The following is a 55,316-nucleotide window of genomic DNA, read 5'->3' as shown; positions in this document are numbered from 1 at the left end:
GGAAGTGTTACGTATCAATGGCCAGGTGCAATGCGCCAGCGGTGCGTTGGCCGATCAATTGATCGACAGCCAGCTATGGCCGGCTCGTGCATTGAATGCCGAGCAATTGAGCGAGTGGTATGAGCTTCGAGTGCTGGGCAAGTCCCGCGTGGCGGGGCGGGCTACCCGTGTACTGGCATTGGTGCCGCGCGATCAGCACCGTTATGGCATTGAGCTGCACCTTGATAAGCAAACTGGCTTGCCGCTCAAATCTTTGCTAGTCAACGATAAGGGGCAGTTGCTAGAGCGCTTTCAGTTTACTCAACTAGAGACTGATCCCCCCGCGGCCTCCGACCTAGAAGCTGGTGCAAGGTGTCGCCCCGTGCGTTTGCCTGTCGCTCAGTCTGAGGCAATCGAGGCTTGGCATTCGGAATGGCTGCCCCCCGGCTTTCGCCTCAGTTCAGTTACCCAGCGCCGTAGTCCTGCGTCGGATGAGTCGGTCGCCTGCCAAGTCTATGACGATGGTCTGGCGCGATTTTCTGTCTACATGGAGCCGCTGCGCGGCGCGGTTGTTGAGGATGTTCGTACTCAGTTAGGGCCTACCGTGGCAGTTTCGCGTCGATTGAAAACTGATGACGGCGACGTCATGGTCACCGTAGTCGGTGAAATTCCCTTGGGTACGGCTGAGCGAGTGGCCTTGTCGATGCGTTCGGCTGTTGGGGTGGCGCAGTGATTGAAGAGCAGGGGCGAGTCGTGGCTATTGAGCCCGGTGCTGTCTGGGTCGAAACTCTGCGCCAAAGCACCTGCTCCAGCTGCTCGGTCAAGGCCGGTTGTGGTCAGGGTCTGCTTGATCAGCTGGGGGCTAGCGGTCGTCGTGGATATATCCGTGCACTGTCAAGTTTGCAGTTGAGTGTTGGTGATTCGGTCGTTATCGGTGTGCGCGAGGATCTGCTGGTGCGCGGCTCGCTGTTGGTTTATCTGCTGCCATTGCTTGGGTTGTTTGCTGCGGCGGTATTGGCTGAGCAAATGGGTTTGGGCGAGCCCTTGGTGATACTCAGTGCGCTGTTCGGTTTTTTGTTTGCCTGCTGCGCTGTGCGCTGGCGTAGTCGTCTTAAGGCCGGTGATCCGGCTTTGCAGCCTGTGGTGTTGCGTGCATTGCTTGGCGGTGCCGCAGCGGCGTTTTAAGACTTTTGCTGGCCTAATGGGGAGTTGTATGTCGAAGCCTGGTCTGAAATCTTCACTATCTGCGTTGTTTGCCGTGCTGCTGATGGGGCAGGCGCTGGTCGCGCAAGCAAGCCTGCCGGATTTCACCGAGTTGGTGGAGCAGGCGTCACCAGCGGTCGTTAACATTAGTACGCGGCAGAAGATGCCAGATCGTGCGGTGGCGGGCAGTGGCTCGCTTAATGTGCCTGATTTGGAAGGCTTGCCGCCGATGTTTCGCGAGTTCTTTGAGCGCAATATCCCGCAGGTGCCACGTGCGCCTGGCGGCGGTCGTCAGCGTGAAGCCCAATCGCTAGGTTCGGGCTTTATCATTTCCGCTGATGGCTACGTACTGACCAATAATCATGTGATTGCCGATGCCGATGAAATCATCGTGCGCTTACCGGATCGCAGTGAACTGGAAGCCAAGCTGATCGGTACTGACCCACGCAGCGATGTTGCCTTGCTCAAGATTGAGGGCGATGATTTGCCCACCGTCAAATTGGGCAAGTCGGAAGATCTAAAGGTCGGTGAATGGGTATTGGCGATTGGTTCGCCATTCGGCTTCGATCACTCGGTGACCGCTGGGATTGTGAGCGCCAAGGGCCGCAGCCTGCCGAACGAGAGCTATGTGCCGTTTATCCAGACTGACGTAGCGATCAATCCGGGCAATTCCGGTGGTCCGCTGTTCAATCTGGCGGGTGAGGTGGTTGGTATCAATTCGCAGATTTTCACTCGCTCCGGCGGCTTTATGGGTTTGTCGTTTGCCATTCCGATGCGTGTAGCCATGGATGTGGCCGATCAGCTCAAGGCACAAGGCAAGGTCAGTCGCGGCTGGTTGGGCGTGGTAATTCAGGAAGTGAATAAGGACCTGGCCGAGTCGTTCGGTCTGGATAAGCCGGCCGGTGCGCTGGTAGCCCAAGTGCTGGAGGACGGGCCGGCTGCCAAAGGTGGTTTGCAGGTGGGCGATGTGATTCTCAGTTTGGATGGCAAGCCAATCATCATGTCTGCCGATCTGCCGCACCTGGTCGGTGCGCTCAAGCCGGGCGCTAGCGCTGAACTGGATGTGGTACGTGACGGTGCGCGCAAGAAGCTGCAGTTAACCATTGGTGCGTTGCCTGAGGACGGCGAGACCCTGGCCGGTACGGCTGTGCCTGGTGTTGAGCGCAGTAGCAACCGTCTCGGCGTCAAAGTGGTCGAGCTGACCGCTGAGCAGAAGAAGAGCCTTGATCTGAACGGCGGCGTGGTGATTTCCGAGGTGCAGGACGGTCCGGCGGCGCTGATTGGCCTACGATCTGGCGATGTAATCACTCACTTGAACAATCAGGCGATCAATTCGGCCAAGACCTTTACTGAAGTGGCGCAGGCACTGCCGAAGAATCGTTCGGTATCGATGCGTGTGCTGCGTCAGGGGCGCGCCAGCTTTATCACCTTCAAGCTGGCCGACTAACGGCGTTGGCAGGGTAAAAGGGCGACTTCGGTCGCCCTTTTACATGGTGCTGCCATGTGGCCTTGATGACGTGCAAGGTGGCTTTCGGGTACACTTCGCGGCTATTTTCGGCGGGCAGTCGCCTGCGACCTTTTCGAGTGTTGATCCGTGAGTGATTTGAGTCATATCCGCAATTTCTCCATCATCGCCCACATTGACCACGGCAAGTCGACCCTGGCCGATCGGTTTATCCAGATGTGTGGCGGCCTGGCTGCTCGTGAAATGGAGGCCCAGGTACTGGACTCCATGGATCTGGAGCGCGAACGTGGTATCACCATCAAGGCGCACAGCGTCACGCTGTATTACAAGGCCCAAGACGGCATCACCTATCAGCTGAATTTTATTGATACCCCTGGGCATGTTGACTTCACGTATGAAGTCAGCCGTTCCCTGGCGGCCTGCGAAGGTGCTTTGCTGGTGGTCGATGCCGGTCAGGGCGTGGAAGCTCAGTCGGTCGCCAACTGCTATACCGCCATTGAGCAGGGCCTTGAGGTCATGCCGGTACTGAACAAAATTGACTTGCCCCAGGCCGATCCGGATCGGGTCAAGGAAGAGATCGAAAAGATCATCGGCATTGATGCCACCGACGCCGTGACCTGCAGTGCCAAGACCGGCCTGGGCGTCGACGAAGTGCTCGAGCGTCTCGTGCACACTATCCCGGCGCCGACCGGTGATATCGACGCGCCGCTGCAGGCGCTGATCATCGATTCCTGGTTTGACAACTACCTGGGCGTGGTTTCCCTGGTGCGTGTGCGTCACGGCCGCGTGAAGAAGGGCGACAAGATTCTGGTCAAGTCGACCGGCAAGGTTCACCTGGTCGACAGCGTGGGCGTGTTCAATCCTAAGCACACCGCCACCGTCGATCTCAAAGCTGGTGAAGTCGGCTTTATCATCGGCAGCATCAAGGACATTCATGGAGCCCCGGTGGGCGATACGCTGACCCTGGCTGCTACGCCGAACGTCGAAGTGTTGCCCGGTTTCAAGCGTATTCAGCCGCAGGTTTATGCTGGCCTGTTCCCCGTCAGCTCCGACGATTTCGAAGATTTCCGCGATGCGTTGCAGAAGCTGACCCTGAACGATTCGTCGCTGCAGTATTCCCCCGAAAGCTCCGATGCACTTGGCTTCGGTTTCCGTTGTGGTTTTCTCGGCATGCTGCACATGGAAATCATCCAGGAGCGCCTGGAGCGCGAATACGACCTGGATCTGATCACCACGGCGCCGAGCGTAATCTTCGAAGTCGTGCTCAAGACCGGTGAGACGATCTACGTCGATAACCCATCTAAGCTGCCGGATATCTCCTCGGTCGAGGATTTCCGCGAGCCGATCGTGCAGGCCACCATCCTGGTGCCTCAGGAACACCTGGGTAACGTGATTACCCTGTGCATCGAGAAACGTGGCGTGCAGCGCGATATGCAGTTTCTCGGCTCCCAGGTTCAGGTTCGCTACGACCTGCCGATGAACGAAGTGGTACTCGACTTCTTTGATCGCCTGAAATCCACCAGCCGCGGTTATGCCTCGCTGGACTATCATTTCGATCGCTATCAGTCGGCCAATTTGGTCAAGCTGGATGTGCTTATCAATGGCGACAAAGTTGATGCGCTGGCCCTTATCGTGCACAAGGACAACGCCCACTATAAAGGTCGTCAGTTGACCGAGAAAATGAAAGAGCTGATTCCACGGCAGATGTTCGACGTGGCGATCCAGGCGGCTATTGGTGGGCAGATCGTTGCGCGGACCACAGTCAAGGCGCTACGCAAGAACGTATTGGCCAAATGCTACGGCGGTGACGTCAGCCGTAAACGCAAGTTGCTGGAAAAGCAGAAGGCCGGTAAAAAACGCATGAAGCAGGTCGGTAATGTGGAAATTCCACAGGAAGCCTTCCTCGCAGTGCTCAGGTTGGATAGTTAAGGTCCTATGTCGATCAATTTCCCGCTGTTACTGGTTATCGCGGTCGCCGTCTGCGGCGCCTTGGCGTTGTTCGATCTGATCTTTCTGGCCCCGCGTCGGCGAGCGGCTATCAGCACCTACCACGGCCAGGTCAGTGAGCCTGATGAGGCGGTGGTGGAACGCTTGAACAAAGAGCCTTTACTGGTGGAGTACGGCAAGTCGTTCTTCCCGGTACTGGCGATTGTGCTGGTGCTGCGCTCGTTTCTGGTCGAGCCTTTTCAGATTCCATCAGGCTCGATGAAGCCGACCCTGGAAGTGGGGGATTTTATTCTGGTCAATAAGTTCGCCTATGGCATCCGCTTGCCGGTGCTGGACACCAAGGTAATCGAAGTGGGCGATCCACAACGTGGCGATGTCATGGTGTTTCGTTATCCCAGTGATCCGAATATCAACTACATCAAACGTGTGGTCGGCTTGGCCGGCGACCGTATTGCCTACAGCAGTGACAAACGCCTGACCATCAATGGCGAGTCTGTGGCTCAGCAGTTGATTGGCGACGAGCCCGGTAGCTTGGGCAGTGCGACGCTTTATAGCGAGAAACTCGGTGAGGCCGAGCACCTGATCCGAAAGGAAATGCAGCGTTATCGGCTGGAGCCCGGCCGCGAGTGGGTAGTGCCTCAAGGGCATTACTTTATGATGGGCGACAACCGTGACAACTCCAATGACAGTCGCTACTGGAATGATCCCGCCATCCCTAAACCGCTGTGGGGCATGGTTCCGGACCAAAATATTGTCGGCAAAGCTTTTGCCATCTGGATGAGCTGGCCGGATCCGAAGTCCAGCAACCTACCCAATTTCTCTCGCGTGGGTTTGATTCACTAAATCTGCTGACGAATTTGCGACGCTGTTAAATACAGCGTCGCAGGCTATATATAGTCTTGCCTCCAGCCGCAACGGCTTTCACATAACTCGAATTTGGGGACAAATATGAAATCTGCGCATTCGCAAAAGGGAATGTCGATTCTTAGTTGGTTGATGGTGCTAGCTGTGGTCGCCTTTTTGGCCAGCGCGGCGTTCAAGGTATTGCCGCACTACTTCGACTATATGTCGTTGGAGAAAATGATTACTTCGGTGGAAACCGATAAAGCGGCTGATGTTCGTAGCGTTAACGACTTCTATGGCCATATCAGCAAGGGCATGCAGGTCAACAGCATCCGTGATCTGAATATGCAGGAAGCGATAAAAATTAAAGTCGAAAACAACGAATTTCGTGTGCACCTGAAGTACGAAAAACGTGAGCCACTGATCGAGAACATCGATCTGGTAGTGCGCTTCGATAAAGAATTCCGCGTGCGTATGCCGTGAGTGCATCGTTAGCCCGTCTCGAGCGGCAGCTCGGTTATACCTTCAAGGACCAGGAACTGATGATCCTGGCCCTTACCCATCGCAGCTTCGCCGGGCGCAATAATGAGCGTCTGGAGTTTCTTGGTGATGCCATCCTTAACTTTGTAGCTGGTGAAGCGCTGTTTCAGCGCTTTCCGCTGGCCCGGGAAGGGCAGCTGTCACGTCTGCGTGCGCGCCTGGTCAAGGGTGAGACCCTGGCCATTCTGGCCCGTGGTTTCGATCTGGGTGAGTATCTGCGCCTGGGCTCGGGCGAGCTGAAAAGCGGTGGCTTTCGTCGCGAATCGATTCTGGCCGATGCCCTGGAAGCGCTGATCGGTGCCATCTACTTGGACACCGGGATGGATGCGGCTCGCGAGCGGGTGTTGGCCTGGCTGACTACCGAGCTGGACAGCCTGACCCTGGTCGACACCAACAAGGACCCGAAAACCCGCCTGCAGGAGTTTTTGCAGTCGCGCGGTTGTGAGCTGCCTCGCTACGAAGTAGTGGATATTCAGGGTGAGCCGCATTGCCGGACCTTCGTGGTCGAATGCCAGATCACCTTACTCAATGACAAAACCCTGGGGCAGGGTGCCAGTCGGCGTATCGCCGAGCAGGTTGCGGCCGCGGCCGCGCTGATCGCCCTCGGTGTGGAGAATGGCAATGACTGATACACCTGTTACACGCTGTGGCTATGTCGCCATCGTCGGCCGGCCCAACGTGGGCAAGTCGACGTTGCTCAACCACATCCTCGGCCAGAAGTTGGCGATTACTTCGCGTAAGCCGCAGACCACACGGCACAACATGCTCGGCATCAAAACCGAGGGCGAGGTGCAGGCGATCTATGTCGACACTCCCGGCCTGCACAAGAACAACGAGAAAGCCCTCAACCGCTATATGAACAAGAACGCCTCGTCGGCGCTGAAGGATGTCGACGTGGTGATCTTCGTGGTCGATCGCACTCGCTGGACCGATGAAGATCAGATGGTGCTTGAGCGTATTCAGTACGTTGAAGGTCCGGTGATCTTGGCGATCAACAAGACCGATCGCATCGAAGACAAAGCCGAATTGATGCCGCATCTGGAGTGGTTGGCGACCCAGTTGCCGAAGGCCGAGATCGTGCCGGTCTCTGCGCAGCATGGGCATAACCTCGACACCCTGGAAAAACTGGTGGGTGAGCACTTGCCGGAAGGCGTGCACTTCTTTCCTGAAGATCAGGTTACTGATCGCTCCAGCCGCTTCTTCGCTGCCGAGCTGGTGCGCGAGAAGATCATGCGTCAGTTGGGTGCCGAACTGCCGTATCAGATCACTGTGGAGATCGAGGAATTCAAGCGCGATGGGCGCATCCTGCATATCCACGCGCTGATTCTGGTGGAGCGTGATGGGCAGAAGAAGATCATCATTGGCGACAAGGGCGAGCGGATCAAACGCATCGGCCAGGAAGCGCGCAAGGATATGGAAGTGATGTTCGACTCCAAAATCATGCTCAACCTCTGGGTCAAGGTTAAAAGTGGTTGGTCCGACGATGAGCGCGCCTTGCGCTCCCTGGGTTACGACAACATCTAGCCCTGCACGGGCGCGCCTTTGTGCCCGTTCCTGCGTCCCGTCACATTGAGTCGCCACCGGCCATGCTTGCAGACAGTCAACCTGCCTATGTACTGCACAGCCGCGCTTACCGTGAAAGCAGCGCGCTGGTGGATTTTCTCACCCCAAAGGGTCGTTTGCGCGCGGTACTGCGCGGCGCACGGGGCAAGGCCGGCAGTCTGGCGCGGCCATTTATTCCACTGGAAGCCGAGTTTCGCGGGCGTGGCGAGCTGAAGAATGTCGGCCGCCTCGATCCTGCCGGTATCCCCAATCTGTTGGTGGGGGAGGCGCTGTTTTCCGGTCTGTATCTAAACGAACTGCTGATTCGCCTGCTGCCCGCCGAAGATCCTCATCCCGCGGTGTTCGAGCACTACGCCATGACTGTGCTGGCCCTTGCCGAGGGCCGTGCGCTGGAGCCTTTGTTGCGTTCTTTTGAATGGCGTCTTCTCGATGAGCTGGGCTATGGTTTCGCCCTGGATCTGGACAGTGAGGGGCAGCCCATAGCCGCCACTGGCCTGTATCGTCTGCATACGGAAACCGGGCTGGTGCCGATTGGCCAGATGCAGCCCGGTGCTTTTCAAGGGGCTGAGTTGCTGGCCATGGCGGAGGCCGATTGGGCTGCGCCTTGCGCGCTCGCCGCGGCCAAACGGCTGATGCGCCAGGCCCTTGCCCCTCATTTAGGTGGCCGACCGCTGGTCAGCCGCGAATTGTTTATGACGCTCAAGGAGCCAAGCCGTGACTGATGCCAATCGTATTCTGCTGGGTGTGAACATCGACCATGTGGCCACCCTGCGCCAGGCCCGTGGCACCCGCTACCCCGACCCAGTAAAGGCCGCGTTGGACGCTGAAGAGGCCGGTGCTGACGGTATTACCGTGCACCTACGTGAAGACCGTCGGCATATCCAGGAGCGCGATGTGCGCCTGCTCAAGGAGGTTATGCAAACGCGGATGAACTTCGAGATGGGCGTTACCGAGGAAATGCTCGTCTTCGCCGAAAGTATTCGCCCGGAGCATGTGTGTCTGGTGCCGGAAACCCGCCAAGAGCTGACCACCGAAGGCGGCCTGGATGTAGCCGGGCAGGAAGAGCGGATTCGCGCAGCGGTCGAGCGCCTGAGCAAGATTGGCTGCGAAGTATCGCTGTTTATCGACCCGGATCCGCAGCAGATCGAGGCGTCCAAGCGTGTCGGCGCACCGGCCATCGAGTTACACACCGGCCGTTATGCCGATGCACATACACCAGAAGAAGTAGCGCGCGAGCTGGCGCGGATTCGCGATGGGGTAGCCTGTGGCCTGCAGCACGGTCTGATCGTCAACGCCGGCCACGGCCTGCATTACCATAACGTCGAACCGGTGGCGGCGATTGCCGGAATCAACGAGCTGAACATTGGTCACGCCTTGGTGGCTCACGCGCTGTTCGTCGGCTTCAAGCAGGCGGTGGCGGAGATGAAAGGGCTTATCGTGGCAGCGGCCAATCGCTGCTGAATCCGTCCCGCACTATTGCTGACAGTGTTGAGTATTGTCTCTAGCGCTACCTATTGAATGCCAGTATCAGTTGCGCGGCCAGTGCTTCGATTACGTTGCCGCTGTTGCCACCGCGAAGCAGTTTGATGTGGTACTTGCCCAAGGGTAACAAGCCTTGTTCCTCGCCTAGGCATTTCAGTGGCGGCTTGATCAGGCTGCGAGGGAAGGGCGCCACGGCCAGGTCGGCAATCATTGCTGCTTCCTGCCCGGCATACTGCTCGCAGGAGTATGCGATGCGGTATTTCCGCCCACTGCGGTCGAGGGCATCGAGCGCGGCTCTGCGCCAGGCGCATCCGTGATTGGATAGCGCCAATGGCAGGGGCGAGCGCAGTACGGCCAGGCCGCCATCACGACCTGCCCAGACCAAGTCCTCGGAATGGATGACCTCGCCGAGTGAATCGTCCAGGCCTTCGTTACCTGTTTCGATTAGGGTCAGGTCTAGCTCTCCTGCATCCAGTTTCGTCACCAGATCCACGCTACGACCCACGCATACCTCAACCATTACCGCGGGATGACTGCGGGCGAACATGCTCAAGACGCTTGGCAGTACACGAGTGGCAAGATCATTCGGGGTGCCAAAACGCACCTTGCCAGCCAGTGCGGGTGTCAGGAAATGTGAGACGGCCTCTTCGTTAAGTTTGAGCAGACGTCTGGCGTAACCCAGGAGGGTTTCGCCGTCTGGCGTCAGCGTGACCCGCTTGGCTTCGCGGCTGAACAGGCTGCGTCCAAGGGTCTCTTCGAGGCGCTTGATCTGCATGCTGACCGCTCCCGTGCTGCGATATATCTGGGCGGCCGTGCGGGTAAAACTGCCACTTTCGGCGATACCGACAAAGGTCTTGAGTACGTCGCTTTCCAGCAATGGCAAGGCCTGAGGTAACAGCCGAGGCGTCAGTTCACTTAATCCGTTCATTCAGTTTTACTAAACAGTTGATTTCGTATTAGTCGTTTGATTGAACGTTAGGGGCAATACATCCTCTTTGCAAGCCAATGCCGAGCATTGCAAACGAGGAGTACCCACATGAATAAGCCGAAAATCCAGTGCTACCAGCGTAAGCAAAAAATCAAGGCATCCGATATGCCGGAATTTTATATGCCGGCAATGTGGCCAGTCGATTTACAGAATGCCATTGTCGATTGGCTATCCGCATGGCGTTGGCGTCGTCAGATGCGCAAGTTGTTGCGGCAGGACGCACAGGGGCTGGTTCGCTTGGGCAGCACCCGGGCTACGGTCGCGCAGGGCGCTGGCGAGTCGCTTAAAGTGATCGCCGCGCGTAAAAGCAGACTGCGCCGCGAGCGTGCCAAACCCTAGGGTTTGCGCGCGATCACTACCGCGCGGCTCGGTGCCGGAAGACCTTCAAGGGTGCGGCTGTGGTCGGCAGGGTCGAGGAACTCTGGCAGCGACTGAAAACGCATCCATTCAGTCGAGCGCTGTTCGTCGACGCTGGTGGTGCTGACATCGACGCAGCGCACATCGACGAAGCCGGCGCGGCGCAACCACAGCTCCAATGCTGGCACTGAAGGCAGGAACCAGACGTTGCGCATCTGTGCGTAGCGATCCTCAGGGACCAGTACCTGCTGGGCATCGCCCTCGACAACTAGGGTTTCCAGCACCAGTTCGCCGTCCTTGACCAGGCAATCCTTGAGATCGATCAAGTGATCGATAGGTGAGCGGCGGTGATACAGCACGCCCATGGAGAACACCGTGTCGAAGCCTTGCAGCTTGCCGGGTAATTCTTCGAACGCCAGCGGCAGGTGCCAGGCGGGCAGTTCGGGCAGGTAGTTTTTCATCGCCAGAAATTGGCAGAGAAACAGCCAATTTGGGTCGATGCCGACCACGCTGTCGGCGCCAGCTCCAAGCATGCGCCACATGTAGTAGCCGTTGCCGCAGCCGACATCCAACACGCGCTTGCCCTTGAGATCAAGGTAGGGCGCGACCCGCTGCCATTTCCAGTCTGAGCGCCACTCGGTGTCGACATGCACATCGAATAGATGAAACGGACCCTTACGCCAGGGAATCAAGCCCTGCAAGGCCGTTTTCAGTGCGGCGCGAGTGGGTTCGTCGCAATGACCGTTGAAGTTGAAGCTGTGCAGCAACTCCAGTTGCTCAACCTTAAGCTCTGGCAATGCCTGCACTGCGCCGTACCAGCGTGGCAGATCGCCATGGCCGATGGCCAGTTTGGCGTCGATCTGCCCAGGCAAATCAGCGGACCAGTCTTGCAGTGGAGTGCCGGCAAGGCTGGCTTGCAGGGCGTCGAGGTCGAGGCGGCTGATCATGGCAGGGCAATCATTGAGGCGAAATTAAGGCACTGGAACCACGGCACCACTTGGCTGAATCCGGCGGCTAGCAGGCGTTCGCGGTGCTGTTCCAGGCTGTCGGGGAGCATGACTTTCTCGATGGCACTGCGCTTCTGCGCTATTTCCAGCTCGCTGTAGCCGTTGGCGCGTTTGAAGGCGATATGCAGGTCGCCCAGCAGGGTGTGCTGCTTGACGTCCTCGAACTGCAGTTTTTCCGAGAGAATCAGCGTGCCACCGGGCAGCAGGGCCTGGCGAATCCGCGTCAGTAATTCGAGGCGTTGTTCGGGTTGGATAAATTGCAGGGTGAAGTTCAGTGCCACCAGCGATGTTGGCTGGAAGTCGAGGCTGAGAATGTCGGCCTCAATCACTTCGACTGGTAGCAGCTCCTGAAACATCGAATCCTGGGCGTGCAGGTATTCGCGGCAGCGCTCGACCATGGCACTGGAGTTGTCCACGGCGATCACTCGGCAATCTTCGATCTGCACATGCCGGCGCAGCGCCTGGGTGACTGCACCGAGGGAGCTGCCGAGGTCATAGAGCACGCTGTGCGGCTGGGCGAATTGGCCGGCGAGTACGCCGATGTTCTCGACAATGGTCGGGTAACCCGGCACCGAGCGTTTAATCATGTCGGGGAAGACCCGCACCACATCTTCGTTGAACACGAAGTCCGGCACCTGGGCCAGGGGTTGGGCGAAAAGACGGTCGGGCTGTTTGCTCACGATGGCTGCGCACTGGTCGATAAAGCCGGGCATTTTAGCCAAGTGCGCGGTATAGCCAAACCTTGATTGCCGTTATTGGTCGCAAATCTGTGCGGCGATGGCTTAGTGGGCCTGTTTGACGGCCGAAGCAGCGATGGCCCATTGTCCCAACCAGTAGCTGAGCATGATCGTCAATGGCGCAGCCTCGAAGGACGCAACAAAGCGGTTGATGCCGATCAGGCTGTCGGACAGCACAAACAGGGCGGCACCTGCGGCGGCCAGGCGTGTGGAGCAGGTGTTCAGGCCTGGCTGATCAAGGCGGGCGAGGGCGCGCCAGAGCATGGCGCTGATCGCCAGGGCATAACAGGCGACGGGGATCAGCAACGGGCCCAGATTAGCGCTGGCGAGGATGGCGAACATCGTCCCGCCGCTGGCCAGGGCGAGCAGCAAGGCAAGCCATGCCGGTTGCTTGCAGTCGCTCAGATAAGCGCGCAGATAGGCCAGGTGGGCGAGGAGGAAGGCACCTAGGCCGAAAATAAACAAATCACCGGGCCAGTCGAGCAGGATATCGCCCGCCAGTGAGGCGAGCAGACCAAGGCTGATCCAGCGTCGATACAGGCCGCTGGGTACAGTTCTCAACCACAGCAACAGGGCAATCACCGGGATGCCCTTGCTGAGCAGGCCCAGCTCGCTCATGCCACTGAGCCGTGCATAGAGAAACACTGCAGCGCCCAGCAAACCCAGCAGCAGATAACGCATGGCTCTAGTCCTGACGCCTGAAAAGGCCAGCACTATGGCGTGTCGCTGATTGACTGGCCATGCCGTGGGTGCCAGTCCGAGCAGCATTTCGCGCCAGCTAGCGCGCTTTGATCGTGCAGTTGAAGCGCTGTGCCGGTACTACCCCGACTTCCCAAGGGCGTTCATAGGTCAGGGCCAATTGGCCTTCGCCAACCTGGGCGACCTCGAAGCGCCAGGTGGAAACCCCGGCGCTGCCGACCAAGCCGGCATCTTCTGGGTTGCTGTAAACCTCGGGGCCGAGGCTTTTCAGCACCTGTGATGCTGAGTCGCGCAGCAGCCAGCGGAAACCGGTGGTGGGGTTGCTCGGCAAGCGCAGGTTGAATTGTTGGCCGACGTGCAGCGACAGCGGGCATTTGCTCTGCTGGCTCTGTTCCAGGGTAACGCTGTTGGGTTTCTGTGCGCAGGCGGTGAGCAATATGAGGCTAAAGGCCAATGTCAGGCGGGGGACCATGGTGAGCTCCTGGCAAAAGTCGAGGCTGCCAGCATAGCCGCTAGGGGTGTTCTGCGGGAGCCTGTGCTGCGAACGCCGCCTGTAGTGGCGCGCGCACATGTTGGGTGTACTCATCGATCAGCGGTGTGAGCAGGGCAAAGCATTCGTAAGGGGCTAGGCGTACTTCACGGCTGTCGACCAGCTCATGCTCCAGACGCTGCAGCACCTGTTGCAACGATGCCCCGGCGGGCGATTGCTCCAGCTTCTGGCAGAGTTGCTGAATTTGCTGTTTCAAGCTTGGCGGGCAATGGCTGTAATTGGCTGCGCGCACACTCAAGCCGCGCAGACGGGCAAGGTTTTCCAGGCCACGGCAGGCCTGGGCGATGCCTTGTACGTGTGACTTGCCAGCCTGGTGCAGGCGGGTTTCGAGTGTTGCAATAACCTCCAGCAAACCGTCGATAACCTGGCAATGCGCGGCAAAGTCCGCCGGGTTGCGCCGCAGCCGTGGCCAGTCCTGCTGCAGCGGTGCAAGTGCAAGGCTTGCACCGGGCCAGTTCAGCCAGAGCTGATCGAGCTGGCGGGCCAGGGCGTTGCGTTGGCTGGTGCTGAGCAAATCTTGCTGGGCGCCCAGGCCGCGGTGTTTCTGCAGGTTCTGCAGCAGGTCGATGGCGCGTTGCAGCAGTGCAGCTTGCAGCTCGTTGAGATGCTGCTGGTGGCGTTTGCCGGCGAGCTGGCTGAGGAAGTGGCCGGCGACTAACAGCGCCGATGCCAGGGCGAGAGCAATGCTAATGGCCATAAGCTGGTTTCCTGAACCCGAACGGTGCGCAAGGGGGCAGGCAAACTCAGCAAATCCCTTGCCAGACCGCACAAAGTCCCTATTTCAGGCGTTTTCAGTTTCTGGGGGGAAGACTGCTTGCCCTGTATTTGGGCGCTTATAACGATGTCGGCAGTTTTTGGTGCGATTGCTGCCCATTTGTCGTGCGGGCTGCAGTTTTACCGGGCGAAAGGTTAAAGTTGCACCTCTGTTTTCCAGGGTTGCACTTTTCATGTTCAACGCGCGGTTGATGCGTCTTGATGACCAGGCCCATGAGCACACCCACGACCACCATCAGTTGGTGTTGTCGCTGGCCGGACGTGCCGAATTTGAGGTCAATGGCCGCGGTGGCGAAGTGTGCCGCATGCGTGCATGCCTGGTGCCGGGGGATGCCGATCACCAGTTCGCCGGCATGGGCGATAACCGCATGCTGATCATCGATCTGGACGAGCAGGGCACCTCCAGCGAAGACCTGCAACTGCTGACCCGCCTGTTCGAGACCCCGCGTTACCCGCAACTGGATGCCGACTTCCAGAACCTGCTGAGCTATGCCGGCGCCGAGCTGGAGCGTTACGGTACCGATCCGCTGCTGCCGCGCGCGCTGGGCGGCGTGCTGTTGCGTGCCTTGCACCTGCGCCTGTTCGGTGAGCCCCATGTGCGGGCCGTGGGGGCGCTGAATCTGGAGCGGCTCGACAGTTACATCGGTAAGCACCTGGCACGGCGCATCAGTGTGGCCGAGCTGGCGCAGGTGGCTTGTCTGAGCCCCAGCCATTTCCATGCACAGTTCAAGGACAGCGTCGGCCTGACGCCGCATCAATACCTGCTGAAAACCCGCCTGGACCGCGCCGTGCGGCTGTTGCGCGAGAGCGGCCTGCCGCTGATCCGCATCGCAGAGGAGTGTGGCTTCTCCAGTCAGAGCGCGCTGACCACCGCCATGCGCCGCTACCTGGGCCTGACGCCGAAACGCCTGCGCAGCGCCGAATAAGCGCCCGCTTACCGCCTTGTGTGGCGGCGCTTATCTGGCAGCGCCCGCCGATGAAACGTGAACTTCTTCACGCTGCCGACTAAGCTGTGGCGCACAGAGACATTTACTGTGCCCGGGCAAGGATGCTGTTCATAGTCAAGTGTGCCCCTAAAGTACGAGTAGTCTTGATGAGCAAGCACCTGCATCAATTGTTCGCGTTTTCACTGCTCGGCATGTTGCTGCTTGGTACGCCTCTGCACGCCGCCAGCCTGCAAGCCGAGCTGGTGGATAGCCAAGGGCGGCCCTTGGCTAATGCCGTGCTCAGTTTGCGTAGCGAGGTTGCACCTGGGGTTGCGCCTGCGACCGCGGTGATGGATCAGCGCTCGCAGCAGTTCGCGCCCAATGTGCTGGCCGTGCGCAGCGGCACCTCGGTGTCGTTCCCCAATAGCGACAATATTCGCCATCACGTCTATTCGTTTTCCCTCGCCAAGCGTTTTGAATTACGGCTGTATCAGGGTACGCCGAGCGAACCGGTGATTTTCGACACGCCCGGTGTGGTGGTGCTTGGCTGCAATATCCATGACTGGATGGTGGGTTATGTCTATGTCACGGACGATCCCTGGTTCGCCGTCAGCGATGCGCAGGGCAAGCTAAATCTGGAGCAACTGCCGGCCGGTACGTACACAGCCAGCCTGTGGCACCCGCAAGCGCCGGATATGTTGCCGCAAGCTGCCGGTCAGTTGCAGCTGACCGAGGCTGGCAACCAGCAGCGCTTTACCCTAGCCATGCAGGCGCCTGCCAGCCAGGCAACGCCGAGTGCGCCGGCCAGCGCCTTTGGTGATGCATTCAAGAAGGCTCGTGATGCTGCGCAATAGTTTTCAGGCACGGATTGCCGGCGTACTGGTTATGCTGCTGTTGGTGGTGGTCGGCGCGCTCTATGCGGCCGTGCAGACCGCCACCAATGCCGCCGTACGCAGCCAGGCCCGTGAGCAGTTGGATGTGGGCAGCCTGGTGTTTCAGCAATTGCTCGAAGTGCGCGGCCGCCAGCTGCACGATGCGGTGCAGGTGCTGGCTGCCGATTTTGGCTTCAAGGATGCCGTGGCCAGTGGCGACACTGAGACCATTCGCTCGGCCCTGGCCAATCACGGTGCACGGATCAACGCCAGCGCGGTGATGATGCTGGGGCTGGATGGCAATCTGGAGGTCAGCAGTGATCGGCAGATCAGCGGCCAAACCGCCCAGCGCCTCAGTGCTCAGGTGATGCAGCGCCAGCGCGAGGGCTTGCAGATTTTCCTGATGCCGATTGCCGACAAAATCTATCTGCTGGTGCAGGCCACGGTCACCGCGCCGCTGCCGATTGCCCGGGTGATGATGGGCTTTCAGGTTGATGATGTATTCGCCGCCGAATTGCGTGAGCTGACTCACCTGGACCTGACCCTGCTGGCGACCCAGGATGGCGTGGCCGATATCTGGATCAGCACCCTGCAGCCGGCGCAACGTGTGCAACTGCAAGGCAGCATGGCCGAGCTGGCAAATGATGCGGTAAGTCAGATAGGTAAAGAGGCCTACCTTAATCAGACCCTGGTACTGGCCAGTGGCGACGGCTATGAGGTGCGCGCGCTGCTGCACAAGTCCCTGAGTCAGGCGCAGCAGGCGTTTGCCCCGCTTGATCAGAATATTCTGCTGATTGCTCTGGTGGCGCTGACTGCGTCCCTTGTCGGCGCCTTATTGCTGGCGCGTTCGGTGTCGCAGCCTGTGCAGCAACTGGCGGCCGTCGCTGAACGGGTGCGCCAGGGCGATTATCAGGCCAGCCTGGATCTGCAGCGCGGTGATGAGCTGGGGCGTTTGGCCACCGCCTTCAAGGCCATGCAGCAGGGTATCGCCGAACGTGAGCGGCAGCTGGCGCATAACGCTTTGCATGATGCGCTGACCGGCTTGCCCAACCGCACCCTGGCGCTGGAGCGCCTGGGTAGCGCGATTACGGCAGAGCGGCCGACGGCGTTGCTCTATCTGGGGGTGGCGAATTTTCGGGCGGTTAATGAAAGCCTCGGTGCGGAGGGCGGCGACCTGGCGTTGCAGCAACTGAGTCGGCGTCTGCAGGCGATTCTGCGCCCCGGCGATAGCGTGGCGCGGATTATTGGTGACGAGTTTCTCCTGTTGTTGGAAAACACCGATAGCGACAGCGCCGTGGGCATCGCCGACAAGGTGCAGCAGTTGCTGCTCAAGCCGTTACGCGTCGCCACCCATGATTTCGCTTTGGATTGCCGCATCGGCATTGCCAGCTACCCGGTCGATGGCAACGCCCCGGAAGAGTTGCTGCGCCGGGCGAGCATCGCCATGCAGGATGCCGCCGGCATGGTCAGCCATCTGCAGGTCTACCAGCGTGGCCGCGATGATGCCCAGCAGCGGCAGATTCGCCTGATTCGCGATCTGCGCCATGCGCCGAGCAAGGCTGAGCTGTTGCTGCACTATCAGCCGAAACTGGACATTGCCGCCGGCCAGGTGCGTCAGGCCGAAGCCTTGCTGCGCTGGCAGCATCCGGTGCTGGGCATGGTCTCGCCGGGCGAGTTTATCCCGCTGGCCGAGCGTACCGGCAGTATTCAGCTTCTGACCGCCTGGGTGATTGAGGAAGTCCTGCGCCAGCTGCGCGAGTGGGCCGGGCGCGGCCTGCGGGTGCAGGTGTCGCTGAATATCTCTACCGAAGACCTGATCGACCCGCAGTTGCCGGCGCGGGTCAGCAAACTGTTGGCCGAGTACCAAATTCCGGCCGAGCAGCTGATTTTTGAAATCACCGAAAGCGGGGTGATGCTCAACCCCGAGATCGCCCTGCAGGTGTTGCACGGCCTGCGTGCGTGCGGCATTAGCCTGTCGGTGGACGACTTTGGCACGGGCTACTCATCCCTTACGCAGCTCAAGCGCATGCCAGTGCAGGAGTTGAAGATCGACCAGTCGTTTATCCGCGACCTGGACGATGCCAGCGAGGATTCGGTAATCGTGCGTTCGACCATCGAGATGAGCCACAGCTTGGGCCTCAAGGTCGTGGCCGAGGGCGTCGAGTTCGAGCGCAGCCTGCAACTGCTCGGGCGCTGGCAGTGCGATACCGCCCAAGGCTACCTGATCAGCCGACCGTTGGCGGCGAAAGCCTTTGAAACCTGGATGGCGCAGTACACCCACGCCTCCTCGACTCTGGTGCATTGACCATGAGCCAACTGCCACGCTGCATTGCCCTGTTGTTCGGTCTGCTGGCCAACCTGGCCTGGGCTGACGGCCGCTTGTTGGCCACCGGTGGTGCCAGCAGCATTGAAGGTGCGGCGGGTGGTGGGATTACGCCTTGGGCGATGCTTTCCGGTTATGGCGAGCGCGGTGAATGGGGCGCGGACGTATTTGCCACGCGAGTGGAAACCGGCGATTACCGTCTGGATGTGGCCGGTGTTGGCGCAGCCTTCGATAACCGCCTCGAGTTGTCCTACGCCCGCCAGCGTTTTGATCTGGGTAATTTGGCGCGCAACCTGAATCTGCCGGAAAACAGCCTGAGCCAGGATATCTTCGGCCTCAAGCTGCGCCTGTTTGGTGACCTGATCTACGACCAGCTACCGCAGGTGTCACTGGGCATTCAGCACAAACGGCAGAAGGATTTTCTGATTCCCAGCCTGGTGGGCGCCCAGCGCAGTGAAGACACAGAAGGCTATATCACGGGCAGCCGGCTGATCCTCGGCGGTGCCTTTGGTTACAACCTGCTGCTTAACGGCGGCATTCGTTACAGTCGGGCCAACGAGCTGGGTTTGCTGGGTTTTGGTGGTGATCGCCGTGATCGTCACTCGGTGCTCAAGGAGGGTTCAGTCGCCGTGCTGTTCAATCCGCACTGGGCGCTGGGCGTGGAGTACCGCGAGAAGCCGGACAACTTAAGCTTTGCCGGCGAAAGTGACTGGGCTGATCTGTTTCTCGGTTACTTCCCCAACAAGAATCTGGCTGTGGTGCTGGCTTATGCGCGCCTCGGTGAAATCGCCACGCTGGATAATCAGGACGGGATCTACCTGTCCGTTCAGGGGAGTTTCTAGGCATGCGCAGCCTGCTGCTGGTGGTTGTTCTGAGCCTGGCGGCCTGTGCCCAGCAGCCGCCGAAAGACGACAGCCTGTACCGTGACCTGGGCGAGCAGGCAGGGATTACCCGCATCGTCGAAGGTATGCTGCTGAATATTGCCGGCGACCCGCGCATCGTCCGCCACTTCGAAAATATCGACATCGTGCGCCTGCGCGACAAGCTGGTGGAGCAGATCTGCGTCGAGGCCGGCGGCCCGTGCACCTATACCGGCGACAGCATGGAAGAAAGCCACAAGGACCAGAGTCTCACCCCCAGCGACTTCAACGCTCTGGTGGAAAACCTGCAAGATGCAATGAGCGCACAAGGCGTGCCCATGCCTGCGCAGAACCGCCTACTGGCAAGGCTTGCGCCCATGCGTGCACAGGTGATTGGTCGCTAGCGCAAGGTCTGCGCTATCGCCAGAATATCGGCGCGGTGGCTGATCACCAGGCTGAGCTCGCCGTTCTCACCGATAAAGTCCTGCGGCGGCATCAGCTTCTGGTAAGCGGCCAGCTCCTGCAGGGGCGGCAGGTCGGCGTCAGAGGTGCGTTCCTTGATGGCGTGGTAGAGGGCCAGGTTGACCAGGTCGAGTAATTGCAAACTGTGCCCGGGGCTGCGCTGCCAGTCGCCGGTGTCGCGGATGATCTCGATATATTCGTTATGCACCGACCATTTCTTCAGCACGATGATGCCGAGCGATTTGCTGTATTCACGGCACAGCTTGTAATACAGCTCGCTGGAGGGCGTGACGCTTTCATTTCTGAACGCCGAGAGCACGGCGAGGGTGCCCACTTCGCTGAGCAGGCTGGCCAGCAGCGCGTGTTCTGCGGTCACATGGCCCAGCAGGCGGGCCAGCATGGCGCTGGTACTGGCTTTGATCACCAGGCGCTCCCATGCGTCGACAAACAAGCGCTTATGCCCTGGGCTGTGCAGGGTGAACAGGCTTTTGATGCTGTGCACCATGGTGATTCGGTCGACCTCCGTCATGCCGAGCAGGCCGATCACTTCGTGCAGCGTCTTGGGCGCTAAGGTGTGGCGATACAGTGCGCTGGAGGCATGTTTCATCAGCAGGGCGCTGAGGGCCGGGTCACGGCTGATAAGGCGTACCAAGGCATTCAGGGAAGTATTCGGCTCACCCAGGGCGCGGCGGATATCCAGGGTAATGGTCGGTAGGCTGGGCAATTGCTCTTCGCCCTGCATCAATTGCGAGACGACGCGCCGGTAGATCGAGTAATCGGATGCTTCGTTCTGCAACACACACCTCCAGCCTTGTGACTGCAGTCTAGATGGCCTTTGCCCGTGCTATATACACGATGGATGGCCGTGATCGGCGAACGCTGTGACGTTGCGCTTTAAACAGCTGTTTGCAGGAAGTTCCTGTGCTTGGAGTTTTTTGCAATAACTCCAGAGCTTTTTGTAAGAAGCCGTCATGCCTATGCCACTAAATTCCGTGCTCAATTCGCGTAGTGCGCAGGTTTTGGCCAGGTTTTCTTGGTTCTACCCGCGGGTTTGCGCTAGAACCATGACCAAGCAGCTGACGCGTGGGTGAGAACTCTCATGCGGCCGGCTAAGCTTTGTTGCATGTTCCGCCAATGGCTTGCGTGCACTTGGCGGTTGGTTTCAAGGGAGTGGCCGCTATTTTGGCCGCTTAAAAATAGAGTCACGGCCCAAGCCGTGCCAACACGAGAACAACAAGATGAATGAGCAAAACGTTTTTGTTGTAGGGGTGACCTTCGTGGTCTACCTGGTACTGATGCTGTGGTTGGGCCTTGTGGCCTACAAGCGCACCAGCAATCTGTCCGACTACATCCTCGGTGGTCGCTCCATCGGCCCAACGACCGCTGCATTGTCGGCAGGTGCTTCCGATATGAGCGGCTGGCTGCTGCTGGGGCTGCCGGGCTACGCCCTGGTTGCTGGTTTTGAAGCCACCTGGATCGCCATTGGCCTGTTAGCTGGCACTTGGTTGAACTGGCTGTTTGTGGCCCGTCGCCTGCGTGTGTACTCGCATGCAGCCAACGACTCGGTGACCATGCCGTCCTACTTCGAAAACCGTTTCAACGACACATCCCGCGCCTTGCGTGTGGTGTCGGCGATTTTCATCCTGCTGTTCTTCCTTTTCTATGCAAGCTCCGGCCTGGTGGCTGCGGGCAAGCTGTTCGAGACCGTATTTGGTTTCGATTACCGCATCGCCGTGGTGGTGGGCACTATTGCAGTGGTTTCCTACACCCTGTTCGGTGGTTTCCTCGCGGTGGCCTGGACTGATGTGGTGCAGGGCCTACTGATGGCCGCCGCGCTGGTGATGGTGCCAGTGTTCGCGTTGAATGCCGTGGGCGGTATTGATGCAGCACACCTGGCCATCCAGGCGAAAAACCCTGAGCTGCTGACGTTTTTCAATGATGCCAAGGGTCAACCGCTGGGTATCATCGCGATTCTGTCGCTGCTGGGCTGGGGCCTGGGCTACTTTGGTCAGCCGCACATCCTGGCGCGCTTCAAGGCGATCTCTGATGACAAGGACATGCCGACTGCCCGTCGCATCGCTGTCAGCTGGACCGCTCTGACCCTGTTCTGTGCCCTGGCCATCGGCTGGGTGGCTGTTGGTTATCTGGAAACCGACCTGGCTGACGCTGAAACCGTATTTATGGTGCTGGTCAACAGCCTGTTCCACCCGGTAGTGGCCGGCATCCTGATGGCTGCGGTACTGGCTGCCATCATGTCGACTGCCGACTCGCAACTGCTGGTCAGTTCTTCGGCGCTGGCAGAAGACTTCTACAAAGCCATTCTCAAGAAAGATGCGGGTGATGCTGAGCTGGTGTGGGTTGGTCGCGGCGCGGTGGTGCTGATTGCGATCATTGCCCTGGTTCTGGCCATGAACCCGGATACCACCGTACTGGGCTTGGTGTCTTACGCCTGGGCCGGCTTCGGTGCTGCCTTTGGTCCGGCCATCCTGCTGTCGCTGTACTGGAAACGCATGAACCGCAACGGCGCTCTGGCTGGCATCCTCCTGGGTGGCATCACTGTGGTCGTATGGAAGCAGCTGTCGGGTGGCATCTTCGACCTGTACGAGATCATCCCCGGCTTTATCCTGGCAAGCATCGCCATCGTCGTTGTCAGCCTGCTGACCAAGGAGCCGGACGCAGCGCTGCAAGCGCAATTCGACGAGGTCGAGCGCAAGCTGGCTTGACGGATTATCTGCGCCTGCAGTTGATCGTCTGCAGGCGTGGCAACCGAGTCAGGATTTTATGCTGATGCCCGACTCGGGCCCCACGACGATCCGATAGTGCTTCGCCGGCCCACACCTTTGGTGTTGGGCCGGCTTTTTTATGGTCGGTCATTTATGGCCGCCACCTTTAGGGCCATCGCTATGAGACGTGAAAATGGCTTCCGGTCATTTTTACGGCCGCAATAAACGCCAGGCACCGCGCTGCGCTTTCGATTGGCGGCGGGTTTGGCTAAGGTGGCGGGGTTTGCCTCACTCAAGCTGTCCGTACAGGTTCTGCATGACTCAATCACCGAAAGATCCGCTGCATGGCGTAACCCTTGAAGCCATTCTTACCGCTCTGGTTGCCCAGTATGGTTGGGACGGGCTGGCCGAGCGGATTGATATCCGCTGTTTCAAGAGCGACCCAAGCATCAAGTCCAGCCTTACGTTTTTGCGCAAGACCCCCTGGGCGCGGGAAAAGGTCGAAACCCTGTATATCCGTTCGCAAGCGCGTAAATAGGCGCGGGAGCGGGTTCGATAATCTGGCACCCTTGTTGCAATACCTCTGCAAACGCCGCGAAGCGTCAAAAAACCGCGGCCTGTGGAGGTAATGATGAGCCAGGGTGTTGAATTCAATCGCTTGATGCTGGAAATGCGTTCCATGCAGGCCGACGCCATGGCGCGTCAGAAGCCTGTCACCAGCACACCGGAGCCCGGTGCTCCGAGCTTTTCCGAGATGCTCGGGCAGGCGGTGGGCAAGGTCAACGAAACCCAGCAGGCCTCCAACAAGCTGGCAACCGCCTTTGAAATGGGTACCAGCGGCGTCGATTTGACGGACGTGATGATCGCCTCGCAGAAAGCCAGCGTTTCCTTTCAAGCCATGACCCAGGTGCGTAACAAGCTGGTTCAGGCCTATCAAGACATTATGCAGATGCCAGTTTAAGGGTGGGCTGAATTATGGCTGAAGCTGTCGTTGCAAACGTACCTGCCACCACCATGGGTGATGAGCCGAAGAAGCCGCTGTTTGGGCTGACCTTTCTGGAAAACCTCTCCGATATGTCGATGTTGCGCCAGATCGGTCTATTAGTCGGTTTGGCCGCTAGCGTGGCCATCGGCTTCGCCGTGGTGCTGTGGTCGCAGCAGCCGGATTACCAGGCGCTGTATGGCAGCCTCGACGGTATGGATGCGTCCCAGGTGATGGAGACGTTGTCCGCCTCCGACATCAAATACACCGTGGAACCTAATTCAGGCGCGCTGCTGGTCAAATCTGATGACCTGGCCCGTGCCCGCATGCGTCTGGCTGCTGCTGGCGTTGCGCCGAAGGACAATAGCGTCGGTTTTGAAATTCTCGACCAGGAGCAAGGCCTGGGCACCAGCCAGTTTATGGAAGCCACCCGCTATCGCCGCGGCCTGGAAGGCGAGCTGGCGCGCACCGTTGCCAGCCTGAACAACGTCAAGGCGGCTCGCGTACACCTGGCGATCCCGAAGAGTTCGGTATTTGTGCGCGATGAGCGCAAGCCTAGTGCCTCGGTACTGGTCGAGTTGTACTCCGGGCGCGGCCTGGAGCCAAGCCAAGTGATGGCCATCGTCAATTTGGTCGCCAGCAGCGTGCCAGAAATGGACAAGGCCCAGGTCACCGTGGTCGACCAGAAGGGTAATCTGCTCTCGGATATTCAGGAAATGTCCGAGCTGACCATGGCCGGCAAGCAGTTCGATTACAGCCGTCGCATGGAAAGTCTGTTCACTCAGCGAGTGCACAACATCCTGCAGCCAGTGCTGGGCTCGGGCCGCTACAAGGCCGAAGTGTCGGCGGATGTGGATTTCAGCGCGGTGGAATCCACCTCGGAAATGTTCAACCCTGATCAACCGGCGCTGCGCAGCGAACAGCAGGTCAACGAACAACGTACCAGTAGCCTGCCGCCACAAGGCGTGCCAGGTGCCCTGGCCAATCAGCCACCAGGTGCGGCAGCAGCTCCTGAGCAAGCCGCTGGCGCGGCTGCGGTGCCTGGCCCGGTTGCCGCAGGGCAGCCGTTGTTAGATGCCAACGGCGAGCAGATCATCGACCCGGTCACCGGCCTGGCCATGCTTGCGCCGTACCCGGCGGACAAGCGTGAGCAGTCGACCCGCAACTTCGAGCTGGATCGTTCGATCAGCTACACCAAGCAGCAGCAGGGCCGTCTGCGCCGGCTGTCGGTGGCGGTGGTGGTGGATGATCAGGTCAAGGTCGATGCGGCCAGTGGCGAAACCACCCGCGTGCCGTGGAGCAGTGATGATCTGGCGCGCTTTACCCGCCTGGTGCAGGACTCGGTGGGTTTCGATGCCAGCCGGGGTGACAGCGTGAGCGTGATCAATACACCGTTCTCCGCTGAGGTGGGCGAGGATGCTGTTGCCTTGCCTTGGTATCAGAGTGAGTTGTTCCTGCTAGCCATGGGGGGGCTCAAACAACTGATGCCTGCGCTGTTGATCTTTATATTGGTCTGGTTTGTATTGCGCCCTGTTATGAAAAACATCACCAGCGGCGGCAAAGGTCAGGGCGATGGTCGCGATGGCGATGTCGAACTGGGTGAAATGGGCGCGCTGAGCGGTGATCTCTCCGAGGACCGCGTAAGCCTGGGCGGCCCACAAAGCATCCTCCTGCCGAGCCCGAGTGAGGGGTATGATGCACAATTGAACGCCATCAAGAGCCTGGTCGCTGAAGACCCGGGCCGCGTAGCCCAGGTTGTGAAAGAGTGGATTAACGCCGATGAGTGAGAATCGAACCGCCACTAAATTGAGCAAGGTCGACAAGGCCGCGATTCTGCTGCTGTCGCTCGGTGAAACCGATGCCGCCCAGGTGCTGCGTCATCTCGGGCCGAAAGAGGTGCAGCGGGTCGGCGTGGCCATGGCCGGTATGCGCAATATCCAGCGTGAGCAGGTCGAGCAGGTAATGGGCGAATTTGTCGACATCGTCGGTGATCAGACCAGCCTGGGCGTCGGCGCCGACGGCTATATCCGCAAAATGCTGACTCAGGCGCTGGGCGAAGACAAAGCCGGCAACCTGATCGACCGTATTCTTCTCGGTGGCAGCACCAGCGGCCTGGACAGCCTGAAATGGATGGAGCCGCGCGCCGTGGCCGACGTCATCCGCTACGAGCACCCGCAGATTCAGGCCATCGTGGTGGCTTATCTGGACCCCGATCAGGCTGGTGAAGTGCTTGGCCACTTCGACCATAAGGTGCGCCTGGATATTGTCCTGCGCGTATCCTCGCTAAACACCGTACAACCGGCGGCGCTGAAAGAACTCAACCAGATTCTCGAAAAGCAGTTCTCCGGCAGCTCCAACACCACCCGCGCCGCGCTCGGCGGCGTCAAGCGCGCCGCCGATATCATGAACTTCCTCGACAGCTCGGTTGAAGGCCAGCTGATGGACTCGATCCGCGAAGTCGACGAAGACCTCTCCAGCCAGATTGAGGACCTGATGTTCGTTTTCGACAACCTTGCCGATGTCGACGACCGTGGCATTCAGGCACTGTTGCGCGAGGTATCCTCCGATGTGCTGGTGCTGGCGCTTAAGGGTGCCGACGAGGCGATCAAGGAAAAGGTGTTCAAGAACATGTCCAAACGTGCCGCCGAATTGCTGCGCGACGATCTGGAAGCCAAAGGCCCGGTGCGCGTCAGCGACGTGGAAACCGCGCAGAAGGAAATCCTCACCATCGCCAGGCGTATGGCCGAAGCCGGGGAAATTGTCTTGGGCGGCAAAGGTGGCGAGGAAATGGTTTAACACATGGCCAGTAATGGTTTGACGCATGTCCAGTAAAGAGCCGCCCAGCGAACTGATTCGCGCCAAGGACCTTAAGGGCGTTGATCTGTGGGCGCTGCCCAGCTTCGATCCTGAAGTGGAAAAGCCTGAGCCTGGAGAAGAGGAGCAGGTGGGCGAGCAATCGGTTGAGACGAGCGAGCCTGCGGCGTCCGAGAGCGAAGAAGTGGCCCTGGAAGACGTCAAACCTTTGACGTTGGATGAACTGGAAGCCATTCGCCAGGACGCCTACAACGAAGGTTTTGCCACCGGAGAGAAGGACGGTTTTCATGCCGGCCAGCTAAAAGCCAAGCAGGAAGCCGATATTGCCATGGCTGCGAAAGTGGCCGGGCTGGAGCAGTTGATGGCCCATCTGTTCGAGCCGATTGCCGAGCAGGATCAGCAGCTTGAAGAAGCCATGGTCAGTCTGCTCGGGCAGATGGTGCGCCAGGTGATTCAGCGTGAGTTGGTCAGCGACTCCAGCCAGATTCGTCAGGTACTCAGTGAGGCGCTCAAGCTTCTGCCGATGGGCGCCGGCAATATTCGCATTCACCTCAACCCGCAAGATTTCGAGATGATCAAGGCCTTGCGCGAACGCCACGAAGAGAGCTGGCGGATCCTTGAGGACGCCTCTCTGCTGCCTGGCGGCTGCCGGGTCGAGAGTGAACTCAGCCGTATCGACGCCACCGTGGAAACCCGTCTGAATCAGGCGATCAAGCAGTTGTTCGAGCAACAGCGCGAACAGGCGGCACACCCGCTGGAGGCTGATCTGCATACCGATCTGGATACCCAGTCGGTGGCGGCTCCTCAGAAGGATGCCGCTCAGGCGGATGCTCCTCAGGTAAATAGTCAGGCGAGCCCTGATGCGCCTTGATCGGGTGAGTTTCGCCAAGCGCCTGGCCGGTTACAGCGAGGCTGTGGCGCTGCCAACTCAACCGTTAGTTGAAGGTCGCCTGCTACGCATGGTCGGCCTGACCCTAGAAGCCGAAGGCCTGCGTGCTGCGCTGGGTAGCCGTTGCCTGGTGATCAACGATGACAGCTATCACCCGGTGCAGGTTGAGGCCGAGGTGATGGGCTTTTCCAACGGCAAGATCTTTCTGATGCCCGTCGGCAGCCTAGCCGGTATCGCCCCTGGTGCCCGCGTTGTGCCGCTGCCGGATACCGGACGCCTGCCCATGGGCATGTCGATGCTCGGTCGGGTGCTTGATGGCACCGGCCGCGCCCTCGATGGCAAGGGCGGGATGAAGGCCGAGGACTGGGTGCCGATGGATGGCCCGACGATTAATCCGCTCAACCGTCACCCCATCAGCGAGCCGCTGGATGTCGGCATTCGCTCGATCAACGGCCTGCTGACTGTCGGTCGTGGTCAGCGCCTCGGCCTGTTTGCCGGTACCGGCGTCGGTAAATCGGTGCTGCTGGGCATGATGACGCGCTTTACCGAGGCCGACATTATTGTGGTAGGGCTGATCGGTGAGCGGGGCCGTGAAGTTAAAGAATTTATCGACGAGATCCTTGGTCACGAGGGGCTTAAACGCTCGGTGGTGGTGGCCTCGCCGGCTGACGATGCGCCGCTGATGCGTCTGCGCGCTGCGATGTATTGCACGCGCATCGCCGAATATTTCCGCGATAAAGGCAAGAACGTGCTGCTGCTGATGGATTCGCTGACTCGCTTTGCCCAGGCCCAGCGTGAGATCGCCCTGGCGATTGGCGAGCCTCCGGCGACCAAGGGCTATCCACCGTCGGTATTTGCTCGCCTGCCCAAGCTGGTCGAGCGCGCCGGCAATGCGGAGAAGGGCGGCGGGTCGATTACTGCGTTCTATACCGTGCTCAGTGAGGGCGACGACCAGCAAGACCCGATTGCCGACGCCGCTCGCGGTGTACTTGACGGGCATATCGTGCTGTCGCGTCGCTTGGCCGAGGAGGGGCATTACCCGGCCATCGATATCGAAGCCTCGATCAGCCGGGTAATGCCGCAGGTGGTCAGCGAAGAGCATCTGCGTTTGTCACAACGCTTCAAGCAGCTGTGGTCGCGCTATCAGCAGAGTCGTGACCTGATCAGTGTTGGTGCCTATGTCCCTGGCGGCGATGCGGACACTGACCTGGCCATCGCCCGTCAGCCGGCCATGGTCAAGTACCTGCGGCAGAACCTGCAGACCAACGAAAGCCTGGAAAGCAGCAGCGCGCAGCTGGCGACAGTCTTCAACCCTGCCGCAACGGGCGCGTAAGCCATGGCACAAAACCGCGCCGCGCGGCTGGTCCCGGTGGTCGACATGGCCGCGCGTGCCGAGCGTGAAGCGGCGCTGCAATTGGGTCATTGCCAGGGTCTGCTACGCCAGGCCGAAGTGCAGCTGGGGGACTTGGAGCGCTACCGCGGGGACTATCAGCAGCAATGGATCAGTGAAGGCCAGCGCGGCGTTTCCGGGCAATGGCTGATGAACTACCAGCGCTTCCTTACCCAGCTGGAAACCGCCATCGGCCAGCAGCGCAACAGCGTCGACTGGCACCGCGCCAATATGGAAAAAGTGCGCGAGGCCTGGCAGCAACGCTACGCCCGCCTGGAGGGTTTGCGCAAACTGGTCAAACGCTATCAGGATGAGGCGCGCCTGGCCGAAGACAAGCGCGAACAGAAATTACTCGATGAGCTCTCGCAGCGCATATCCGCCCGTGATACGCAGTCTTAAGTGGCAATTGCCGTTCACCTGAAACTGAAGACGACACATCAACTCAGCCTAAACAGTTGCCGCCTGGGCATTGCGATGCTACATCTTGATCATGCATAACCTGCGTCTGGCCCACCTGAACGTGCGGCCTGGTCTTTTCGTTTATAGGAGTAATTCATGGCCATCACCTCGCTGCCCTCATCCGATGGGCAAGAGCTGACCATTCTGATTCAGGGACGCTTCGATTTCGGTGCGCATCAGGAATTCCGCAACGCCTACGAGCGCGTCAACAGCACCCCGCAGCGCTACGTTGTAGACCTCAAAGACACCACCTACCTGGACAGTTCGGCGCTCGGCATGCTGTTGCTGCTACGCGATCATGCTGGTGGCGACAGCGCGCAGATCCAGCTGCTCAACTGCAACCCGGATGTGCGCAAGATCCTGGCTATCTCGAATTTCGAGCAGCTGTTCAAGATCGCCTGACACGGAGCGCGTGTCATGCCAGAGCGCCTGTCCATTCTGATCGCCGAGGACAACGCGGCTGATCGCATGCTCTTGTCGACTATCGTCAGTCGCCAGGGGCACCGGGTACTGACCGCCAGCAATGGTCTGGAGGCGGTGGCCCTGTTCGAGCAGGAGCGGCCACAGCTGGTGCTGATGGATGCCCTGATGCCGCTGATGGATGGTTTCGAGGCTGCGCGGCGGATCAAGCAGGTCGCTGGCGAAGAGCTGGTGCCGATCATCTTCCTCACCTCTCTGACCGAAGGCGAAGCCCTGGTGCGTTGCCTGGAAGCCGGCGGTGACGACTTTCTCGCCAAGCCCTACAACCGGGTCATTCTCGAAGCCAAGATCAAGGCTATGGATCGCCTGAGACGCCTGCAGGATACCGTGCTGCAGCAGCGCGACCTGATTGCCATGCATAACGAACACTTGCTCAACGAGCAGCGTGTAGCCAAGGCGGTGTTCGACAAGGTCACCCACTCCGGTTGCCTGGATGCGCCGAATATCCGCTACTTGCAATCGCCCTTTGCGGTGTTTAACGGTGATTTGCTGTTGGCCGCGTTTAAACCGTCCGGCGGCATGCATGTGTTGTTGGGCGACTTCACTGGCCACGGTTTGCCCGCGGCAATTGGTGCGATGCCGCTGGCCGAGGTGTTCTATGGCATGACGGCCAAGGGTTATTCACTGGCCGAAGTGCTGCGCGAGATCAACGCCAAGCTCAAGCGCATTCTCCCCGTCGGGGTGTTCTGCTGCGCCGCGGTGCTGAATATCAGCTTCCAGCGTCAGGTGGTCGAGGTGTGGAACGGCGGTTTGCCGGACGGCTATCTGCTGCGCGGCAATGGCGAACGCTTGCCGCTGGTATCGCGGCATTTGCCGCTGGGCGTGCTAGAGCCGACATCGTTCAACGACAAATACGAGGTCTATCCACTGGCGCTTGGCGATCGGGTTTTTCTGCTCTCCGATGGCGTGCTGGAGGCCTGCAACAAGCAGGGCGTGCTGTTTGGTGAAGGGCGTCTGCTTGATGTGTTTGCCGCTAATCGGCAGCAGACGGCGCTGTTTGGTGAAATCCAGCAGGCACTTACCGATTTCAGTGGCGAGCAGCAGGATGATCTCAGCCTGCTTGAGGTCAGCCTGGTCGATGACGCCGAGCTGAGCCGGCCGCCGCTGGCTTTTGCTGACAACGGTCAGAGCCATTCACTGGACTGGTCGGCCAGTTTCGAGTTTCGTGGGGAAACCCTGCGCCACTTCAATCCGCTGCCGTTCCTTTTGCAGCTGTTGCTCGAGGTGCAGGGTTTGCGGCCTCAGGGTGGTGCCTTGTTCAGTGTGCTGGCCGAGTTGTATTCGAATGCGCTGGAACACGGCGTGCTGGGCCTGGACTCGGCGCTCAAAGCCAATGCCGAGGGCTTTGCCGAGTACTACCGTCAGCGCAGTATTCGGCTAGCGGCATTGACCGACGGCTTTGTGCGTTTTCACTTGAAATTGCTGCCTGAGGGCGCGGGCGGACGGTTGATCGTACGAGTTGAAGACAGCGGCTCGGGCTTTGATGCGCAGCAATTGCCGACAGAACCCCGCGATGCCCATAGCTTGAGCGGGCGCGGCTTGGCATTGGTCAGGCAATTGAGCGAGCGCTGCATTTGGGGCGACGGCGAACCGGGTGTGCGCGTGGAGTTTTCCTGGTTGCCTGGGGCATAATCCTGGGCATAACTCCAGGGGGAGCGAGCCGTTGTCCGATATTCACCTTGATAGCGCAGTATTGGCGGCTTTGCAGGACGTCATGGAGGATGAATATCCGGTGCTGCTGGATACCTTTCTGGTCGATTCCGAAGAGCGCTTGCTGGTATTGCGCCAGGCTGAGCGGGCGGCTGATGCGCAAAGCTTGCGTCTGGCGGCGCACAGCTTTAAAGGCAGCTGCAGCAATATGGGCGCACTGATGTTGGCTGGGTTGTGCAAGCAGCTGGAGGAGGCCGGACGGCGCGAGCAGCTGGAGCAGGCCCCTGAGTTGGTCGAGCAGATCGAGCGTGAGTTTGCCATCGTGCGCATCCTGCTCAAGTCCGAGCGTCAGCGTTATCGGCACTAGCTTTGCTGTTGCTATCTCCCGATGTTGCTGTATTTCACCCCGCTGAATCTGCTTGCCAACAAGTTGGCCCGCGCCTTGCAAAACTCCCCGCACGACCAACCCCGAACGGAGAGTATCCATGTCCGTTGCCCCCGATCTGCTGCTTAAGTCGGCTCCTGAAGTAAAGCCCAGGGCTGCTGCATCAAAACCGCCGGAAAAACCCGCGCAACCCAATAGAAATGAGGCTTCCAGCTTCTCTCAGGTGTACGCCAAGGAGCGTCAGGCCAAGGCGGCTGAGCGCAGTGATGCGCCTGCTAAGCCTGCGCGTGAGAGCAAGGTAGACAAAGAAGATCCGCAAGATGCACAGGCGCTGGCTGCCGCAGGGCAGGCGGAGGTTGCCGATAGCGGCAAGCCTTTGCCGACGGATCCGGCAAGCGACGGTGCGGTGCTTGATCCGCTGTTGTTGCTCGGCATAACCGGCGAGCTGCCTGTGGAGGGGGTTGAGGAACTGGTGCCAGACACAGAGCCTGCGCCACTGCTGGTCACTACAGGCAGCTTGACCAGTTCAGGCCCCGCGAGCATGACCGAGGCCAGCTTCGATGCTGAGCTGGACTCGCTCAACCAACTGCCGGCGGTACGCATGGCTTTGGAAATGGGTGCGAAAGAAAAGCTGCAGGCCGATCAGGCGGTAGCTCCCTCAGCGCAAGCGCAAAACATTAGTCAGAGCCTGCTGGCCAGCCAGGTGGTGCAGGACGAAGTGCCGGTAGAGGGTGATGCACTGGAACTGCCGGAGCTACAGCTCGAAGCCCTCACCGGCAAAGGCCTTGAAGCGCTGAAGGAAGGTACGGCGAATAACACGCCGGAGAACTTTGTGAGCAAGCTCAATGCCCTGAGCCAGGCCATTGGGCAACAGATCCCATTGTCGGCGCGCGCGCCGGTGGTGGTTGGGCAGCCGGTGCCCATGCAGCAGGGTGGTTGGAGTGAGGCGGTGGTGGATCGGGTGATGGTGATGTCCAGCCAGAACCTCAAATCCGCCGAGATTCAGCTCGACCCAGCCGAACTGGGCCGTCTGGAGGTGCGTATCAGCGTCAATCAGGAGCAGAGCCAGGTCACCTTCGCCAGCCCGCATGCCGGAGTGCGTGAAGCGCTGGATGCGCAGATGCACCGTCTGCGTGAACTGTTCGCTCAGCAGGGCATGAACCAGCTGGACGTGAGCGTCTCCGATCAGTCGCTCAGTCGCGGCTGGCAGGGGCAGGAAGGTGAGGGAGGCAAAGGTCGCGGTGGCTCCTCCAGTGAATTGCTCGGTGCGGATGAGGAATTGCATGCGAGTACTGTCGAATCGGCTCGCGCGGCGTCTGTGAGCGCCCGTGGCTTGGTTGATTACTACGCCTAAGCATCCAATCAAAGGCTAGCGGGTAGAGTCATGTAAGGTGCTACGAGTAACAGCCTTCGGCTGGCCAGGCAGGTAAGGAGCGGTGTGTCGGACTCTACCAGGGCACTACTCGTTTCACTCGCGCTTCGGGCCATGCTGAAGCGCGTTAGCCGAAAGCGCCTTGCCGATCCTGCTTTTAGCGCGGCTAGGCTGACGCGCAGCTGGCTTTGATAGGCTTCTGACGTGCTTGCTGCTGTAGTTGCATGGCCCACTGATCTAAACTGCATTTCGCCCGGCTCCCATTGCGTGGGAGGCGGGCGACTTTGTTTGGGGCGTGCGTATATCTGATGCCTTGGTCGCATCACTCTCAGGTGCTGGGCCGCCGTAGTGAGCAGGTTTGTTGACACACTGGCATAACACTTGCTCTTAACCCTTTGAAAACGGATAAAACTCCGAATAGCGACGGATTATTGGCATGGCTAAGAAAGAAGCAGCACCCGCACCGGCAAATGCCGAGGCGAAACCAGCCGGCAAAATGAAGCTGATCATTATCATCGTTATTGCTGTGCTGCTGGCTGTGGGCCTTTCCGTGGGAGGCACTTGGTTCTTTCTGAGCAAGAAGGATGCGGGTGCTGATGAGGCCAAGGCAGAAGCCAGTGCCGAGCCTGCGGTGCCAGTCAAGCAGGCGGCAATCTATGAGGAACTGTCGCCGGCCTTCGTGGTGAACTTCAACCATCAGGGCCGTGCCCGCTACATGCAGGTCAGCGTGGCCCTGATGACCCGTGATCAGGCGGCCTTGGATGCGCTCAAAGTACATATGCCGGTGTTGCGTAATCGCCTGGTCATGCTGTTCTCCGGTCAGGACTTTGCGTCCTTGATCACCCCGGTGGGCAAGGAAATGCTGCGTCAGCAGGCGACCGCCAGCGTGCAGGAACTGGCCGAGAAAGAGACCGGCAAGGTCACGGTCGAGCAAGTGTTGTTCACCAACCTCGTGTTGCAGTAATCAGGAGCCGTATATGGCTGTGCAAGACCTGCTTTCCCAGGATGAGATCGATGCCCTGCTGCATGGCGTTGATGACGGCTTGGTTGAGACCGAGGACGAAGCCGAACCGGGAAGCGTCAAACAATATGACCTGACCAGCCAGGACCGAATTGTTCGTGGGCGTATGCCGACGCTTGAGATGATCAACGAGCGTTTCGCCCGCTATACCCGCATCAGCATGTTCAACCTGCTGCGCCGTTCCGCCGATGTGGCGGTGGGCGGCGTGCAGGTGATGAAGTTTGGTGAATATGTGCATTCGCTGTACGTACCAACCAGCCTCAATCTGGTGAAAATGAAGCCGCTGCGTGGCACGGGCCTGTTTATCCTCGATGCCAAGCTGGTGTTCAAATTGGTGGACAACTTCTTTGGCGGTGATGGCCGCCACGCCAAGATCGAGGGGCGTGAATTCACCCCTACCGAGTTGCGAGTGGTGCGCATGGTGCTGGATCAGGCTTTTATCGACATGAAAGAAGCCTGGCATGCGGTCATGGATATCAACTTCGAGTACGTCAACTCGGAAGTAAACCCGGCTTTGGCCAACATCGTCAGTCCCAGTGAAGTGATTGTGGTTTCCACCTTCCATATCGAACTCGACGGTGGCGGTGGTGACCTGCACGTGACCATGCCGTATTCGATGATCGAGCCGATTCGCGAAATGCTCGACGCCGGTTTCCAGTCGGATGTCGATGACCAGGATGAACGTTGGATCAAGGCCCTGCGTGAGGACATTCTGGGCGTTAGCGTGCCGCTAAGTGCCACCGTGGCACGACGTCAGCTCAAATTGCGCGACATATTGCACATGCAGCCGGGTGATGTGATCCCCGTCGAGTTGCCAGAAAATATGGTGCTCTGTGCTAACGGCGTACCTTCATTCAAGGTCAAGTTAGGGGCCCACAAAGGCAACTTGGCGCTGCAGGTGCTCGATCCGATCGAGCGCTTGCGCTAACTGTTAACCCAATTCAACGCCAGCCGAGGAAGAACGATGGCAGACGAAAATGACACTGTAGACGAAGGCGAAGAAGCATCCTCCCCTGAGGAGCAGGCGCTTGCCGATGAGTGGGCGGCTGCCTTGTCCGAGTCCGGTGATGCTGGGCAGGATGATATCGATGCCATGCTGGCTGCCAGTGATGCAGCGCCTGCACCGCCGCGGGCGCCGATGGAAGAGTTCAGCAGTGCGCCGAAGATGAACCTGCCGGTTAACCTGGATGGGCCGAATCTGGATGTGATTCTGGATATCCCGGTGTCGATCTCCATGGAAGTCGGTAGTACCGATATCACCATTCGTAACCTGCTGCAGCTTAACCAAGGCTCGGTCGTTGAACTGGATCGCCTAGCCGGCGAACCATTGGACGTGCTGGTCAATGGCACCCTGATTGCTCACGGCGAAGTGGTGGTGGTGAACGAGAAGTTCGGCATTCGCCTGACCGACGTGATCAGCCCAAGTGAACGTATCAAGAAGCTGCGCTAACCATGCATAGAACCCTGCTGCTGGGCTTGGTTTTACCCTTTGCTGCACTGGCTGCCGAGCCGGCAGCGCAAACTGCTGTACCCCTTGCCGGAACGGGCATGGGCGGGCAGCTTGTGCAGTTGTTGCTAGGCCTGTTGCTGGTGATTGGCTTGATCTTTCTGCTGGCTTGGTTGATGCGCCGGGTGCAACAGATCGTGCCGCGTGGCGGCCAGGTGATCAAAGTGGTGGCAACCCAGGCTTTGGGGCCGCGTGACCGTCTGGTGCTGGTGCAGGTGGGCGGCGAGCAGGTGTTGCTGGGGCTGACGCCTGGCACCATTACATCGCTACATGTGCTGAAAGAACCGGTGCATTTACCGGACGCCGAACCAGCCTCGACCGAGTTTGCCCAGCGTCTAATGGAGCTGTTGGGCAAGGACCAGAAGGACAAGTCCTGATGCTGCGTTTGTTACTGGTACTGGTTTTCAGTCTGTGCGCTTCTCTGGCGTTCGCCGCCGATACGCCAACTGCCAGCACCTTGATTCAGTCGGGCAGCAATCCGCTGTCGATCCCGGCCATTACCCTGAGTACTGATGCGCAGGGCCAGCAAGAGTATTCGGTCAGCCTGCAGATTTTGCTGATCATGACCGCGCTGAGCTTTATTCCAGCGTTCGTCATGCTGATGACCAGCTTTACCCGGATCATCATCGTTTTCTCGATTCTGCGTCAGGCCTTGGGCCTGCAGCAGACGCCGTCGAACCAGATTCTAGTAGGGCTGGCGCTGTTTTTGACCATGTTTATCATGGCGCCGGTATTCGATCAGATTAACCGCGAGGCGTTGCAGCCCTATCTGAACGAGCAACTGCCGGCGCAGGACGCGATCCTCAAGGCCGAAGGCCCGATCAAGAATTTTATGCTGTCGCAGACCCGTGAAAGCGATCTGGAATTGTTTGTGCGACTGTCCAAGCGCACCGATATCGCAACCCCGGAAGATGCGCCGCTGACCATTCTGGTGCCGGCCTTTGTTACCTCCGAACTGAAAACGGCCTTTCAAATCGGCTTTATGATCTTTATCCCGTTCCTGATCATCGACTTGGTGGTGGCCAGTATTCTGATGGCGATGGGGATGATGATGCTTTCGCCGCTGATTATTTCCCTGCCGTTCAAGATCATGTTGTTTGTCCTGATTGATGGTTGGGCGCTGATCATGGGCACTCTGGCCGCCAGCTTCGGAGGCACTTAGCCATGACCCCCGAGATAGCCGTTGACCTGCTGCGTGGCGCTCTATGGCTGACAGCCATGATTGTCGCGATTCTGGTAGTCCCGAGCCTGATGGTGGGGCTGCTGGTGGCGATGTTTCAGGCCGCGACGCAGATCAACGAGCAGACCTTGAGTTTTCTGCCGCGCCTGCTGGTGATTCTCCTCACCCTGATCGTTGCCGGCCCCTGGCTGGTGCGTCAGCTGATGGAGTACACCGAGACCTTGATCATGAATATTCCGCTGTTGATCGGCTGACATGCTCGAGCTAAGCAATGAGCAGATCGGCGCTTGGGTAGGCAGCTTCCTGCTGCCGTTGTTTCGCATTGCTGCGCTGCTGATGTTTATGCCGATCATCGGTACCCAGCTCGTGTCGGCGCGGGTGCGCCTGTACCTGGCGTTGGCCATCTGTCTGGCGATCATGCCGACCCTGCCACCGATGCCGGTGGTTGATGCGATCAGCGTGCAGGCGTTTATCTGGATTGCTCAGGAAATCCTGATTGGCATGATGCTCGGCTTTGTTCTGCAGCTGCTCTTCCAGGTTTTTGCAATTGCCGGGCAAATCGTCGCCATGCAGATGGGGTTGGGCTTTGCTTCCATGGTCGATCCGGCCAACGGTATTTCGGTGCCGGTGATTGGCCAGGTATTTATGATTCTGGTCACCCTGCTGTTTCTCGCCATGAACGCCCACCTGGTGGTGTTTGAAGTGCTGACCGAAAGCTTTTTCACCTTGCCGGTCGGCAGTGGCTTTCTGGTGGATAGCTACTGGGAAATAGCCAATAAGCTGAGCTGGGTGTTGGGCGCAGCCTTGCTGTTGGTATTGCCGGCGATTACCGCGTTGTTGGTGGTTAACCTGGCATTCGGGGTCATGACCCGCGCCGCGCCGCAGTTGAATATCTTCTCCATCGGCTTCCCCCTGACCTTGGTGTTGGGCCTGGTAATCGTCTGGATCGGTATGGCCGATATTCTTGCGCAATACCAGGTGTTTGCCACTGAGGCCTTGCAGTTCTTGCGTGAAATGGCGCGGGCGAGCTAGGGGGCTGTTCCCATTTCATTCGCGGAGCGCGTTGTCGCGGGAAATGCCCCCGGTTAGGCGCAGGACGCAGGTAATGGTCGCTCCCTTGCCAAGTCCTGCAACAACAGCGGGGGCATTTCCCGCGCAACCCGAAGGGCCCGATCTGTTTTTGTGCGATGCTGCGTTTCTCGATGCTTATTTGGAATGACCAAACCGCGCATCTCGTGCCTTGCCCCGCGCAAAAACAGGTTCCGGCGCGACCGTGAATGAAATGGGAACAGACCCCCTATGGCCGAATCCGAGAGCGGTGCCGATAAAAGTGAGGAGCCCACGGAGAAACGCCTACGCGAATCCCGTGAGAAGGGCCAGATTGCCCGTTCCAAAGAGCTCAATACCCTGGCAGTGACTCTCGGCGGCTTTGGCGGCATGCTGGCTTTTGGCGGCAATATGGGCAACGCCATGCTCGACATCATGCGTGGCAACTTCTCGCTATCCCGCGACGTGATCATGGATGAGCGCAGCATGGGATTGTGGTTCGCGGCTTCCGGTCAGATCGCCCTGGAGGCCTTGTTTCCGCTGTTTATCTTGCTGCTGATTGTGTCAGTCGCGGGGCCGATTTCTCTGGGGGGGTGGATATTCTCTGCCGAAGCCATGGCGCCCAAACTGAGCCGGATGAACCCCCTGGCGGGGCTCAAGCGGATGTTTTCCGTGCAGGCACTGGTCGAACTGCTCAAGGCCTTGGCCAAGTTCATTCTGATTCTGCTGGTGGGGATCGCGGTACTGTCGGCCTGGCAGGACGATTTGCTGGCGATTGTTCATGAGCCGATTGATTCGGCCATTCTGCATGCCGCAACCGTGGTGGGCTGGAGCGCCCTATGGATGTCTTGCGGATTGATTCTGATTGCCGCCGTGGATGTGCCATTTCAGCTTTGGAGCAGCAAGCAGAAGCTGATGATGACCAAGCAGGAAGTGCGCGACGAGTACAAGGATAGCGAGGGTAAGCCCGAGGTCAAGCAGCGTATTCGTCAGCTGCAGCGGGAAATGGCCGAGCGGCGCATGATGCAGTCGGTGCCCGATGCCGACGTGGTCATTACCAACCCGACGCACTTTGCCGTGGCCTTGAAGTACGACCCGGCCAAGGGCAGTGCGCCAGTGCTGCTGGCCAAGGGTGGTGATTTCACTGCATTGAAGATTCGCGAAATCGCCAATGAGCACAAGGTCATGGTGTTGGAATCGCCCGCTTTGGCCCGAGCGGTGTTCTATTCCACCGAGCTGGATCAGGAAATTCCTGCCGGCTTGTATCTGGCCATTGCCCAGGTGCTGGCTTATGTCTACCAGCTGCGCCAGTACCAGGCAGGCAAGGGCAAGCGGCCTACGCCGCTCACGGATCTGCCGATCCCTTCGGATCTGCGTCGCGACGAGTGAACGGCTGCAGTCGGGTGTCTGCTGATCGGTAGGCGTTTATTCGATCACGCCACACGCCACGCGCGCGCCACCGCCGCCCAGAGGATTGGGGTGGTCGGCATGGTTGTCGCCGCCGGCATGCACCATCAGCGACAGGCCTTTCAGCTCCCCGAGGCTCTTGATGCGAGGCGCCAGCACGGGTTGGCTGGCCTTGCCATCAGTCGTGACCAGCAGGGCAGGTAGATCGCCAAGATGGCCGTCACCCCAGGGCAGGTCGTGTTTGCCGGTGCCCTGTGGGTCCCAGTGACCGCCAGCGGCTTGCGCCGCCGACGGTTGGCCATCCTTGGGGGCGGGGTCGCAACTGGGCTTGCCGTGGACATGGAAACCATGCGCGCCGGGCTCAAGGTCGTGCAGTTGCGGAGTGAATACCACGCCATAAGGGCTTTCGCTGATACGGACGGTGCCGACCGAGGCGCCCTGGCCTTTGGCGTCCACGGCCTTGAGTTCGACCGAGAGGTCGGCAGCTTGCAGGCTGGCGGCGCAGCAGCCGGCCAGTGCGGCGATCATCCATCGTTTCATCTGTAACTCCTGAGTAGCTGTCGAGAAAGGTGCGGCGGGCAAGGCCATCCGTACTTTGCTGGGACTGACGTTTGCTGCTGAGGTTCGTTATTTTCATGGCGCTGGCGTGGGTTGCCTTGAATATTCGCCCTGACGCTCGCTCGCCCCTCGCGTCAGGCAGGGCGCCAGGCCAGTGATTTCGGGGCTTCGGCAAAACTGGAGAGTTTTTTGCAAACACTGGCATGACGATGCCATTGGGCGTCAAAAGATTGAATTGGCTGGGGTAGTGGTGTGGCAATAGATCGCTCGCAAATGATCGGTGACGTGCGCAGCAACCTGTCGGGGTTGAAGCAGGGCAACCTGGGCATTCCGCTGATGCTGCTGGTCATGCTCGGCATGGTCATGTTGCCGATTCCGCCGTTTCTCCTCGATGTGCTGTTCACCTTCAGTATTGCCCTGTCGATCGTCGTGTTGCTGGTGGCGATTTATGCCTTGCGCCCGCTGGATTTCGCTGTATTCCCGACCATCCTGCTGGCGGCAACTTTGTTGCGCTTGGCGCTTAACGTGGCCTCCACGCGGGTGGTGTTGCTCAACGGCCAGGATGGCCATGACGCCGCCGGTAAGGTGATTCAAGCCTTCGGTGAGGTGGTGATCGGCGGCAACTACGTGGTCGGTATCGTGGTGTTCGCCATCTTGATGATTATCAACTTCGTGGTGGTGACCAAGGGCGCCGGGCGCATCTCCGAAGTCAGCGCGCGTTTTACCTTGGATGCCATGCCCGGCAAGCAGATGGCCATCGACGCCGACTTGAACGCCGGCCTGATCGATCAGGCTGAAGCCAAGAAACGCCGCGGCGAAGTGTCCCAAGAGGCTGACTTTTACGGTTCGATGGACGGTGCCAGTAAGTTTGTCCGCGGCGATGCGATTGCCGGCTTGCTGATTCTGTTTATCAACCTGATCGGCGGCATTGCCATCGGCATCTTTCAGCATGACCTGAGTTTCGTCGACGCGGGGCGCATCTACACCTTGCTGACCATCGGCGACGGCCTGGTGGCGCAGATTCCTTCGCTGCTGCTGTCGACTGCTGCGGCGATCATGGTGACCCGGGTTTCCAGCTCGGAAGACATGGGCGCCCAAGTCAATCGGCAGATGTTCGCCTCCCCTCGTGCGCTGGCCGTAACGGCAGCGGTAATGATCGCCATGGGCCTGGTGCCCGGCATGCCGCATTTCTCCTTTATCAGCCTGGGCTTGGTGGCTGCCGGCGCCGCGTACTGGATTGCCAACAAGCAGCGCGCAACCAAGGAGAACGAGATCAAGGAAGTGCAGCGTCAGCAGGAGTTGTTGCCAGCGCAGAAGGCTCAGGAGGTCAAAGAGCTGGGTTGGGATGACGTCACCCCGGTGGATATGGTCGGCCTGGAAGTGGGTTACCGCCTGATTCCGCTGGTCGATCGCAATCAGGGTGGCCAGTTGCTGGCGCGGATCAAGGGGGTGCGCAAGAAGCTCTCCCAGGAGATGGGTTTTCTTATGCCCTCGGTGCATATCCGCGACAACCTTGATCTGCAGCCCAATGCTTATCGCCTGACTTTAATGGGCGTCAGCGTAGCCGAGGCTGAGGTGTATCCGGACCGCGAATTGGCGATTAATCCCGGCCAGGTGTTCGGCCCGCTCAACGGCATCACCGCCAAAGACCCGGCATTTGGCCTGGAGGCGGTGTGGATCGACCCGACTCAGCGCGATCAGGCGCAGTCCCTCGGCTACACCGTGGTTGACGCCAGCACCGTGGTTGCCACACATCTCAATCAAGTGCTGCACAAGCATGCTCACGAGCTGCTCGGCCATGAGGAAGTGCAGCAGTTGATGCAGTTGTTGGCCAAGAGCTCGCCCAAGCTGGCTGAAGAGCTGGTGCCAGGAATGATTTCTCTGTCGACCTTGCTCAAGGTGTTGCAGAGTTTGTTGCAGGAGCAGGTGCCGGTGCGCGATATCCGCACCATCGCCGAGGCCATCGCCAATGTCGCGGTGAAGAGTCAAGATCCCGCCGCGATGGTGGCTGCGGTACGTGTCGCGTTGGCCCGCGCAATCGTGCAAAGCATTGTGGGACTAGAGCTGGAGCTGCCTGTGATCACCTTGGAACCCAGGTTGGAACAGATATTGCTCAACAGTATTCAGAAAGCCGGTCAAGGCTCCGAGGAGGGCATCCTCCTGGAGCCTGGCATGGCCGAGAAGCTGCAGCGTTCCCTGGTGGAAGCGGCGCAGCGCCAGGAGATGCTCGGCAAGCCAGTGATTTTGCTGGTGGCCGGTCCGGTCCGGGCGATGCTCTCGCGATTCGCGCGGCTGGCGGTTCCGAGTATCCATGTATTGGCATACCAGGAAATTCCGGATAACAAGCAGGTCACCATCGTTGCGACGGTGGGGCAGAACTAACCGAGGTTACAGGCCATGCAGGTCAAACGCTTTTTCGCCGCCGATATGCGAACCGCCATGAAGCTGGTGCGTGATGAGTTGGGTGCCGATGCCTCGATCATTGGCAATCGTCGGGTAGCCGGCGGTGTCGAACTGACCGCCGCGCTGGATTATCAGGTGCCTGCCGCACCGGCTCGCCAGCCCAACCCGGCGCTGGAAGCCGAGTTGCGCAAGACTCAGGCAAAAATCGCTACGGCCCAGGCTGAGCTGAGCACCCGCACCCAGGTCGATGCTGGCAAGGACCGCCAGCTGTTTGGCGCAGCCGACAGCCTGCCTGCTGATAGCTTGGCTGCCGTAATGCGTAAATCGCAGGCGGCGCCTGCTGCGGCCACCGATCAGCGCGCGCTGGATGCCATGCGTTTCGAACTGCACGGCCTGCGCGAATTGATTGAAGTGCAGCTGGGCTCCATTGCCTGGGGCCAATTGCAGACCCGCCGCCCGCAGCAGGCCAATTTGTGGCGTCGCCTGCAGCGCATGGGGCTGTCGGCCGAATTGTCGAAGGCGCTGCTGGAGCGTGTCAGCGGCGTGAACGAACCTCGTCAGGCCTGGCGCATGTTGCTCGCGCACCTGGCTCATGCAATCAAAACGCCGAAGCAGGAACCGATGGATGAGGGCGGTGTGATCGCTTTGGTGGGGCCGGCCGGCATGGGCAAGACCACCACCCTGGCCAAGCTGGCCGCGCGCTACGTGCTCAAGTACGGCGCGCAGCATATTGCCCTGGTCAGCCTGGACAGCTACCGCATTGGTGCTCAGGAGCAACTCAAGACGCTGGGGCGCATTCTCAATGTCCCAGTGACCTTGGTTGACCCCGGTCAGTCATTGACCCAGGCTTTGGCCCCATTGGCACGTAAGCGTGTGGTATTGATCGATACTGCAGGCTTACCCGCTAATGATCCGGCCCTGCGCATGCAACTGGAAACGCTGGCCAGCCGTGGTGTCAACGCTAAAAATTATCTGGTAATGGCGGCCACCAGCCAGAGTCAAGTCCTGAAAGCCGCCTACCATAGTTATAAGCGCTGCGGTTTGTCTGGCTGCATCCTGACCAAGGCGGATGAAGCGACGAGTCTGGGTGAGGTTTTAGGACTGGCTATTAGCCAGCGTCTACCGGTAGCCTATCTTACTGATGGGCCACGCATTCCCGATGATTTGCAGGTTCCGCGCAGTCATCAATTGGTTAGTCGGGCCGTGGGGCTGCAGGCCAATCAAGATCCAAGCGAGGATACGATGGCGGAGATGTTTGCCGGCCTTTACCAGCAACCTGCACGACGCGTGAGTTAAGTGCCATGCTGTTGGAATTGAACCGCGCTTAGCCGACCAAGTGGCTCCAGTCGAAGTTAGACAAGGTGTGTAGAAATATGGGTATGCATCCCGTACAGGTGATTGCGGTGACCGGCGGCAAAGGTGGCGTCGGTAAGACCAATGTGTCGGTGAACCTGGCGTTGGCCCTGGCTGATCTTGGTCGCCGGGTGATGCTGATGGACGCCGACCTGGGCTTGGCCAACGTCGATGTGCTGCTTGGTCTGAGCGCCAAGCGCACCCTGGAAGACGTCATCAGTGGTGAATGTGAACTGCGCGATGTGCTGTTGCAGGGCCCCGGTGGCGTTCGCATCGTGCCGGCTGCGTCTGGCATTCAGAGCATGGTGCAGCTGTCGCCCATGCAGCATGCTGGGCTGATCCAGGCGTTCAGCGATATCAGTGACAACCTCGATGTGCTGATTATCGACACCGCCGCCGGTATCGGTGATGGCGTGGTCAGCTTCGTGCGCGCGGCTCAGGAAGTGCTGGTGGTGGTGTGTGATGAGCCAACGTCGATTACTGACGCCTATGCGCTGATCAAACTGCTTAACCGCGATCACGGCATGAATCGTTTCCGCGTATTGGCCAACATGGCTCACAGCCCGCAGGAAGGTCGTAACCTCTTTGCTAAGCTGACTAAAGTCACTGACCGCTTTCTCGACGTTGCCCTGCAGTACGTAGGTGCAGTTCCTTATGACGAGTCAGTGCGCAAGGCCGTGCAGAAACAGCGTGCGGTTTATGAAGCCTTCCCGCGTTCGAAGTGCGCGCTGGCGTTCAAGGCGATAGCCCAAAAAGTCGATGCCTGGCCATTACCGGCCAATCCGCGTGGTCATTTGGAGTTTTTCGTTGAGCGTCTGGTGCAGCAACCGATCGCAGACACGGCCATATGACAGCAGCTTCTGGACTTCGTATGTATAGCAAGGCGCAGGCGCAGGATTCCCAACATCAATTGATCGAGCGCTACGCGCCCTTGGTCAAACGCATCGCCTACCACCTGTTGGCGCGCTTGCCGGCTAATGTGCAGGTCGACGACTTGATCCAGGCTGGGATGATCGGCTTGCTCGAAGCGTCAAAAAAATACGACTCCAGTAAAGGTGCCAGCTTTGAGACCTTCGCCGGTATTCGCATTCGCGGCTCCATGCTTGATGAAGTGCGTAAAGGGGACTGGGCCCCACGCTCAGTGCATCGCAATAGCCGCATGGTCAGCGACGCGATTAGAAAAATTGAGGCCAGAACCGGCAGAGACGCTAAAGATCAAGAGGTTGCGGCCGAACTCCAATTGAGTCTCGAGGATTACTACGGCATTCTTGGCGACACTTTAGGCAGCCGCCTGTTCAGCTTTGACGACCTTTTGCAGGACGGCGAGCACGGTGGGCTGGGTGAAGACGCTGGCAGCAACCATCTCGAACCTTCTCGTGATCTGGAAGATGAACGCTTTCAGGCGGCCTTGGCAGATGCCATTGCCAACCTGCCGGAGCGCGAGCGCCTAGTGTTAGCGCTATATTACGATGAAGAATTGAATCTTAAAGAGATCGGTGAGGTGTTGGGGGTTAGCGAATCACGTGTAAGCCAACTACACAGTCAGTGTGCCGCTCGTTTACGCGCTCGTTTGGGCGAGTGGCGCGCACATTGAGTTTACTCGCTAACGCTAGGCCGGTTTCACGATTAAAAGCGTACACAGGGTGCTGGGTGCGTTTGGGACTGTACGGAGGTCGACTTGGACAAGAACATGAAAATCCTCATCGTTGATGACTTTTCAACGATGCGACGGATCATCAAGAACCTCCTGCGTGACTTGGGGTTCACCAACACAGCGGAAGCCGATGATGGCGTGACCGCGCTGCCCATGCTGCAGAGCGGCAGTTTCGATTTTCTGGTGACGGACTGGAACATGCCCGGTATGACGGGTATCGACCTGCTGCGTGCAGTGCGTGCGGATGAGCGCCTGAAAACTCTGCCGGTGTTGATGGTAACCGCTGAGGCCAAGCGCGATCAGATCATCGAAGCAGCCCAGGCTGGTGTTAACGGTTATGTAGTCAAGCCGTTCACTGCCCAGGTACTGAAAGAGAAGATTGAAAAAATCTTCGAACGCGTCAACGGCTGATGTCTGCCATGAGGTTGCTATGGAACATAAAGATTCCGCTCAGGGTGATCTTGAGTCGTCCCTGAAACACAACGCTCGCCAACTGGTAGATAGCCTGGAACAAGGCAACTTTGGTGAAGCGGTACAGCTGATACATGAGCTCAACAAAGCGCGTGACCGCGGCTTGTATCACGAAGTCGGCAAGCTGACCCGTGAGCTGCACAACGCCATCGTCAACTTCCAGCTAGATCCCCGTGTGCCACACGCCACTGAGGTCTCGCAAATTACCGATGCCACCGAACGCCTGAATTACGTGGTGACGATGACCGAGAAAGCGGCCAATCGCACCATGGATCTGGTTGAGCAGAGCGCACCATTGGTTAATGACCTCAGTGATGAGGCGCAGAGTCTGAGCGCTGACTGGGGGCGCTTTATGCGCCGCGAGATGAGCGCCGATGGCTTTCGTGAGTTGGCCAAGCGTGTGGAGTTGTTTCTCGCGCGTAGCGAGCGTGACGGCGCCAAGATATCGGGTCACCTCAACGATATTCTCCTGGCTCAGGACTATCAGGATCTGACGGGGCAGGTGATCAAGCGTGTAACCCAGCTGGTGACCGAGGTGGAAAGCAATCTGCTGAAACTGGTGTTGATGGCCAGCCAGGTAGACCAGTTCGCCGGCATTGAGCACAACCATGAGCTGCTACGCGCCGAACAAGAACAACAAAAAGAGCCTTCCCGTGGTGAAGGTCCGCAGATTCATGCCGATAAGCGTGAAGACGTCGCATCCAATCAGGATGATGTCGACGACCTGCTTTCCAGTCTGGGATTTTAGGAGCACGTCTTATGAGCTTCGGCGCCGATGAAGAAATCCTCCAGGACTTCCTGGTAGAGGCCGGCGAGATTCTTGAACTACTGTCCGAGCAGCTGGTAGAGCTGGAAAGCCGCCCGGACGACATGAATCTGCTCAACGCTATTTTTCGCGGGTTTCATACCGTCAAAGGTGGTGCCGGTTTTCTCCAGCTCAATGAGCTGGTGGAATGCTGCCATATCGCAGAAAACGTCTTCGACATCCTGCGTAAGGGTGAGCGGCGCGTCGACTCCGCGTTGATGGATGTGGTGCTAGAAGCACTGGATGCCGTCAACAGCATGTTTACTCAGGTCCGTGAACGTACCGATCTGACTCCGGCCACCCCTGAGCTGTTGGCCGCCCTGGCACGCCTGGCTGAGCCGGCAGGTGCTGAGGAAACCGCGCCGGCTGAAGTGCACGCTGAGCCTGAACCCGAGGTTGAACAGGCTGCCGGCGATATTACTGACAGTGAATTCGAGCAATTGCTGGGCGCCCTGGATGAGGCGCCGACGCAAGCCTCCAGCGCCGCCAGCAGTGATGAGATTACCGATGATGAATTCGAGTCCCTGCTTGATCAACTGCATGGCAAAGGTCAGTTCGTAGCGCCCGACGTGGCGGCTGCACCTGCCGCGCCTGTTGCTGCTGCACCTGTGGCAACAGCAGCGGCTGGTGATGAAATCACCGATGATGAATTTGAGTCACTGCTCGATCAGTTGCATGGCAAAGGCCAGTTTGTGCCGCCTGCTGTATCGGCGCCTGCAGCACCCGCGGCCAAGGCTGAACCAGCTGCCGCGCCGAGCGGTGATATCACCGACGATGAGTTTGAAGCACTGCTTGATCAATTGCATGGCAAAGGCAAATTTGTCGAGCCTGAAACGACCAAGCCCGTTGCGCCAGCAGCGGCCGCCAAGCCTGCGGAGCCAGCCAAGGCCGCCCCTAAACCCGCTGTAAAACCTGCTGCCAAGGCAGAACCAGCCAAGGCACCTGCTGCCGCGCCTGCAACCGAAAAGGCTGCCCCGCCCAGCGAAGCGGAAACCACTGTACGGGTCGATACCGCGCGGCTGGATGAAATCATGAATATGGTCGGCGAACTGGTGCTGGTGCGTAACCGCCTGGTGCGCCTGGGTGCCAGTAGTGGCGATGAGGCCATGTCCAAGGCGGTGTCCAACCTGGATGTGGTCACCGCTGATCTGCAAACCGCGGTGATGAAAACCCGCATGCAGCCAATCAAGAAGGTCTTCGGGCGCTTCCCGCGTCTGGTTCGTGACCTGGCGCGCCAGCTCAAGAAAGAGATCAATCTGGAGCTGGTCGGCGAAGAAACCGATCTTGACAAGAATTTGGTCGAGGCCCTCGCAGATCCGCTGGTGCACTTGGTGCGCAACGCGGTCGATCACGGTATTGAAATGCCAGAGGAGCGCGAAGCCTCGGGCAAGGCGCGGGGCGGCAAGGTGATATTGTCCGCCGAGCAGGAAGGCGACCATATCCTGCTGTCGATTTCCGATGACGGCAAAGGTATGGATGCCGATCAGTTGCGTGCTAAGGCCGTGGAAAAAGGCCTGCTGGACAAGGACGCGGCCGACCGTCTCAACGAATTTGAATGCTACAACCTGATTTTCGCACCGGGGTTCTCGACCAAAACCGAGATTTCCGATGTGTCCGGCCGTGGTGTGGGCATGGACGTGGTGAAAACCAAGATTTCCCAGCTTAATGGCACGGTCAATGTGTTCTCGGTCAAGGGCCAAGGCTCGAAGATCGTCATCAAGGTGCCGCTGACCCTGGCAATTATGCCGACGCTGATGGTGATGCTGGCCAACCAGGCGTTCGCCTTCCCACTGGTCAACGTCAACGAAATCTTCCATCTAGACCTGTCGCGAACCAATGTGGTCGACGGACAGGAAGTGGTGATCGTGCGTGACAAAGCCTTGCCGCTGTTCTACCTCAAGCGCTGGCTGATCGGCAGCGCTGCCCATGTGGAACAGGGCGAAGGGCATGTGGTGATCCTCACTGTTGGCAGTCAGCGTATCGGCTTCGTGGTCGATCAACTGGTTGGCCAGGAAGAGGTGGTGATCAAGCCGCTGGGCAAAATGCTGCAGGGCACTCCAGGTATGTCGGGGGCGACCATCACCGGTGATGGACGTATTGCCCTGATTCTTGACGTGCCGAGCATGCTCAAACGTTACGCACGGCGTATCTGATTGTTAGCGGCGCAGCTATCTGTCGTGCCGCTTAGGAGTGTTTATGGCTGTTAAGGTGTTGGTGGTTGATGACTCCGGTTTTTTTCGTCGGCGCGTATCGGAAATTCTTTCAGCCGATCCGAATATTCAGGTAATCGGCACCGCTACTAACGGCCGTGAAGCCATCGAGCAGGCGCAGGCGCTCAAGCCTGATGTAATTACCATGGATTACGAGATGCCGATGATGGATGGCATCACGGCTGTGCGTAACATCATGCAGCGCTGTCCGACGCCGGTGCTGATGTTTTCCTCTCTGACTCATGAGGGCGCCCGCGTTACCCTGGATGCGCTGGAAGCCGGTGCGGTGGATTTTCTGCCGAAGAATTTCGAGGATATTTCGCGTAATCCAGAGCGGGTCAAACAGCTGCTTTGCGAAAAAATTCATACCATTGCCCGTAGTAACCGTCGCAGCCTGAGCCCGTCCCCCGTGGCTGCGCCTACCGCGACATCTGCTACGCAAGCCAAGCCCGCGGCACGTCCTGCAACTACCCCCAGCACCCTGGCTCGACCGTCTGGGGCATCTGCGCCGGCTGTTGCCAGTGCTGCGCCCAAGCGCAAATCTTACAAGCTGGTGGCGATTGGCACCTCGACAGGCGGCCCGGTGGCGCTACAACGTGTGCTGACCCAGTTGCCGGCGAACTTTCCAGCGCCGATTGTACTGATTCAGCATATGCCGGCTGCCTTTACCAAGGCCTTTGCCGAGCGACTCGACAAGCTTTGCCGTATTAGTGTCAAAGAAGCCGAGGACGGCGATGTGTTGCGTCCAGGCCTGGCGCTGTTGGCACCTGGCGGTAAACAGATGATGGTCGATGCGCGTGGCGTGGTGAAGATCCTTCCGGGCGATGAGCGCCTGAACTACAAACCCTGTGTTGATATCACCTTTGGTTCGGTGGCCAAGTCCTACGGCGACAAAGTGCTGGCGGTGGTGCTGACCGGTATGGGCGCGGACGGCCGTGAAGGCGCACGCCTGCTCAAGCAAGGTGGCAGCCAGGTGTGGGCACAGGACGAAGCCAGTTGCGTGATTTATGGCATGCCCATGGCCATCGTCAAAGCCAATCTGGCCGACGCCATCTACCCACTGGATGATATTGGCAGGCACCTGGCGGAGACCTGCACTTAATGGATGTACTGAGCCTTATTGGGGTCATCCTGGCATTTGTCGCCATCCTCGGTGGCAATTACCTCGAAGGAGGACATGCTGCGGCTTTGCTCAATGGGCCCGCTGCGCTGATCGTGATCGGTGGCACCCTGGGCGCGGCGTTTTTGCAGGCACCGATGAATGTGTTCAAGCGGTCTCTAGCGATTATCAGCTGGATTTTCTTTCCACCTCGTGTGGACCTGGCTGGTGGCATCAGCCGCGTGGTTGGCTGGAGCATGACCGCGCGCAAGGAAGGCCTGCTCGGCCTTGAGGCGGTGGCCGATGTTGAGGTCGATCCTTACGCGCGAAAAGGCTTGCAGCTATTGGTTGATGGTGCCGAGCCTGAGGCCATCCGCAGTATTCTCGAAGTCGATCTGTACACTCAGGAAGGCCGTGATATTCAGGCTGCCAAAGTGTTTGAAAGCATGGGCGGCTACGCGCCAACCATTGGCATTATCGGCGCCGTGATGGGCCTGATTCATGTAATGGGCAATCTGGCTGACCCGAGCATGCTAGGCAGCGGGATTGCCGTGGCATTTGTGGCGACCATTTACGGCGTGGGGTTTGCCAACCTGTTACTGCTGCCCATTGGTAACAAGCTCAAGGCCATCGCTCAGCGTCAATCGCGTTATCGCGAGATGCTGCTCGAGGGCATCCTGTCGATTGCCGAGGGTGAAAACCCGCGCTCCATCGAATTGAAGCTGCAAGGCTTTATGGATTGATGGGGACAGACTATGGCCCGCAGGCGTCACCACGAAGAACATGAAAACCACGAACGTTGGCTGGTCTCCTATGCCGACTTCATTACCCTGCTGTTCGCATTTTTTGTGGTCATGTATTCGATTTCTTCGCTCAATGAAGGCAAGTACAAGATTCTTTCCGACAGCCTGACCGGGGTGTTCAACCAGCCTGACCGGGCGATCAAACCGATACCGGTGGGGGAAGAGCGGCCGCGTACTACTGAGCCGGATCGTTCGCTGGTGGATGAGGAGAGCGCGCAGTCATCCGCTGATGATCTACAGAGCATCGCCAGCAGTGTGCGTGAGGCATTCGGTGATCTGATCCAATCCGAGCAGCTCAAGGTCAGTGGCAATGAGCTGTGGATCGAGATTGAACTCAGCTCCAGCCTGCTGTTCACCAGCGGCGATGCCATTCCCAACAATGCGGCGTTCGACATTATCGAGAAAGTAGCCAAAATACTGGCGCCCTACGAGAACCCTGTTCATGTGGAAGGCTTTACCGACAATCTGCCGATTCAGACAGCCCAGTTTCCGACCAACTGGGAACTCTCTACAGCGCGAGCTGCCAGTATCGTACGTATGCTGACAATGGATGGAGTTAACCCTAGTCGTTTGGCGGCAGTGGGTTATGGTGAGTTTCAGCCTGTAGCTGATAACGGCACGGCAGAAGGGCGTGGGCGTAATCGTCGAGTGGTATTGGTGATTTCGCGCAATCTAGATGTGCGTCGTAGCGTGAGTGGTGTAGGCAGTGCCAATGCCAAACCCGATGCGGCCTTGCAACGGGCTGGCACGCAACCTGCACCAGCCCCGGCAGCGCCGGCCCCGCAAGCGGGTGCCGTCAAACCCCCGTCGCCGGCCCCATAAGGGAGGCCCCCGTTCTCGGTCAGGCTGCAGCTGTACCGGGAGGATGATAACGATGAGAGTCTGGGCAGTAGCCAATCAAAAAGGTGGAGTCGGCAAGACCACCACATCCATCGCTCTGGCAGGCCTGTTGGCTGATGCCGGTAAGCGTGTGGTGATCGTCGATCTCGATCCCCATGGGTCGATGACCAGCTATTTCGGGCACGACCCGGACAGCCTGGAGCACAGCAGCTTCGACCTGTTTCAACATAAGGGCAGCGTTCCACGTGGCTTGCCGCAGCAATTGCTGTTGCCCACCAGTGATGAGCGTATTTCCCTGCTGCCGTCGAGCACTGCGCTGGCGACGCTGGAACGCCAGTCGCCTGGGCAAAGCGGGCTGGGCCTGGTGATCGCCAAGAGCCTGGCGCAGCTCTGGCAGGATTTCGACCATGCGGTGATCGACAGCCCGCCCTTGCTCGGCGTGCTGATGGTTAACGCCCTAGCTGCCAGCCAGCAATTGGTGATTCCCGTGCAGACCGAGTTTCTGGCCGTCAAAGGTCTGGAACGGATGGTCAATACCCTGGCGATGATCAACCGTTCGCGTCAGCAGGCATTGCCATACACCATCGTGCCGACCCTGTTTGACCGGCGTACGCAAGCGTCTATGGGCACGCTACGGGTGCTGCGCAACAGTTATCCAGAGCACCTATGGCCGGCATACATTCCGGTGGATACGCGCTTGCGTGATGCCAGCCGGGCCGGGCTTACGCCGTCCAAGTTTGACAACAATAGCCGTGGTGTAATCGCCTATCGGGCGTTACTCAAGCATCTGTTGTCACAGCAGATTGCCGCACAGGTCGCTTGAGATGAACGGCTATGCTGAAGATATAAGCTCAAGTCTGTCGCTAGCGCGGCCGATAGTCTGTACAGATCGTTATTGTGGGTTGTATTCATGAGTCGTCCTCTAGCCACCGCTACACGTCCGCAACTGGCCTTGCAGTCCTATCTGGACGGCTTGTTGCAGGATGCTGCGAGTGATTTGGAGTTGACCGAAAGCATCACCCTCGATGAATTCGAGGCTGCAGTGCTGGAGGAGCAGGTGCGCGATGCCCGCACTATGCCGCAGGTTCAAGCCGTGGCGGCCAAACCTGTAGTTGAGCTGGCGCCGCGGCCGTTGGTGCTGCCCACTATCGAGATGCCCTCGCCGCAAATTGAGGTTCGGGTCGAGCCGCCGCAAGAGGTGATTGAGACTGCTGTGGTGATTGAGGTTGCGCAGCCTGTGCCACAGATGCTGGTGGTGCCGGAGCCACTGCTGCAGGGCCGGCCTGAATGGGCTCAGGGGCCTTTCGAATGCCTGTTGTTCGATGTTGCCGGTTTGACCCTGGCGGTTCCGTTGGTGTGCTTGGGCTCGATTTATCCCCTGGAAGGCCAGGAGCTTACGCCGTTATTTGGCCAGCCAGATTGGTTTCTCGGCATACTGCCGTGCCAGGCCGGCAACCTGAAAGTACTGGATACCGCGCGCTGGGTGATGCCGGATCGTTACCGCGATGACTTTCGCGAAGGTTTGCAGTATGTGATTTCTGTTCAGGGCTACGAGTGGGGGCTGGCGGTGCATCAGGTCAGTCGCTCGATTCGTCTCGATCCCAACGAGGTCAAATGGCGCAGCCAGCGTACGCAGCGTCCGTGGCTGGCGGGTACGGTTATCGAACATATGTGCGCCCTGCTGGATGTCGCATCCCTGGCGGAGTTGATTGCCAGCGGTGCGGCCAAGCGTATGGCGGCTAACCGGGTTCATTGAATAACGCAGTGCTGTGCGATGTGCGCAGCTTTGCATCTATAGTAATCACAGCGGGGTATACACCCGCGATTGCCGCCGCGAGCGGTTCATGACGAGGCTAGGGACATGAAGAAAAGTTCTGCACAAGGTTCTGATGATCCGATTCTGCAGTGGGTAACGTTCCGCCTGGACAACGAGACCTATGGCATTAATGTGATGCAGGTTCAGGAAGTCTTGCGCTATACCGAGATTGCCCCTGTGCCGGGTGCTCCGAGCTATGTGCTGGGCATCATCAACCTGCGCGGCAACGTGGTCACAGTCATCGACACACGTCAGCGTTTTGGCTTGGACTCCACTGAGGTGACCGATAACACCCGTATCGTGATTATCGAAGCTGACAAGCAAGTGGTTGGCATCCTGGTCGACAGCGTGGCCGAAGTGGTTTACCTGCGCCAATCGGAAGTGGAGACCGCGCCGAACGTTGGTAACGATGAGTCGGCCAAGTTTATTCAGGGTGTTTGCAACAAGAACGGCGAGCTGCTGATTCTGGTTGAGCTGGACAAGATGATGAGCGAAGAAGAGTGGTCCGATCTGGAGAGCATCTAAGCCATGCTCGACGCGTTGCTGATCGCGCTGGCCCTGACTTGCTTGGGGCTGGTAGGCGCTTGCGTCTGGCTGACACGGCAGCTGCGCGACGCCATAAAGCAGCAAGGCGAACATGATGCTGTGCGTGACCGCCGGCTCAAGGAGCTTGGCAGACGTCTGGATGCCTATTTGACCGGCAGTGTGCAGATGGGTGAGGAGTTGCACGAATTACGTCGGGTTGTCGCGCCGTTACCCGACAAACTCAATCAAATCGAGCAGCGTGACCCCAGTAGCCTGTCGTTTACCCAGGCTGCGCGTTTGGCGGGCATGGGCGCCAGTGTGGATGATCTGACCCAGTCCTGCGGCCTGAGCAAGGCCGAGGCGGAGTTGGTTAGCAAGATGCAGCAGGCCAAACTGCAGCGTTCCTGATTCTCCCATCTTCAAACAATATTCAATGTGCCGGCCCTTCTAGTAGGCGCAGCGGCGGCGTGATATCGCTGTCGCGCTCACTGCCGGCCGGCGCTTTACCTTTCAGGTACCAGGCAAAGGCGATGATTTCCGCGATACAGCGATACAGCTGTTCGGGAATCGCGTCACCCAGCTCCAGGCGCGCCAACAGGCGCACCAGTTCGGCATTTTCGTAGATCGGCACTTCATATTCGCGGGCAATAGCCAGAATAGCCTCGGCCAGCTCGTCGTCACCCTTGGCGCTGAGTACCGGCGCATTCTGGCCGTCGTAAGTGAGTGCAATGGCCTGGCGTGGCGGGGTCTTCTTCATGCGGTTTCATCCACCCAGCGCTGTTCCAAGGTCGTGCGTGGCCCGCGTGGCGGCGTGCCCTGGTTGCAGGCCAGCTCGCCAACCTGCACGCCAGCGGCATTCAGGCGCTGGCGCAGGTTGTCTAGTTCGGCATCGATCAGGCTGACAGTGCTGCCGAGTTCTGCCCAGATTTGGCTGGACAGACGGCCGTGGGCCAGTTGCGCCTGGACTTGCAAGGGGCCCAGCGGCTCTAAATCGAATGCCAACTCGACTTTCCACAGGGTCTCCTTCTTCTCGGATTTGCCTTGCTGACTGTTTTCCTCGCGCTGGATTTTTACCTGCAAAGGCACCAGTTCCTGCTGGTTGCGCATGGGCAGCTCCAGTTGCCAAGTAGTGAGCAGGTTGCCATCCGGGCCGACCTGGCTTTGCGCCAGGCTGGAGAGTTGGTGGGTTTGCAGGCGCGAGATGGCTGCCGCGGCAAGTTTCAATAGCGCCTCAAGATCGGCTTCACCCTCCATGGACTGAAGTAGGCGCGAGGGCAGGGGGAAGCTTAGTGCTTGCTGGCGACTGGTGGCCTTGCCTAGGCTGCCGAGCAGATCGCGGGCCAGTGCCGGCATCGCTTGGGCCATGGCTGAACTGGCGTTGGCGGTCGCCAGCGGAGTACCTGCTGGAAGGTTTGGTAGCAGTTGGGTAATCAGGCGCAACAGGTTGGCTTTCAGGTCGGTTGGTAGCGCTTGGCCCTGGCCGCCGAGCAATTTGCTTTCTAACAGGATGCCGCTGTTTTCCAATGCCATCGCCAGACCTTTCGGGGTGCTTAATTGCGTGGCATCGGGCAGTGCCCCGAAGAGTTTGTCGATGCTGGTGCGTAGGCCTTCACTCACCTCGGCATTGCCGCGCAGCCCTTGCAGGGCTGTGAATAGGCCTTCCAGTGAACCTTGACGGTTGCTTTGGTTGCCGATTTGCTGGCTCAGCGCGAGCTGATCCAGGCGACCGCTCAGCGGTAGGAAGTTCAACGACTGGTTACCCTGTACCTGGGCGCTGAGCAGGCTACCCAGAGGGAGTGCCAGCGGCGTTTCCAGAGACAGTTTGCTGCCAGCCAATGGCGTGTTGAGCAGGTTGACCAGCACCTTATAGACCACCTGCTGCGAGCGGGCCTGTAG

General features: G+C 59.0%; 60 protein-coding genes (2 of these 60 only partly in view). 50 read left to right on the top strand and 10 right to left on the bottom strand.

Annotated elements, in window-relative coordinates:
• The 10 genes from AACX99_RS12390 to pdxJ form a co-directional block, all read left to right on the top strand.
• Window positions 1–712: the 3' portion of a MucB/RseB C-terminal domain-containing protein gene (locus AACX99_RS12390; RefSeq protein WP_339412176.1), read on the top strand. It extends 233 nt beyond the left edge of the window; 712 of the gene's 945 nt are visible here — the last part of the coding sequence; its start codon lies off the left edge, out of view; its stop codon occupies window positions 710–712.
• Complete coding sequence (locus AACX99_RS12385) at window positions 709–1,164, top strand: SoxR reducing system RseC family protein (RefSeq protein ID WP_339412174.1); 456 nt, start codon at window positions 709–711, stop codon at window positions 1,162–1,164. The genes AACX99_RS12390 and AACX99_RS12385 overlap by 4 nt, the downstream gene beginning before the upstream one ends.
• Before the next feature lie 82 nt (window positions 1,165–1,246).
• The gene (locus AACX99_RS12380) at window positions 1,247–2,629 is read left to right on the top strand and encodes a DegQ family serine endoprotease (protein WP_445261871.1); all 1,383 of its coding nucleotides are present in this window, start codon (window positions 1,247–1,249) and stop codon (window positions 2,627–2,629) included.
• A gap of 147 nt (window positions 2,630–2,776) precedes the next feature.
• A complete protein-coding gene (lepA, locus tag AACX99_RS12375; RefSeq protein ID WP_339412171.1) occupies window positions 2,777–4,576 on the top strand; it encodes a translation elongation factor 4 in 1,800 nt (599 codons plus the stop codon).
• 6 nt (window positions 4,577–4,582) lie between these two features.
• Window positions 4,583–5,437: a signal peptidase I gene (lepB, locus tag AACX99_RS12370; protein ID WP_339412169.1), complete on the top strand. Its 855-nt coding sequence runs from the start codon at window positions 4,583–4,585 to the stop codon at window positions 5,435–5,437.
• Window positions 5,438–5,542: 105 nt separating this feature from the next.
• Entirely contained in the window at window positions 5,543–5,920 is a 378-nt protein-coding gene (locus AACX99_RS12365; RefSeq protein ID WP_339412168.1) for a DUF4845 domain-containing protein, read from the top strand.
• Window positions 5,917–6,606: a ribonuclease III gene (rnc, locus tag AACX99_RS12360; protein WP_160015377.1), complete on the top strand. Its 690-nt coding sequence runs from the start codon at window positions 5,917–5,919 to the stop codon at window positions 6,604–6,606. Before AACX99_RS12365 ends, rnc begins: the two co-directional genes overlap by 4 nt.
• Window positions 6,599–7,501: a GTPase Era gene (gene era / locus AACX99_RS12355; RefSeq protein ID WP_090252025.1), complete on the top strand. Its 903-nt coding sequence runs from the start codon at window positions 6,599–6,601 to the stop codon at window positions 7,499–7,501. The genes rnc and era overlap by 8 nt, the downstream gene beginning before the upstream one ends.
• Before the next feature lie 62 nt (window positions 7,502–7,563).
• Window positions 7,564–8,262 carry a DNA repair protein RecO gene (gene recO, locus AACX99_RS12350; protein WP_339412165.1) on the top strand — a complete coding sequence of 233 codons (699 nt, stop codon included), beginning with the start codon at window positions 7,564–7,566 and terminating at the stop codon, window positions 8,260–8,262.
• Complete coding sequence (gene pdxJ / locus AACX99_RS12345; protein WP_339412164.1) at window positions 8,255–9,001, top strand: pyridoxine 5'-phosphate synthase; 747 nt, start codon at window positions 8,255–8,257, stop codon at window positions 8,999–9,001. Before recO ends, pdxJ begins: the two co-directional genes overlap by 8 nt.
• A 46-nt stretch (window positions 9,002–9,047) precedes the next feature.
• Here the strand turns inward: pdxJ and AACX99_RS12340 are convergent, their stop codons facing one another.
• The gene (locus AACX99_RS12340; RefSeq protein ID WP_339412161.1) at window positions 9,048–9,950 is read right to left on the bottom strand and encodes a LysR substrate-binding domain-containing protein; all 903 of its coding nucleotides are present in this window, start codon (window positions 9,948–9,950) and stop codon (window positions 9,048–9,050) included.
• A gap of 108 nt (window positions 9,951–10,058) precedes the next feature.
• Between AACX99_RS12340 and AACX99_RS12335 the strand changes: the two genes are divergently transcribed.
• A complete protein-coding gene (locus AACX99_RS12335; RefSeq protein ID WP_339412159.1) occupies window positions 10,059–10,349 on the top strand; it encodes a hypothetical protein in 291 nt (96 codons plus the stop codon).
• Here AACX99_RS12335 and cmoB read toward each other — a convergent pair.
• The 5 genes from cmoB to AACX99_RS12310 all read right to left on the bottom strand — a co-directional run bounded on the left by cmoB (window position 10,346) and on the right by AACX99_RS12310 (window position 14,057).
• The gene (gene cmoB, locus AACX99_RS12330) at window positions 10,346–11,314 is read right to left on the bottom strand and encodes a tRNA 5-methoxyuridine(34)/uridine 5-oxyacetic acid(34) synthase CmoB (protein ID WP_339412157.1); all 969 of its coding nucleotides are present in this window, start codon (window positions 11,312–11,314) and stop codon (window positions 10,346–10,348) included. The two genes, AACX99_RS12335 and cmoB, sit on opposite strands and share 4 nt — an antisense overlap.
• On the bottom strand, window positions 11,311–12,087 hold the full coding sequence (gene cmoA / locus AACX99_RS12325; protein ID WP_339412234.1) for a carboxy-S-adenosyl-L-methionine synthase CmoA: 777 nt from the start codon (window positions 12,085–12,087) through the stop codon (window positions 11,311–11,313). The genes cmoB and cmoA overlap by 4 nt, the downstream gene beginning before the upstream one ends.
• A gap of 69 nt (window positions 12,088–12,156) precedes the next feature.
• Window positions 12,157–12,792, bottom strand: a complete 636-nt coding sequence (locus AACX99_RS12320) for a lysoplasmalogenase (RefSeq protein WP_339412156.1) — start codon at window positions 12,790–12,792, stop codon at window positions 12,157–12,159.
• A gap of 97 nt (window positions 12,793–12,889) precedes the next feature.
• On the bottom strand, window positions 12,890–13,282 hold the full coding sequence (locus AACX99_RS12315) for a protease inhibitor I42 family protein (protein ID WP_339412154.1): 393 nt from the start codon (window positions 13,280–13,282) through the stop codon (window positions 12,890–12,892).
• 40 nt (window positions 13,283–13,322) lie between these two features.
• On the bottom strand, window positions 13,323–14,057 hold the full coding sequence (locus tag AACX99_RS12310) for a hypothetical protein (RefSeq protein WP_339412153.1): 735 nt from the start codon (window positions 14,055–14,057) through the stop codon (window positions 13,323–13,325).
• A gap of 250 nt (window positions 14,058–14,307) precedes the next feature.
• Here AACX99_RS12310 and AACX99_RS12305 point away from each other — a divergent pair, with 250 nt between their 5' ends.
• The 5 genes from AACX99_RS12305 to AACX99_RS12285 all read left to right on the top strand — a co-directional run bounded on the left by AACX99_RS12305 (window position 14,308) and on the right by AACX99_RS12285 (window position 19,519).
• Window positions 14,308–15,060, top strand: a complete 753-nt coding sequence (locus tag AACX99_RS12305) for a helix-turn-helix transcriptional regulator (RefSeq protein ID WP_339412152.1) — start codon at window positions 14,308–14,310, stop codon at window positions 15,058–15,060.
• A gap of 167 nt (window positions 15,061–15,227) precedes the next feature.
• A complete protein-coding gene (locus AACX99_RS12300) occupies window positions 15,228–15,914 on the top strand; it encodes a methylamine utilization protein (protein ID WP_445261866.1) in 687 nt (228 codons plus the stop codon).
• A complete protein-coding gene (locus tag AACX99_RS12295) occupies window positions 15,898–18,237 on the top strand; it encodes a putative bifunctional diguanylate cyclase/phosphodiesterase (protein ID WP_339412150.1) in 2,340 nt (779 codons plus the stop codon). Before AACX99_RS12300 ends, AACX99_RS12295 begins: the two co-directional genes overlap by 17 nt.
• Before the next feature lie 2 nt (window positions 18,238–18,239).
• Window positions 18,240–19,097, top strand: a complete 858-nt coding sequence (locus tag AACX99_RS12290) for a DUF3034 family protein (RefSeq protein ID WP_339412149.1) — start codon at window positions 18,240–18,242, stop codon at window positions 19,095–19,097.
• Between the two features lie 2 nt (window positions 19,098–19,099).
• Complete coding sequence (locus tag AACX99_RS12285) at window positions 19,100–19,519, top strand: group I truncated hemoglobin (RefSeq protein ID WP_339412147.1); 420 nt, start codon at window positions 19,100–19,102, stop codon at window positions 19,517–19,519.
• Here AACX99_RS12285 and AACX99_RS12280 read toward each other — a convergent pair.
• On the bottom strand, window positions 19,516–20,376 hold the full coding sequence (locus tag AACX99_RS12280) for an HDOD domain-containing protein (RefSeq protein ID WP_445261865.1): 861 nt from the start codon (window positions 20,374–20,376) through the stop codon (window positions 19,516–19,518). The two genes, AACX99_RS12285 and AACX99_RS12280, sit on opposite strands and share 4 nt — an antisense overlap.
• Window positions 20,377–20,815: 439 nt before the next feature.
• Here AACX99_RS12280 and putP point away from each other — a divergent pair, with 439 nt between their 5' ends.
• The 20 genes from putP to flhB all read left to right on the top strand — a co-directional run bounded on the left by putP (window position 20,816) and on the right by flhB (window position 38,865).
• Window positions 20,816–22,300, top strand: coding sequence for a sodium/proline symporter PutP (gene putP / locus AACX99_RS12275; protein WP_339412144.1), 1,485 nt, complete (start codon window positions 20,816–20,818; stop codon window positions 22,298–22,300).
• Window positions 22,301–22,616: 316 nt separating this feature from the next.
• Window positions 22,617–22,838 (top strand): VF530 family protein, encoded by a 222-nt coding sequence (locus AACX99_RS12270; RefSeq protein ID WP_339412143.1) that lies wholly within the window; start codon window positions 22,617–22,619, stop codon window positions 22,836–22,838.
• Between the two features lie 93 nt (window positions 22,839–22,931).
• Window positions 22,932–23,261, top strand: a complete 330-nt coding sequence (gene fliE / locus AACX99_RS12265; RefSeq protein WP_136666327.1) for a flagellar hook-basal body complex protein FliE — start codon at window positions 22,932–22,934, stop codon at window positions 23,259–23,261.
• 14 nt (window positions 23,262–23,275) lie between these two features.
• Complete coding sequence (gene fliF / locus AACX99_RS12260) at window positions 23,276–25,069, top strand: flagellar basal-body MS-ring/collar protein FliF (RefSeq protein WP_339412141.1); 1,794 nt, start codon at window positions 23,276–23,278, stop codon at window positions 25,067–25,069.
• Entirely contained in the window at window positions 25,062–26,078 is a 1,017-nt protein-coding gene (gene fliG, locus AACX99_RS12255) for a flagellar motor switch protein FliG (RefSeq protein WP_275963036.1), read from the top strand. The genes fliF and fliG overlap by 8 nt, the downstream gene beginning before the upstream one ends.
• Before the next feature lie 25 nt (window positions 26,079–26,103).
• The gene (gene fliH / locus AACX99_RS12250; protein ID WP_339412139.1) at window positions 26,104–26,967 is read left to right on the top strand and encodes a flagellar assembly protein FliH; all 864 of its coding nucleotides are present in this window, start codon (window positions 26,104–26,106) and stop codon (window positions 26,965–26,967) included.
• Window positions 26,957–28,318: a flagellar protein export ATPase FliI gene (gene fliI / locus AACX99_RS12245; protein WP_339412137.1), complete on the top strand. Its 1,362-nt coding sequence runs from the start codon at window positions 26,957–26,959 to the stop codon at window positions 28,316–28,318. Before fliH ends, fliI begins: the two co-directional genes overlap by 11 nt.
• A 3-nt stretch (window positions 28,319–28,321) precedes the next feature.
• The gene (gene fliJ, locus AACX99_RS12240; RefSeq protein WP_339412135.1) at window positions 28,322–28,774 is read left to right on the top strand and encodes a flagellar export protein FliJ; all 453 of its coding nucleotides are present in this window, start codon (window positions 28,322–28,324) and stop codon (window positions 28,772–28,774) included.
• 156 nt (window positions 28,775–28,930) lie between these two features.
• Complete coding sequence (locus AACX99_RS12235; protein ID WP_339412133.1) at window positions 28,931–29,236, top strand: STAS domain-containing protein; 306 nt, start codon at window positions 28,931–28,933, stop codon at window positions 29,234–29,236.
• 15 nt (window positions 29,237–29,251) lie between these two features.
• Window positions 29,252–30,946 carry a fused response regulator/phosphatase gene (locus tag AACX99_RS12230; protein WP_339412132.1) on the top strand — a complete coding sequence of 565 codons (1,695 nt, stop codon included), beginning with the start codon at window positions 29,252–29,254 and terminating at the stop codon, window positions 30,944–30,946.
• 31 nt (window positions 30,947–30,977) lie between these two features.
• The gene (locus AACX99_RS12225) at window positions 30,978–31,331 is read left to right on the top strand and encodes an Hpt domain-containing protein (protein WP_339412131.1); all 354 of its coding nucleotides are present in this window, start codon (window positions 30,978–30,980) and stop codon (window positions 31,329–31,331) included.
• Window positions 31,332–31,449: 118 nt separating this feature from the next.
• Window positions 31,450–32,703, top strand: a complete 1,254-nt coding sequence (locus tag AACX99_RS12220) for a flagellar hook-length control protein FliK (protein WP_339412129.1) — start codon at window positions 31,450–31,452, stop codon at window positions 32,701–32,703.
• Window positions 32,704–33,157: 454 nt separating this feature from the next.
• Window positions 33,158–33,685, top strand: coding sequence for a flagellar basal body-associated protein FliL (gene fliL / locus AACX99_RS12215; protein ID WP_339412127.1), 528 nt, complete (start codon window positions 33,158–33,160; stop codon window positions 33,683–33,685).
• 13 nt (window positions 33,686–33,698) lie between these two features.
• Window positions 33,699–34,670 (top strand): flagellar motor switch protein FliM, encoded by a 972-nt coding sequence (gene fliM, locus AACX99_RS12210; RefSeq protein ID WP_339412125.1) that lies wholly within the window; start codon window positions 33,699–33,701, stop codon window positions 34,668–34,670.
• A gap of 36 nt (window positions 34,671–34,706) precedes the next feature.
• Window positions 34,707–35,192, top strand: coding sequence for a flagellar motor switch protein FliN (gene fliN, locus AACX99_RS12205; RefSeq protein ID WP_160015354.1), 486 nt, complete (start codon window positions 34,707–34,709; stop codon window positions 35,190–35,192).
• 2 nt (window positions 35,193–35,194) lie between these two features.
• Window positions 35,195–35,626: a flagellar biosynthetic protein FliO gene (gene fliO, locus AACX99_RS12200; RefSeq protein WP_339412121.1), complete on the top strand. Its 432-nt coding sequence runs from the start codon at window positions 35,195–35,197 to the stop codon at window positions 35,624–35,626.
• Window positions 35,626–36,411: a flagellar type III secretion system pore protein FliP gene (gene fliP, locus AACX99_RS12195; RefSeq protein ID WP_339412119.1), complete on the top strand. Its 786-nt coding sequence runs from the start codon at window positions 35,626–35,628 to the stop codon at window positions 36,409–36,411. The genes fliO and fliP overlap by 1 nt, the downstream gene beginning before the upstream one ends.
• 2 nt (window positions 36,412–36,413) lie before the next feature.
• Window positions 36,414–36,683: a flagellar biosynthesis protein FliQ gene (gene fliQ, locus AACX99_RS12190; RefSeq protein ID WP_339412118.1), complete on the top strand. Its 270-nt coding sequence runs from the start codon at window positions 36,414–36,416 to the stop codon at window positions 36,681–36,683.
• A gap of 1 nt (window position 36,684) precedes the next feature.
• On the top strand, window positions 36,685–37,461 hold the full coding sequence (gene fliR, locus AACX99_RS12185) for a flagellar biosynthetic protein FliR (protein ID WP_339412116.1): 777 nt from the start codon (window positions 36,685–36,687) through the stop codon (window positions 37,459–37,461).
• A 267-nt stretch (window positions 37,462–37,728) separates the two neighbouring features.
• Window positions 37,729–38,865 (top strand): flagellar biosynthesis protein FlhB, encoded by a 1,137-nt coding sequence (gene flhB / locus AACX99_RS12180; protein WP_339412114.1) that lies wholly within the window; start codon window positions 37,729–37,731, stop codon window positions 38,863–38,865.
• Between the two features lie 36 nt (window positions 38,866–38,901).
• Here the strand turns inward: flhB and sodC are convergent, their stop codons facing one another.
• Complete coding sequence (gene sodC, locus AACX99_RS12175; RefSeq protein ID WP_339412112.1) at window positions 38,902–39,423, bottom strand: superoxide dismutase [Cu-Zn] SodC; 522 nt, start codon at window positions 39,421–39,423, stop codon at window positions 38,902–38,904.
• 276 nt (window positions 39,424–39,699) lie between these two features.
• Between sodC and flhA the strand changes: the two genes are divergently transcribed.
• From flhA to AACX99_RS12105, 14 genes are all read left to right on the top strand, one after another.
• Window positions 39,700–41,823 (top strand): flagellar biosynthesis protein FlhA, encoded by a 2,124-nt coding sequence (gene flhA, locus AACX99_RS12170; protein ID WP_339412230.1) that lies wholly within the window; start codon window positions 39,700–39,702, stop codon window positions 41,821–41,823.
• 15 nt (window positions 41,824–41,838) lie between these two features.
• On the top strand, window positions 41,839–43,140 hold the full coding sequence (flhF, locus tag AACX99_RS12165; protein ID WP_339412111.1) for a flagellar biosynthesis protein FlhF: 1,302 nt from the start codon (window positions 41,839–41,841) through the stop codon (window positions 43,138–43,140).
• 77 nt (window positions 43,141–43,217) lie between these two features.
• Window positions 43,218–44,048 carry a flagellar synthesis regulator FleN gene (gene fleN / locus AACX99_RS12160; protein WP_339412109.1) on the top strand — a complete coding sequence of 277 codons (831 nt, stop codon included), beginning with the start codon at window positions 43,218–43,220 and terminating at the stop codon, window positions 44,046–44,048.
• Complete coding sequence (gene fliA / locus AACX99_RS12155) at window positions 44,045–44,791, top strand: RNA polymerase sigma factor FliA (protein ID WP_167145311.1); 747 nt, start codon at window positions 44,045–44,047, stop codon at window positions 44,789–44,791. Before fleN ends, fliA begins: the two co-directional genes overlap by 4 nt.
• 96 nt (window positions 44,792–44,887) lie before the next feature.
• The gene (locus AACX99_RS12150) at window positions 44,888–45,262 is read left to right on the top strand and encodes a chemotaxis response regulator CheY (RefSeq protein WP_178091816.1); all 375 of its coding nucleotides are present in this window, start codon (window positions 44,888–44,890) and stop codon (window positions 45,260–45,262) included.
• 19 nt (window positions 45,263–45,281) lie between these two features.
• Entirely contained in the window at window positions 45,282–46,070 is a 789-nt protein-coding gene (locus AACX99_RS12145; RefSeq protein WP_339412105.1) for a protein phosphatase CheZ, read from the top strand.
• An 11-nt stretch (window positions 46,071–46,081) separates the two neighbouring features.
• Window positions 46,082–48,280, top strand: coding sequence for a chemotaxis protein CheA (locus tag AACX99_RS12140; protein WP_339412103.1), 2,199 nt, complete (start codon window positions 46,082–46,084; stop codon window positions 48,278–48,280).
• Between the two features lie 43 nt (window positions 48,281–48,323).
• Window positions 48,324–49,439, top strand: coding sequence for a protein-glutamate methylesterase/protein-glutamine glutaminase (locus AACX99_RS12135; protein WP_339412101.1), 1,116 nt, complete (start codon window positions 48,324–48,326; stop codon window positions 49,437–49,439).
• Complete coding sequence (locus AACX99_RS12130) at window positions 49,439–50,179, top strand: flagellar motor protein (RefSeq protein ID WP_339412099.1); 741 nt, start codon at window positions 49,439–49,441, stop codon at window positions 50,177–50,179. Before AACX99_RS12135 ends, AACX99_RS12130 begins: the two co-directional genes overlap by 1 nt.
• A 12-nt stretch (window positions 50,180–50,191) precedes the next feature.
• On the top strand, window positions 50,192–51,061 hold the full coding sequence (gene motD, locus AACX99_RS12125; RefSeq protein ID WP_339412097.1) for a flagellar motor protein MotD: 870 nt from the start codon (window positions 50,192–50,194) through the stop codon (window positions 51,059–51,061).
• Window positions 51,062–51,113: 52 nt separating this feature from the next.
• Window positions 51,114–51,902 carry a ParA family protein gene (locus AACX99_RS12120; protein ID WP_339412095.1) on the top strand — a complete coding sequence of 263 codons (789 nt, stop codon included), beginning with the start codon at window positions 51,114–51,116 and terminating at the stop codon, window positions 51,900–51,902.
• 87 nt (window positions 51,903–51,989) lie between these two features.
• Complete coding sequence (locus AACX99_RS12115) at window positions 51,990–52,835, top strand: CheW domain-containing protein (RefSeq protein WP_339412093.1); 846 nt, start codon at window positions 51,990–51,992, stop codon at window positions 52,833–52,835.
• A 105-nt stretch (window positions 52,836–52,940) separates the two neighbouring features.
• Window positions 52,941–53,420, top strand: coding sequence for a chemotaxis protein CheW (locus AACX99_RS12110; protein ID WP_090252131.1), 480 nt, complete (start codon window positions 52,941–52,943; stop codon window positions 53,418–53,420).
• A gap of 3 nt (window positions 53,421–53,423) precedes the next feature.
• Window positions 53,424–53,828: a DUF2802 domain-containing protein gene (locus AACX99_RS12105; protein WP_339412091.1), complete on the top strand. Its 405-nt coding sequence runs from the start codon at window positions 53,424–53,426 to the stop codon at window positions 53,826–53,828.
• A gap of 22 nt (window positions 53,829–53,850) precedes the next feature.
• Here AACX99_RS12105 and AACX99_RS12100 read toward each other — a convergent pair whose 3' ends face one another.
• Both AACX99_RS12100 and fliK read right to left on the bottom strand, forming a co-directional pair.
• A complete protein-coding gene (locus AACX99_RS12100; protein WP_339412089.1) occupies window positions 53,851–54,177 on the bottom strand; it encodes an EscU/YscU/HrcU family type III secretion system export apparatus switch protein in 327 nt (108 codons plus the stop codon).
• Window positions 54,174–55,316 carry the 3' portion of a flagellar hook-length control protein FliK gene (gene fliK, locus AACX99_RS12095; protein ID WP_339412088.1) on the bottom strand. The gene runs 402 nt beyond the window's last position, so 1,143 of the gene's 1,545 nt are visible here — the last part of the coding sequence; its start codon lies off the right edge, out of view; it ends in the stop codon at window positions 54,174–54,176. Before fliK ends, AACX99_RS12100 begins: the two co-directional genes overlap by 4 nt.

It is taken from the genome of Pseudomonas sp. EA_35y_Pfl2_R5, assembly GCF_963970805.1.
Classification (GTDB): domain Bacteria; phylum Pseudomonadota; class Gammaproteobacteria; order Pseudomonadales; family Pseudomonadaceae; genus Aquipseudomonas.
The sequence above is the reverse complement of the archived record's forward strand: the minus strand, read 5'-3'. Positions and strand labels throughout refer to the sequence as shown.

Bases quoted from the DNA above. Each gene is read 5' to 3' on its own strand.
- AACX99_RS12380 (WP_445261871.1), top strand. From the start codon at position 1,247: ATGGGGCAGGCGCTGGTCGCGCAAGCAAGCCTGCCGGATTTCACCGAG.
- lepB (WP_339412169.1), top strand. From the start codon at position 4,583: ATGTCGATCAATTTCCCGCTGTTACTGGTTATCGCGGTCGCCGTCTGC.
- AACX99_RS12365 (WP_339412168.1), top strand. From the start codon at position 5,543: ATGAAATCTGCGCATTCGCAAAAGGGAATGTCGATTCTTAGTTGGTTG.
- era (WP_090252025.1), top strand. From the start codon at position 6,599: ATGACTGATACACCTGTTACACGCTGTGGCTATGTCGCCATCGTCGGC.
- recO (WP_339412165.1), top strand. From the start codon at position 7,564: ATGCTTGCAGACAGTCAACCTGCCTATGTACTGCACAGCCGCGCTTAC.
- AACX99_RS12340 (WP_339412161.1), bottom strand. From the start codon at position 9,950: ATGAACGGATTAAGTGAACTGACGCCTCGGCTGTTACCTCAGGCCTTG.
- AACX99_RS12335 (WP_339412159.1), top strand. From the start codon at position 10,059: ATGAATAAGCCGAAAATCCAGTGCTACCAGCGTAAGCAAAAAATCAAG.
- cmoB (WP_339412157.1), bottom strand. From the start codon at position 11,314: ATGATCAGCCGCCTCGACCTCGACGCCCTGCAAGCCAGCCTTGCCGGC.
- cmoA (WP_339412234.1), bottom strand. From the start codon at position 12,087: ATGCCCGGCTTTATCGACCAGTGCGCAGCCATCGTGAGCAAACAGCCC.
- AACX99_RS12320 (WP_339412156.1), bottom strand. From the start codon at position 12,792: ATGCGTTATCTGCTGCTGGGTTTGCTGGGCGCTGCAGTGTTTCTCTAT.
- AACX99_RS12315 (WP_339412154.1), bottom strand. From the start codon at position 13,282: ATGGTCCCCCGCCTGACATTGGCCTTTAGCCTCATATTGCTCACCGCC.
- AACX99_RS12310 (WP_339412153.1), bottom strand. From the start codon at position 14,057: ATGGCCATTAGCATTGCTCTCGCCCTGGCATCGGCGCTGTTAGTCGCC.
- AACX99_RS12305 (WP_339412152.1), top strand. From the start codon at position 14,308: ATGTTCAACGCGCGGTTGATGCGTCTTGATGACCAGGCCCATGAGCAC.
- AACX99_RS12300 (WP_445261866.1), top strand. From the start codon at position 15,228: ATGAGCAAGCACCTGCATCAATTGTTCGCGTTTTCACTGCTCGGCATG.
- AACX99_RS12290 (WP_339412149.1), top strand. From the start codon at position 18,240: ATGAGCCAACTGCCACGCTGCATTGCCCTGTTGTTCGGTCTGCTGGCC.
- AACX99_RS12285 (WP_339412147.1), top strand. From the start codon at position 19,100: ATGCGCAGCCTGCTGCTGGTGGTTGTTCTGAGCCTGGCGGCCTGTGCC.
- putP (WP_339412144.1), top strand. From the start codon at position 20,816: ATGAATGAGCAAAACGTTTTTGTTGTAGGGGTGACCTTCGTGGTCTAC.
- AACX99_RS12270 (WP_339412143.1), top strand. From the start codon at position 22,617: ATGACTCAATCACCGAAAGATCCGCTGCATGGCGTAACCCTTGAAGCC.
- fliE (WP_136666327.1), top strand. From the start codon at position 22,932: ATGAGCCAGGGTGTTGAATTCAATCGCTTGATGCTGGAAATGCGTTCC.
- fliF (WP_339412141.1), top strand. From the start codon at position 23,276: ATGGCTGAAGCTGTCGTTGCAAACGTACCTGCCACCACCATGGGTGAT.
- fliG (WP_275963036.1), top strand. From the start codon at position 25,062: ATGAGTGAGAATCGAACCGCCACTAAATTGAGCAAGGTCGACAAGGCC.
- fliH (WP_339412139.1), top strand. From the start codon at position 26,104: ATGTCCAGTAAAGAGCCGCCCAGCGAACTGATTCGCGCCAAGGACCTT.
- fliI (WP_339412137.1), top strand. From the start codon at position 26,957: ATGCGCCTTGATCGGGTGAGTTTCGCCAAGCGCCTGGCCGGTTACAGC.
- fliJ (WP_339412135.1), top strand. From the start codon at position 28,322: ATGGCACAAAACCGCGCCGCGCGGCTGGTCCCGGTGGTCGACATGGCC.
- AACX99_RS12235 (WP_339412133.1), top strand. From the start codon at position 28,931: ATGGCCATCACCTCGCTGCCCTCATCCGATGGGCAAGAGCTGACCATT.
- AACX99_RS12230 (WP_339412132.1), top strand. From the start codon at position 29,252: ATGCCAGAGCGCCTGTCCATTCTGATCGCCGAGGACAACGCGGCTGAT.
- AACX99_RS12220 (WP_339412129.1), top strand. From the start codon at position 31,450: ATGTCCGTTGCCCCCGATCTGCTGCTTAAGTCGGCTCCTGAAGTAAAG.
- fliL (WP_339412127.1), top strand. From the start codon at position 33,158: ATGGCTAAGAAAGAAGCAGCACCCGCACCGGCAAATGCCGAGGCGAAA.
- fliM (WP_339412125.1), top strand. From the start codon at position 33,699: ATGGCTGTGCAAGACCTGCTTTCCCAGGATGAGATCGATGCCCTGCTG.
- fliN (WP_160015354.1), top strand. From the start codon at position 34,707: ATGGCAGACGAAAATGACACTGTAGACGAAGGCGAAGAAGCATCCTCC.
- fliO (WP_339412121.1), top strand. From the start codon at position 35,195: ATGCATAGAACCCTGCTGCTGGGCTTGGTTTTACCCTTTGCTGCACTG.
- fliP (WP_339412119.1), top strand. From the start codon at position 35,626: ATGCTGCGTTTGTTACTGGTACTGGTTTTCAGTCTGTGCGCTTCTCTG.
- fliQ (WP_339412118.1), top strand. From the start codon at position 36,414: ATGACCCCCGAGATAGCCGTTGACCTGCTGCGTGGCGCTCTATGGCTG.
- fliR (WP_339412116.1), top strand. From the start codon at position 36,685: ATGCTCGAGCTAAGCAATGAGCAGATCGGCGCTTGGGTAGGCAGCTTC.
- flhB (WP_339412114.1), top strand. From the start codon at position 37,729: ATGGCCGAATCCGAGAGCGGTGCCGATAAAAGTGAGGAGCCCACGGAG.
- sodC (WP_339412112.1), bottom strand. From the start codon at position 39,423: ATGAAACGATGGATGATCGCCGCACTGGCCGGCTGCTGCGCCGCCAGC.
- flhF (WP_339412111.1), top strand. From the start codon at position 41,839: ATGCAGGTCAAACGCTTTTTCGCCGCCGATATGCGAACCGCCATGAAG.
- fleN (WP_339412109.1), top strand. From the start codon at position 43,218: ATGGGTATGCATCCCGTACAGGTGATTGCGGTGACCGGCGGCAAAGGT.
- fliA (WP_167145311.1), top strand. From the start codon at position 44,045: ATGACAGCAGCTTCTGGACTTCGTATGTATAGCAAGGCGCAGGCGCAG.
- AACX99_RS12150 (WP_178091816.1), top strand. From the start codon at position 44,888: ATGAAAATCCTCATCGTTGATGACTTTTCAACGATGCGACGGATCATC.
- AACX99_RS12145 (WP_339412105.1), top strand. From the start codon at position 45,282: ATGGAACATAAAGATTCCGCTCAGGGTGATCTTGAGTCGTCCCTGAAA.
- AACX99_RS12140 (WP_339412103.1), top strand. From the start codon at position 46,082: ATGAGCTTCGGCGCCGATGAAGAAATCCTCCAGGACTTCCTGGTAGAG.
- AACX99_RS12135 (WP_339412101.1), top strand. From the start codon at position 48,324: ATGGCTGTTAAGGTGTTGGTGGTTGATGACTCCGGTTTTTTTCGTCGG.
- AACX99_RS12130 (WP_339412099.1), top strand. From the start codon at position 49,439: ATGGATGTACTGAGCCTTATTGGGGTCATCCTGGCATTTGTCGCCATC.
- motD (WP_339412097.1), top strand. From the start codon at position 50,192: ATGGCCCGCAGGCGTCACCACGAAGAACATGAAAACCACGAACGTTGG.
- AACX99_RS12120 (WP_339412095.1), top strand. From the start codon at position 51,114: ATGAGAGTCTGGGCAGTAGCCAATCAAAAAGGTGGAGTCGGCAAGACC.
- AACX99_RS12115 (WP_339412093.1), top strand. From the start codon at position 51,990: ATGAGTCGTCCTCTAGCCACCGCTACACGTCCGCAACTGGCCTTGCAG.
- AACX99_RS12110 (WP_090252131.1), top strand. From the start codon at position 52,941: ATGAAGAAAAGTTCTGCACAAGGTTCTGATGATCCGATTCTGCAGTGG.
- AACX99_RS12105 (WP_339412091.1), top strand. From the start codon at position 53,424: ATGCTCGACGCGTTGCTGATCGCGCTGGCCCTGACTTGCTTGGGGCTG.
- AACX99_RS12100 (WP_339412089.1), bottom strand. From the start codon at position 54,177: ATGAAGAAGACCCCGCCACGCCAGGCCATTGCACTCACTTACGACGGC.